At 54.4% G+C, this 57,281-nt stretch carries 57 protein-coding genes, 1 tRNA gene and 1 riboswitch (2 of these 59 running past the window's edge); of the genes, 23 read left to right on the plus strand and 35 right to left on the minus strand.

The genetic code is table 11. From position 1 onward, the window contains the following. Positions 1 to 72: the final stretch of a DUF481 domain-containing protein gene (locus tag WCK51_10845; protein ID MEI7577382.1), read on the plus strand. 699 nt of this gene lie to the left of the window's left edge; only the last 72 of its 771 coding nucleotides appear in the window; its start codon lies off the left edge, out of view; the stop codon is at positions 70 to 72. Further along, a complete protein-coding gene (locus WCK51_10850) occupies positions 72 to 551 on the plus strand; it encodes a GNAT family N-acetyltransferase (GenBank protein MEI7577383.1) in 480 nt (159 codons plus the stop codon). The genes WCK51_10845 and WCK51_10850 overlap by 1 nt, the downstream gene beginning before the upstream one ends. Here WCK51_10850 and WCK51_10855 read toward each other — a convergent pair. The 5 genes from WCK51_10855 to WCK51_10875 form a co-directional block, all read right to left on the minus strand. Beyond that, on the minus strand, positions 548 to 1,705 hold the full coding sequence (locus tag WCK51_10855; GenBank protein ID MEI7577384.1) for a HipA domain-containing protein: 1,158 nt from the start codon (positions 1,703 to 1,705) through the stop codon (positions 548 to 550). The two genes, WCK51_10850 and WCK51_10855, sit on opposite strands and share 4 nt — an antisense overlap. Further along, positions 1,702 to 1,956, minus strand: coding sequence for a helix-turn-helix domain-containing protein (locus WCK51_10860; protein ID MEI7577385.1), 255 nt, complete (start codon positions 1,954 to 1,956; stop codon positions 1,702 to 1,704). The genes WCK51_10855 and WCK51_10860 overlap by 4 nt, the downstream gene beginning before the upstream one ends. A gap of 105 nt (positions 1,957 to 2,061) precedes the next feature. Then, positions 2,062 to 3,714, minus strand: a complete 1,653-nt coding sequence (gene carB / locus WCK51_10865; GenBank protein MEI7577386.1) for a carbamoyl-phosphate synthase large subunit — start codon at positions 3,712 to 3,714, stop codon at positions 2,062 to 2,064. Between the two features lie 40 nt (positions 3,715 to 3,754). Further along, a complete protein-coding gene (locus WCK51_10870) occupies positions 3,755 to 4,234 on the minus strand; it encodes a hypothetical protein (protein MEI7577387.1) in 480 nt (159 codons plus the stop codon). Then, a complete protein-coding gene (locus WCK51_10875; protein MEI7577388.1) occupies positions 4,215 to 4,409 on the minus strand; it encodes a hypothetical protein in 195 nt (64 codons plus the stop codon). The genes WCK51_10870 and WCK51_10875 overlap by 20 nt, the downstream gene beginning before the upstream one ends. Positions 4,410 to 4,454: 45 nt before the next feature. Between WCK51_10875 and WCK51_10880 the strand changes: the two genes are divergently transcribed. Genes WCK51_10880 through WCK51_10890 form a run of 3 tightly spaced genes read left to right on the plus strand, consistent with a single transcriptional unit; the run spans position 4,455 to position 8,698 of the window. Next, positions 4,455 to 6,356, plus strand: a complete 1,902-nt coding sequence (locus WCK51_10880; GenBank protein ID MEI7577389.1) for an ABC-F family ATP-binding cassette domain-containing protein — start codon at positions 4,455 to 4,457, stop codon at positions 6,354 to 6,356. 7 nt (positions 6,357 to 6,363) lie between these two features. After that, a complete protein-coding gene (locus tag WCK51_10885; protein MEI7577390.1) occupies positions 6,364 to 7,092 on the plus strand; it encodes a Fic family protein in 729 nt (242 codons plus the stop codon). Further along, complete coding sequence (locus WCK51_10890; protein ID MEI7577391.1) at positions 7,082 to 8,698, plus strand: FAD-dependent oxidoreductase; 1,617 nt, start codon at positions 7,082 to 7,084, stop codon at positions 8,696 to 8,698. The genes WCK51_10885 and WCK51_10890 overlap by 11 nt, the downstream gene beginning before the upstream one ends. A 136-nt stretch (positions 8,699 to 8,834) precedes the next feature. Here the strand turns inward: WCK51_10890 and WCK51_10895 are convergent, their stop codons facing one another. The 7 genes from WCK51_10895 to WCK51_10925 form a co-directional block, all read right to left on the minus strand. Continuing rightward, a complete protein-coding gene (locus WCK51_10895; GenBank protein ID MEI7577392.1) occupies positions 8,835 to 9,071 on the minus strand; it encodes a hypothetical protein in 237 nt (78 codons plus the stop codon). After that, positions 9,071 to 10,081 (minus strand): prepilin-type N-terminal cleavage/methylation domain-containing protein, encoded by a 1,011-nt coding sequence (locus WCK51_10900; GenBank protein MEI7577393.1) that lies wholly within the window; start codon positions 10,079 to 10,081, stop codon positions 9,071 to 9,073. Before WCK51_10900 ends, WCK51_10895 begins: the two co-directional genes overlap by 1 nt. Positions 10,082 to 10,214: 133 nt before the next feature. Continuing rightward, positions 10,215 to 10,559, minus strand: coding sequence for a hypothetical protein (locus WCK51_10905; protein MEI7577394.1), 345 nt, complete (start codon positions 10,557 to 10,559; stop codon positions 10,215 to 10,217). Further along, complete coding sequence (gene carA / locus WCK51_10910) at positions 10,549 to 11,652, minus strand: glutamine-hydrolyzing carbamoyl-phosphate synthase small subunit (protein MEI7577395.1); 1,104 nt, start codon at positions 11,650 to 11,652, stop codon at positions 10,549 to 10,551. The genes WCK51_10905 and carA overlap by 11 nt, the downstream gene beginning before the upstream one ends. Positions 11,653 to 12,079: 427 nt before the next feature. Continuing rightward, a complete protein-coding gene (locus WCK51_10915) occupies positions 12,080 to 12,304 on the minus strand; it encodes a hypothetical protein (GenBank protein ID MEI7577396.1) in 225 nt (74 codons plus the stop codon). A gap of 31 nt (positions 12,305 to 12,335) precedes the next feature. Then, a complete protein-coding gene (locus tag WCK51_10920; protein MEI7577397.1) occupies positions 12,336 to 14,054 on the minus strand; it encodes a glycosyl hydrolase family 65 protein in 1,719 nt (572 codons plus the stop codon). Next, positions 14,051 to 16,681 carry a hypothetical protein gene (locus tag WCK51_10925; GenBank protein MEI7577398.1) on the minus strand — a complete coding sequence of 877 codons (2,631 nt, stop codon included), beginning with the start codon at positions 16,679 to 16,681 and terminating at the stop codon, positions 14,051 to 14,053. Before WCK51_10925 ends, WCK51_10920 begins: the two co-directional genes overlap by 4 nt. A 69-nt stretch (positions 16,682 to 16,750) precedes the next feature. Here WCK51_10925 and WCK51_10930 point away from each other — a divergent pair, with 69 nt between their 5' ends. After that, the gene (locus WCK51_10930; GenBank protein MEI7577399.1) at positions 16,751 to 17,884 is read left to right on the plus strand and encodes a hypothetical protein; all 1,134 of its coding nucleotides are present in this window, start codon (positions 16,751 to 16,753) and stop codon (positions 17,882 to 17,884) included. Here WCK51_10930 and trpS read toward each other — a convergent pair. From trpS to dusB, 5 genes are all read right to left on the minus strand, one after another. Then, on the minus strand, positions 17,870 to 18,871 hold the full coding sequence (gene trpS, locus WCK51_10935) for a tryptophan--tRNA ligase (protein ID MEI7577400.1): 1,002 nt from the start codon (positions 18,869 to 18,871) through the stop codon (positions 17,870 to 17,872). The genes WCK51_10930 and trpS overlap by 15 nt on opposite strands. Positions 18,872 to 18,893: 22 nt before the next feature. Beyond that, positions 18,894 to 19,799 (minus strand): hypothetical protein, encoded by a 906-nt coding sequence (locus tag WCK51_10940; protein ID MEI7577401.1) that lies wholly within the window; start codon positions 19,797 to 19,799, stop codon positions 18,894 to 18,896. 86 nt (positions 19,800 to 19,885) lie between these two features. Beyond that, positions 19,886 to 20,839 carry a proline dehydrogenase family protein gene (locus WCK51_10945; GenBank protein ID MEI7577402.1) on the minus strand — a complete coding sequence of 318 codons (954 nt, stop codon included), beginning with the start codon at positions 20,837 to 20,839 and terminating at the stop codon, positions 19,886 to 19,888. Between the two features lie 8 nt (positions 20,840 to 20,847). Further along, the gene (locus WCK51_10950; GenBank protein MEI7577403.1) at positions 20,848 to 21,801 is read right to left on the minus strand and encodes a glycosyltransferase; all 954 of its coding nucleotides are present in this window, start codon (positions 21,799 to 21,801) and stop codon (positions 20,848 to 20,850) included. 14 nt (positions 21,802 to 21,815) lie between these two features. Further along, entirely contained in the window at positions 21,816 to 22,880 is a 1,065-nt protein-coding gene (gene dusB, locus WCK51_10955) for a tRNA dihydrouridine synthase DusB (GenBank protein MEI7577404.1), read from the minus strand. 46 nt (positions 22,881 to 22,926) lie between these two features. On the opposite strand from dusB, the gene WCK51_10960 reads away from it, so the two are divergent. Then, positions 22,927 to 23,733: a trypsin-like serine protease gene (locus tag WCK51_10960; GenBank protein ID MEI7577405.1), complete on the plus strand. Its 807-nt coding sequence runs from the start codon at positions 22,927 to 22,929 to the stop codon at positions 23,731 to 23,733. Here WCK51_10960 and WCK51_10965 read toward each other — a convergent pair. From WCK51_10965 to WCK51_10975, 3 genes are read right to left on the minus strand one after another with little or no spacing between them, the layout of a single operon-like run. Beyond that, a complete protein-coding gene (locus tag WCK51_10965; protein MEI7577406.1) occupies positions 23,678 to 24,232 on the minus strand; it encodes a phosphatase PAP2 family protein in 555 nt (184 codons plus the stop codon). The genes WCK51_10960 and WCK51_10965 overlap by 56 nt on opposite strands. Further along, complete coding sequence (locus tag WCK51_10970; protein MEI7577407.1) at positions 24,233 to 25,012, minus strand: HAD family hydrolase; 780 nt, start codon at positions 25,010 to 25,012, stop codon at positions 24,233 to 24,235. It abuts the gene before it with no gap. Between the two features lie 36 nt (positions 25,013 to 25,048). Then, a complete protein-coding gene (locus tag WCK51_10975) occupies positions 25,049 to 25,750 on the minus strand; it encodes a hypothetical protein (GenBank protein ID MEI7577408.1) in 702 nt (233 codons plus the stop codon). A gap of 31 nt (positions 25,751 to 25,781) precedes the next feature. Between WCK51_10975 and WCK51_10980 the strand changes: the two genes are divergently transcribed. Then, positions 25,782 to 26,570 (plus strand): hypothetical protein, encoded by a 789-nt coding sequence (locus WCK51_10980; protein MEI7577409.1) that lies wholly within the window; start codon positions 25,782 to 25,784, stop codon positions 26,568 to 26,570. 208 nt (positions 26,571 to 26,778) lie between these two features. Continuing rightward, the gene (locus WCK51_10985; GenBank protein ID MEI7577410.1) at positions 26,779 to 27,168 is read left to right on the plus strand and encodes a hypothetical protein; all 390 of its coding nucleotides are present in this window, start codon (positions 26,779 to 26,781) and stop codon (positions 27,166 to 27,168) included. Between the two features lie 1,393 nt (positions 27,169 to 28,561). Here WCK51_10985 and WCK51_10990 read toward each other — a convergent pair. From WCK51_10990 to WCK51_11000, 3 genes are read right to left on the minus strand one after another with little or no spacing between them, the layout of a single operon-like run. Beyond that, a complete protein-coding gene (locus tag WCK51_10990) occupies positions 28,562 to 28,819 on the minus strand; it encodes a hypothetical protein (protein ID MEI7577411.1) in 258 nt (85 codons plus the stop codon). Then, positions 28,816 to 29,682: a protease HtpX gene (gene htpX / locus WCK51_10995; GenBank protein MEI7577412.1), complete on the minus strand. Its 867-nt coding sequence runs from the start codon at positions 29,680 to 29,682 to the stop codon at positions 28,816 to 28,818. The genes WCK51_10990 and htpX overlap by 4 nt, the downstream gene beginning before the upstream one ends. Positions 29,683 to 29,732: 50 nt before the next feature. Continuing rightward, positions 29,733 to 31,517, minus strand: coding sequence for an ABC transporter ATP-binding protein (locus tag WCK51_11000; protein ID MEI7577413.1), 1,785 nt, complete (start codon positions 31,515 to 31,517; stop codon positions 29,733 to 29,735). A 110-nt stretch (positions 31,518 to 31,627) separates the two neighbouring features. Continuing rightward, positions 31,628 to 31,692: riboswitch (S-adenosyl-L-homocysteine riboswitch) on the plus strand. 57 nt (positions 31,693 to 31,749) lie between these two features. On the opposite strand from WCK51_11000, the gene ahcY reads away from it, so the two are divergent. From ahcY to WCK51_11015, 3 genes are read left to right on the plus strand one after another with little or no spacing between them, the layout of a single operon-like run. Then, entirely contained in the window at positions 31,750 to 33,165 is a 1,416-nt protein-coding gene (gene ahcY, locus WCK51_11005; protein MEI7577414.1) for an adenosylhomocysteinase, read from the plus strand. Positions 33,166 to 33,183: 18 nt separating this feature from the next. Continuing rightward, positions 33,184 to 34,500: a diaminopimelate decarboxylase gene (gene lysA, locus WCK51_11010; protein MEI7577415.1), complete on the plus strand. Its 1,317-nt coding sequence runs from the start codon at positions 33,184 to 33,186 to the stop codon at positions 34,498 to 34,500. A gap of 3 nt (positions 34,501 to 34,503) precedes the next feature. Next, complete coding sequence (locus WCK51_11015) at positions 34,504 to 35,187, plus strand: site-2 protease family protein (protein ID MEI7577416.1); 684 nt, start codon at positions 34,504 to 34,506, stop codon at positions 35,185 to 35,187. Between the two features lie 5 nt (positions 35,188 to 35,192). Here WCK51_11015 and WCK51_11020 read toward each other — a convergent pair whose 3' ends face one another. Both WCK51_11020 and guaB read right to left on the minus strand, forming a co-directional pair. After that, on the minus strand, positions 35,193 to 35,825 hold the full coding sequence (locus tag WCK51_11020; protein ID MEI7577417.1) for a hypothetical protein: 633 nt from the start codon (positions 35,823 to 35,825) through the stop codon (positions 35,193 to 35,195). Between the two features lie 48 nt (positions 35,826 to 35,873). After that, positions 35,874 to 37,352, minus strand: coding sequence for an IMP dehydrogenase (gene guaB, locus WCK51_11025; protein ID MEI7577418.1), 1,479 nt, complete (start codon positions 37,350 to 37,352; stop codon positions 35,874 to 35,876). 132 nt (positions 37,353 to 37,484) lie between these two features. Here guaB and galE point away from each other — a divergent pair, with 132 nt between their 5' ends. The 3 genes from galE (at position 37,485) to WCK51_11040 (ending at position 41,922) form a co-directional block, all read left to right on the plus strand. Further along, on the plus strand, positions 37,485 to 38,474 hold the full coding sequence (gene galE, locus WCK51_11030; protein ID MEI7577419.1) for a UDP-glucose 4-epimerase GalE: 990 nt from the start codon (positions 37,485 to 37,487) through the stop codon (positions 38,472 to 38,474). Further along, a complete protein-coding gene (locus WCK51_11035) occupies positions 38,474 to 39,688 on the plus strand; it encodes a glycosyltransferase family 4 protein (protein MEI7577420.1) in 1,215 nt (404 codons plus the stop codon). Before galE ends, WCK51_11035 begins: the two co-directional genes overlap by 1 nt. A gap of 113 nt (positions 39,689 to 39,801) precedes the next feature. Further along, positions 39,802 to 41,922, plus strand: a complete 2,121-nt coding sequence (locus tag WCK51_11040) for a penicillin acylase family protein (GenBank protein MEI7577421.1) — start codon at positions 39,802 to 39,804, stop codon at positions 41,920 to 41,922. Here WCK51_11040 and WCK51_11045 read toward each other — a convergent pair whose 3' ends face one another. Continuing rightward, complete coding sequence (locus WCK51_11045; GenBank protein MEI7577422.1) at positions 41,923 to 42,312, minus strand: hypothetical protein; 390 nt, start codon at positions 42,310 to 42,312, stop codon at positions 41,923 to 41,925. It lies immediately after the preceding gene. A 92-nt stretch (positions 42,313 to 42,404) separates the two neighbouring features. On the opposite strand from WCK51_11045, the gene WCK51_11050 reads away from it, so the two are divergent. Then, positions 42,405 to 42,481: transfer RNA gene (locus WCK51_11050), tRNA-Glu, on the plus strand. A 308-nt stretch (positions 42,482 to 42,789) separates the two neighbouring features. Beyond that, positions 42,790 to 43,842 carry a serine hydrolase gene (locus tag WCK51_11055; protein MEI7577423.1) on the plus strand — a complete coding sequence of 351 codons (1,053 nt, stop codon included), beginning with the start codon at positions 42,790 to 42,792 and terminating at the stop codon, positions 43,840 to 43,842. A 215-nt stretch (positions 43,843 to 44,057) separates the two neighbouring features. Here WCK51_11055 and WCK51_11060 read toward each other — a convergent pair whose 3' ends face one another. The 6 genes from WCK51_11060 to WCK51_11085 form a co-directional block, all read right to left on the minus strand. Continuing rightward, positions 44,058 to 45,275, minus strand: coding sequence for a Xaa-Pro peptidase family protein (locus WCK51_11060; GenBank protein MEI7577424.1), 1,218 nt, complete (start codon positions 45,273 to 45,275; stop codon positions 44,058 to 44,060). Positions 45,276 to 45,581: 306 nt separating this feature from the next. Next, positions 45,582 to 46,196 carry a TetR/AcrR family transcriptional regulator gene (locus tag WCK51_11065; protein MEI7577425.1) on the minus strand — a complete coding sequence of 205 codons (615 nt, stop codon included), beginning with the start codon at positions 46,194 to 46,196 and terminating at the stop codon, positions 45,582 to 45,584. 65 nt (positions 46,197 to 46,261) lie between these two features. Continuing rightward, complete coding sequence (locus WCK51_11070; GenBank protein ID MEI7577426.1) at positions 46,262 to 46,957, minus strand: hypothetical protein; 696 nt, start codon at positions 46,955 to 46,957, stop codon at positions 46,262 to 46,264. A 36-nt stretch (positions 46,958 to 46,993) separates the two neighbouring features. Then, the gene (locus WCK51_11075; protein MEI7577427.1) at positions 46,994 to 47,446 is read right to left on the minus strand and encodes an isoprenylcysteine carboxylmethyltransferase family protein; all 453 of its coding nucleotides are present in this window, start codon (positions 47,444 to 47,446) and stop codon (positions 46,994 to 46,996) included. Further along, complete coding sequence (locus WCK51_11080; GenBank protein ID MEI7577428.1) at positions 47,443 to 48,528, minus strand: NmrA family NAD(P)-binding protein; 1,086 nt, start codon at positions 48,526 to 48,528, stop codon at positions 47,443 to 47,445. The genes WCK51_11075 and WCK51_11080 overlap by 4 nt, the downstream gene beginning before the upstream one ends. Positions 48,529 to 48,949: 421 nt before the next feature. After that, on the minus strand, positions 48,950 to 49,546 hold the full coding sequence (locus tag WCK51_11085; GenBank protein ID MEI7577429.1) for an ankyrin repeat domain-containing protein: 597 nt from the start codon (positions 49,544 to 49,546) through the stop codon (positions 48,950 to 48,952). 53 nt (positions 49,547 to 49,599) lie between these two features. Between WCK51_11085 and WCK51_11090 the strand changes: the two genes are divergently transcribed. Next, positions 49,600 to 50,019, plus strand: a complete 420-nt coding sequence (locus WCK51_11090) for a DUF1801 domain-containing protein (protein ID MEI7577430.1) — start codon at positions 49,600 to 49,602, stop codon at positions 50,017 to 50,019. Here WCK51_11090 and WCK51_11095 read toward each other — a convergent pair. Both WCK51_11095 and WCK51_11100 read right to left on the minus strand, forming a co-directional pair. Beyond that, entirely contained in the window at positions 50,016 to 51,461 is a 1,446-nt protein-coding gene (locus WCK51_11095) for an ankyrin repeat domain-containing protein (GenBank protein MEI7577431.1), read from the minus strand. The two genes, WCK51_11090 and WCK51_11095, sit on opposite strands and share 4 nt — an antisense overlap. Before the next feature lie 196 nt (positions 51,462 to 51,657). Further along, a complete protein-coding gene (locus WCK51_11100) occupies positions 51,658 to 52,224 on the minus strand; it encodes a DUF1080 domain-containing protein (protein MEI7577432.1) in 567 nt (188 codons plus the stop codon). A 90-nt stretch (positions 52,225 to 52,314) separates the two neighbouring features. Between WCK51_11100 and WCK51_11105 the strand changes: the two genes are divergently transcribed. Next, on the plus strand, positions 52,315 to 54,348 hold the full coding sequence (locus WCK51_11105) for a HEAT repeat domain-containing protein (protein ID MEI7577433.1): 2,034 nt from the start codon (positions 52,315 to 52,317) through the stop codon (positions 54,346 to 54,348). 44 nt (positions 54,349 to 54,392) lie between these two features. Here WCK51_11105 and WCK51_11110 read toward each other — a convergent pair whose 3' ends face one another. Continuing rightward, on the minus strand, positions 54,393 to 54,683 hold the full coding sequence (locus WCK51_11110) for a DUF1905 domain-containing protein (GenBank protein MEI7577434.1): 291 nt from the start codon (positions 54,681 to 54,683) through the stop codon (positions 54,393 to 54,395). Positions 54,684 to 54,733: 50 nt separating this feature from the next. On the opposite strand from WCK51_11110, the gene WCK51_11115 reads away from it, so the two are divergent. The 4 genes from WCK51_11115 to WCK51_11130 all read left to right on the plus strand — a co-directional run. Beyond that, on the plus strand, positions 54,734 to 55,000 hold the full coding sequence (locus tag WCK51_11115) for a hypothetical protein (protein MEI7577435.1): 267 nt from the start codon (positions 54,734 to 54,736) through the stop codon (positions 54,998 to 55,000). Positions 55,001 to 55,010: 10 nt separating this feature from the next. Next, a complete protein-coding gene (locus tag WCK51_11120) occupies positions 55,011 to 55,511 on the plus strand; it encodes a DinB family protein (protein ID MEI7577436.1) in 501 nt (166 codons plus the stop codon). A gap of 315 nt (positions 55,512 to 55,826) precedes the next feature. Beyond that, positions 55,827 to 56,837 (plus strand): DUF3500 domain-containing protein, encoded by a 1,011-nt coding sequence (locus tag WCK51_11125; GenBank protein MEI7577437.1) that lies wholly within the window; start codon positions 55,827 to 55,829, stop codon positions 56,835 to 56,837. Then, on the plus strand, positions 56,815 to 57,281 hold the 5' portion of the coding sequence (locus tag WCK51_11130) for a GNAT family N-acetyltransferase (protein MEI7577438.1). 211 nt of this gene lie beyond the right edge of the window; only the first 467 of its 678 coding nucleotides appear in the window; the start codon lies at positions 56,815 to 56,817; its stop codon lies beyond the right edge, outside the window. The genes WCK51_11125 and WCK51_11130 overlap by 23 nt, the downstream gene beginning before the upstream one ends.

The following is a 57,281-nucleotide window of genomic DNA, read 5'->3' on the forward strand; positions in this document are numbered from 1 at the left end:
GACTCCACCCCAGCTCCTGGGGCACGGAAAGATAACTCACGCTATGCGCTTACTTTGGGCTACCGATTCTGATGCAGGTCCTCGCGACCGATAGAATGCGGTTTCGAAAGCTTTCGGATGCGGACGCAATGACTCTCTACCAGATGGATTGTGATCCGCGAGTCACGGAGTTCCTCGGCCACGTCGAACCGTCACTGGATGCAACTCGAGAGTGGATCCGGAAACTGGCTGTTCAATACCCTGAAGGTAGCCGAAGGGGATTTTGGGCGGCGGATCTCGGCGATGAATTCATCGGATGGTTTCATCTTCGCCCTTCCCGGGACACCGGTGAGTGTGAACTTGGATACCGGCTCAAGACCGAGGCTTGGGGACAGGGTTTAGCAACCGAGGGATCAAAAATGCTGATTGACTTTGCCAATGAGCGAGTCATTGCAAGAACTCTCGCCGAAAACCACCGATCAAGGCGCGTTATGGAGAAAGTCGGCATGACCCTCGTGCGAGAGATCGATGTATTCTGGGTGGCTGACGGCGTGGAATATGCTACGACTTAAGACAGCCTCTGAATTCGCCGCTGGATTTCGTTGACAACCTTCTCGGCAGTTTTGGGGTCAAAGATCGTTTCGCAATGCTGAATTCGGCTTGAAACTCCTTCGCAAAGTTGATGCAGATTCTTAAGCAGAACTGTTTCCGGAATGTCGAATCTCCGTCCTAAGTCAACAAAGCTGGACGCGCGAAAGTTTGAATCCTTCCCAAGTACGGCCAGAGCCATGTTCTGGTCTAGACCAGGATATGCCAAGGTAGTCAACAAGTCATACGCGGGGGATACTTCGATCAAGCCTGATTTTGCATTCTCCAGAATGCTCACATTCTTCGCGTGCATATCGCCGTTCCCAATGATGTAGGAGAAGATGTACTGCCGAATTAGGTCTAACGCCGCAAGGCGCGGACTGGCGCAAACCTCTGTAAACTTCCGGATTAGATCGTGGAACGTCGGATGATACTTATCGCCAGGGTAGAGATCGAGAAGTTGGCATCCGTCTTCCTGAGCAAGTTTTCGATTGCCATGATCTGTGCGGTCGAATCGTTGCACCATCAGAGCTTTATCTCCGGCGGAATCCGAGATCACCTCCGCGTGGGCCACTTTGAGTCCGCACACTTTTGCGAGCCCTAAGAAGAACATTTCGTTTTCAACAATGTTTGGAAAGGCAACATTGTCAAACTTAACAAGGCATGGCGCACCCCGGGTGCGGACCGAAACCGCCGTCAGACGACCCGACATCTTCTCCTGCACTCCGGCGACGCTTTGCACCTCTCCCCGAAGGTCGGCCCAGCTTTCTTGTTTAAGCTCATGGAGAGCCAGTGAATACTCGATTCCTCGCTCGTTTGCGATTCCCACATCACCGATCAAATCTCCGCTGGTTGCGATGAGCAATGAGAAAAGATCGTCAACTGAGGTCTTGATGCTTCGGGCAACAGCATTGATACGGCTCCCTTCGGGCAGCAGATTCGCAAAGAATGCAGGAAGATTCACTCCTATTCGCTCGAAAGCCATACTCTGCTGATGCCGCATCGAGTGACAAACAGAGTAGTGCGGGGCTTCTTCGTAATCAAACCTCCAACCGTTCTCTATTCTTCGGAGGACACCAATCTCAACGTCTTTCCGAGTTACGATTAGAGTATCGATACGCCGTGGATCGGCAGTCACCGACGATTAACCTCTGCTAATTCTAGTTCCAGGCCGAGAACATTGAGGATCGCCAGGAGCTTATCTAACCTGACAGATTGCTTTCCATTTTCTAACTGAGAGACAAACAGGCGCCCGCAAAGAGCAAACTCGGCGAGTTCACTTTGCGAAAGCCCCAGTGCCTTTCGACGCTGAGCTACCTTTTCTCCAATATCTTCACCGTTTTGCATTCGATTGAATACATTATGGGCCGTTTTGATCGTTTTTGACACTCATTTCGCAGTTTTGTATTCGATCGAATGCAAAAACGATGAAATCAGAGATTTTTTGGGGCAGAATAGGACGGTTTGTATGTGATCGCATACAAACCGTCGGGATTAGGCTCGGCTCAGAGCGTCGTCTTCGACTTCAAATGTGCCGTAGTAGTACGGCGTATTCGATTCGAACTCGCCCGCGCAGGTATCAACCATCTTGAAGACGGGCTGCACTTTTTGCTTTTCAATTTCAGCCGCTGCCCGCTCAGCAAACTCGCCTGATCCTCCCAAAAGGGAGCGGATTGAGGGAGACGAAAAACCGATCAGGAAGGCTTCGGAGATGAGATTGGCCAAATCTTCACCCGACGATGAGGCGGTAACCAGCCGTTGCTCGACCTCCACCAACTTCTGCAACTTCCGCAAAAACCACTTGTCAACCTTACAGATCTTATTGACTCGATCCAGCGACCAACCGCGCCGAATCGCCTCGATGATCGCCCACATTCGGTCGTCGGTCGGTTGCTTCACACTGGCCTCAAGGGTCACGTCATCTTGAGCCTGATACTTCTCGTGCCGCAGGTCCTTCTGCTTCACTTCAAGCCCCCGAATCGCCTTCATCATTGCCGCCTCAAATGTGCGATCAATCGCCATGACCTCGCCGGTAGCCTTCATCTGAGTGAACAGAGTTCGATCGCCAGTGGCGAACTTGTCGAACGGGAATCGCGGCAGCTTCACGACGCAGTAGTCGAGAGCAGGTTCGAAAGCGGCTTTGGTCGTTCCCGTCACCTGGTTGTCGATCTCGTCTAGAGTCCGTCCAACCGCAATCTTTGCCGCAACCCGCGCAATCGGGTAACCGGTTGCCTTAGAAGCCAACGCGGAAGAGCGCGAAACTCGAGGGTTCACTTCGATGATGTAGTAGTCAAACGAGTGAGGATTCACAGCGAGCTGCACATTACACCCACCCTCGATTCCCAAAGCCGAGATAATCTTCAACGAGGCCGTTCGAAGCATGTGGTACTCGAGGTCACTCAGCGTCTGGGAAGGCGCAACTACGATGGAGTCACCCGTGTGAACTCCCATCGGGTCGAAGTTCTCCATGTTACAGACCGTGATGACGGTGCCGATCGAGTCTCGCATCACCTCATATTCGACCTCTTTCCAACCCAGCAGCGACCGCTCCACCATGATCTGGCTTCGCATAGAAAGCTTCAGGCCCTTGCGTCCCGTTTCCATTAGCTCTTCTCGATTGTTCGCGATTCCGCCTCCGGTTCCACCCAATGTATAGGCAGGTCGGATGATGCATGGATAAGGAACAACATCGAGAATAGCTTCAAGTTCTGCCTCAGTACCAACGATCCACGACTCGGGAACTGGCTCCTTAATCTCACGCATGAGCGTCCGGAAGGACTCACGGTCTTCGGCTTGCTTGATCGCGCTGAGCGGCGTTCCAAGCACCCGAACGTTGTACTTTTCGAGCACTCCAGCATCTTCAAGCTGAGTAGCCAGGTTAAGGCCAGTCTGTCCCCCGAGAGTCGGCAGCAGCGCATCCGGCCGCTCACGCTCGATGATTCTGGTGCAAAAATCGAGCGTCATCGGCTCGATGTAAAGGGCATCCGCAACGCCCGGATCGGTCATGATCGTGGCGGGATTGGAGTTGAGGAGAACGACCGAATGTCCCTCCTCGCGCAGGCTTTTGCAAGCCTGAGTGCCCGCATAATCAAACTCCGCTGCTTGACCGATGACGATGGGTCCGGAGCCGATCACAAGGACTTTCATTAAAGAAAGAGTTTACCGGGATTCCACGCCGTGGACAGATTCATTCCTCAAGCGTCGACAATGCTTCAAGCCGCTCAATGAGGCTGAGGTGAATTTTGTCTTTGCCCCGTCCGGTACCCAGCTTCATCGCTTTTAGCGCGGCCAATTTTGCGACTCGCACCGATGTAGTTTGTATGGTCAGAGTGACTGACTGGGCCTCCAATTCTGCAAATGATTCATAGCCTGATACACGATTCAAAATCTGAACAACACCGACCTCTGTGAAAAAGGTGTTGAACGCACCCCCAAAGGAAAACCGATCTAAACGGCTCAACTCACCGCTGCGAGTTCTGGCACCAACCTCATTCAGGGCGTTCGCAAGCGAATCTAAATTTTCTGAATCATAGGCAATGCACAAGTCGATATCGTATGTGGTCAGGTCTCCACCTTGCATCAGTAGTGCATAGCCACCCACCACAACATAACTAACGTTATGCTTTTTGAAGACGGCTGCGAGCGCCTTAAGGCTCGGAGAGCTCATCTGTCCTCCATCTCAGCGGAACAATGCCATTTTGCTCCCAAATTTCGAAGATCTCTCGCATGATGCCTTCGTGATACTCGACTCGCTCGGTCGGGGTCATTTTGTGGAGAATCTTAAGCATCGTATCATCCCGCTCTGTCGAGAAAGACTCCGCTCGGTCGGCATTTGACTCCATTTCCAAACTCATTATCCCACGGCTTCCCGAAGTAAACTGTTCGGAATGCTCCTCTCTGTCTCAAATGTCAAAAAAGCGTTTGGGCCGGACCAGATTCTTTTGGGTGTCACCTTCCGTTTGGACCCCAAGGAGCGGGTGGCAATGGTGGGTCGAAACGGAGCCGGAAAGTCGACTCTTCTAAAAATTCTGACCGAACGCGATACGCCAGATTCGGGTTCATTCAACATCAACCGTGGGGCCAAAATCGGGTACCTCCGCCAAGAGCAGCCGGTCACCTTTGGGCGATCCGTCATCGAAGAAGCCCAGGCCGGAGCAGCAGATCGCCTCGCAATCCAGGTTCGGCTGAGAGAACTCGAAGAGCTGATCGAGGCGGACAAAGCGACCGCCGAAAACCTTGACGAATACGCTCTCGTCCATGAGCACTTTCTTGACGCCGAGGGGTACTCGGCCGAGCGAGATGTGCGAACAGTTCTCATCAAAATGGGATTCGAGGAGGATGAGTTTGATAAGCCGACCGACGCCCTCAGCGGCGGAGAAAAAACTCGCCTCGCCATCGCAAGGATCCTGCTCGAAGAACCAGACCTCCTGATCCTCGACGAGCCAACCAACCACCTTGACCTTCAAGCCACCGAATGGCTAGAGAACTGGATCACGCAGTACCACGGCGCCGTTTTGCTGGTCAGCCACGACCGAACCTTCTTGGAAGCGACGGCTCAGCGAGTGCTGGAACTGCGGGATGGACAGGTTAAGGCTTATCCGGGACCGTTCGGTAAGTACCTAGAACTCAAACAAGCCGACGAAGAACGCCAAGCCGAAGTGGCGAAAAGGCAATCGATTGAGCTTGCCAAGATGGATGAATACGTCCGGCGCTTCATGAATAGCCAGCGCACTGCCCAGGCGCGTGGTCGGCTCAAGCAGATGGAAAAACTCGAAGCCGTTAGAGTTCATGCGCCAAAGAGCGATAAGCAGATGGCGGGCGGGTTTGGAAAAGCATCTCGCTCGGGAGAAATTGTTGTTGAGACAAAGAAACTCGCGGTCGGCTTTCCAGATTTGACTCTGATCAAAGAATTGAACTGGGTCGTTCGCATCGGCGAACGGTGGGGCATCATCGGCGAAAACGGGGCCGGGAAATCGACACTCATCAAGACCGTCATGGGTGCGCTTCCACCGCTTGGTGGAGTTGCCAAGATCGGCTCAAGTGTGGTTGCGGGCTACTTCACCCAGGATGCCAGCGATCTAGATCCTGAGATGTCGCCTTTGGACGTCCTCTGCTACGAAGACGGCCTCACTCCGCCAGAAGCGCGAACCCTGCTTGGGCGATTCTTGCTGACTGGGGACGACGTCTACCGCCCGGTCCGAACCCTCAGCGGTGGCGAGAAGAACAAACTTTCTTTGGCGCGCTTGACGAATCTGAATCCCAATCTGCTAGTGCTCGATGAGCCTACGAACCACCTCGATATGACTTCGCGCGAGGCTCTCGCGGATGTTCTCAAGGATTACGACGGAACGCTGATTCTCATTTCGCACGACCGCTGGTTGCTCAGCCAAGTGACCGACAACACCCTCGACGTTCGCCGGAACGAAGTGATCCAGTTCCCTGGTTCCTACACCGACTATCGAAACAGAAAAACAACTGGGCCCGCAGTCGTCTCGACTACTTCTTCGTCGGCAAAGCCCGACGAAAATGTCCCCAAGCTCTCTCCCAGGGAGCTCGGAAAGGCGATCGAAAAACTCAACAAAGAGATATCACAGATCGAGGACAAGATCACTAGCCAGGAAAACGAAATGGCGGTGCTAGAAATGAAACTCGCCGGAGTTCGCCCTGGAGACGATGTTCTAGCACTCTCAACTCAGCACGGAGAGTTGCAACAAACGATTGCCAGTACCATGAAGGAATGGGAGCGGCTGAACACCGAAGTTGCCGAGATGGAGGCACAGCGAGGGTGAGTATCTGATGTTCGACAGGATCGATGCCCTCAAGGCAAAACTTGACGCCATGCGTCCCTTGAAGCCGGAATTCCTTGCGGAATACCAAAAGCTGATCGACGTTCGAATGACTTACCACTCAAACGCAATTGAGGGAAATACACTCACACAAAGCGAGACAGAACTCGTCCTTGAAAAAGGCGTAACGATTGGAGGGAAATCTGTTGCCGAGCATCTGGAAGTGATCGGTCATCGGGAGGCCATTGGGTTCATTCAGGAACTTGCCACCACAAGTTCGCATCTCGGCGAGCATGAAATCAGACAGATCCACGCACTTGTAGTGAGGGGAAACATGCCCGAAGAACAAGGTAAATATCGAACTGTCAATGTCAAGGCCGCTGGTACTGAGCATCAGTATCCTGACCACATTCAGATTCCGAACCTCATGCAGCGGTTTGTTGCCGAACTTGCGACCGGTAACCTGCATCCTGTGGGGCGAGCAGTGAAGGCACACTATGACTTCGTCTCGATTCACCCGTTTCGCGATGGAAATGGAAGAACAGGGCGGTTGCTGATGAACCTTCTTCTGATTCAAAGTGGCTATGTGCCAGCTATCCTCCGAGTCGAACGACGAACCGACTATATCGATTCGCTCGTTCATGCCCAATCGAACGACGATGACCTTTCAAAACTGACCATGCTAGTGTGCAACGAACTCGAATCCGCCCTCGAAGAGGTGATCTCGCTTGCGAGCTGAAATTCTAATCGCCGGTGGCGGAACAGGCGGCGTTGCCGCTGCGATGATGGCATGTGAGCTTGGTCACAAGGTCATCATGACCGAGGAGACCGACTGGGTCGGTGGTCAATTAACCTCCCAAATTGTTCCTCCAGATGAGCATCCGTGGATCGAACAATTCGGCTGTACCCGCCGCTACCGAGATTTTCGAAACCGGGTTCGACAAGCGTACTACGCAAACCCGGGTCTCTCAGAGTCTGCCCGGCAGAACCCATTGCTCAATCCGGGAACTGGTTGGGTTAGCCGCCTATGCTTTGAGCCCGAAGTTGGGTGGAAAGTGATCCAAGATATGCTCGCACCCTATGTTGCCAAAGGGTTGCTGACGATTCTGCTGAAGCACAAGCCCCACTCAGCCATGGTTAATGATGACCAGGTCGAAGCCATTCGATTCTTGAACTTGGAGTCCGGAAAGCTTCTGACCATCGAAGCGGACGTCTTCCTGGATGCCACCGAACTCGGAGATTTGCTCCCGATGACCGGGACGGAATACGTCGTTGGGGCCGAGTCGAAGGCCGACACGAAAGAGCCAAACGCAGTTGAAGGACCTGCTGAATGGGATAACGTGCAGGGAATCACGTGGTGCTTTGCCCTCGCCAGCGATCCTAACGGCGAGCACCGGATCGAGAAACCAGCGCAGTACGAGAAGTGGAAGAACTGGAAGCCGAATTTTTGGCCCGGATCCATCCTAGGCTTTGAGGTGTTACATGCTCACACCGGTGAGACTCGCGAGTTGCCGTTGTACGGACGAAAGCCCGGCGATTGGTACGCACTGTTTCCCTACCGTCAGATCGTCAGTCCAAGCGTTTTTCCTGGTCAACATCCAGCGACTGTGGTGAATTGGCCCCAGAATGACTACTTCGAAGGGACGATTATGGATGTCGATCCACTCCCGAAAGGCGACGAAATCCCCGAGCACTTCGACGTCCCCGGGGCGATGGGGCCAGTTTCCGCAAGCCGACTTCATGACTCCAAACAGCTCAGCTTGAGCCTACTGTATTGGCTCCAGAACGATGCACCCCGTCACGACGACCAACCGGGGGCGTATCCAAACTTGTATATGAGCCCGGAGTTAGCGGGGACCGTCGACGGGTTTGCAAAGTACCCCTACATCCGCGAAGCTCGGCGAATTCAGGCCGAGTACGTGGTTAAAGAGCAAGATGTTGCAGCCTATACCAACGAAGGAGCCGATCGGGCACCCTCCTTTGAGGACTCAGTCGGGATTGGGGCCTATCGAATCGATCTTCACCCGAGCACGAACGGGGCGAATACAATCGACACCTCGACGCTGCCGTTTGAGATTCCCTTGAGGTCGCTTGTTCCGGTTCGGATGACAAACCTAATCCCGGCCTGCAAAAATCTTGGCGTAACCCATATCACGAACGGTTGCTATCGGCTGCATCCGGTGGAGTGGAATATTGGAGAGTCCGCCGCGGCCCTGGCCTCGTGCACGCTGCGGATGGGTTCAGCGCAAGCGGTGTCGGGGTCTACCGAAGAAGTTGCTGGATTACATGGCCTTCTTTCCAACCAGGGAGTCGAGCTCCGCTGGCCACAGCTCCGGGCCCTCTAAAAGAGATTCCGAACTCCACTTGCGGGCCGAAGATACATCAAATAACGCAGAAGAGGTGCCCAGTTAGGGGCACCTCTCCAACGATTGTCCTCTAGAATCTTCCAATTCCGGACGATCTCAATTGATCAACTTGTTGCTACTTTCCGCCTTCGTCGGGAGCCGTTGCCTGACTGGACCCAGCATTTGCCGCGTTTGGCGGCTTAGCACCACCAGCCGCGCCGCGATCCGGAGTCATGTTGAGAGCTTCCTCTCTGCTGAGAGACTTGCCCGCCTGTGCTCCGGCAGGATTCCCTTTCCCAGAGTCGTCAGACGAACATCCGGCAACGAAAACTCCACCCAAAACTGCCGCTACAGCAACATGAATCGTCCTCATTACGGGTTGCACTGTGCTCCACTACCGTTGTATCCAAACTGATATCCGCGCTGCTGGTCGGGTCGGAACATAGAGAGGTAATAGGGGGCAGTTGTTCCCGCTTGACAGCGCATCGGAAGATCAACGTTTCCTGCAGGATATCCACCTTGCGGTCCGTAATAAGTCCAAGCTGGCTCTAGGTATCGCCTGTTCCCGTTTGCAGTAGCCTGCGGGGCATCGCTACCCATTGCGATCCACTTAGCTGAAGAGTCCACGAATCCGAGGATATTCCCACGGCCAAAGACTCGAACAGTATCGTTTGCAGGCAAGAACGTCAGCTCATAGGTGTCTTGACGACCGGTTACCGCAGCTCCTGTTTGAGGATGTCCACCAGGATTGAAGCGGCAAGCTGGGGCTGGCGCAGCAGCGGTCCCCACGGTGTTGCAGCGCATATAAGGAGAGGTGTAGCCAAAGCCTCGATAAGCTTCTTTTCCGTTTCCGAACCAAACGAGCGGAGTACCGCTGACGTCTTGTACTGCGGTAGCGCTATACAGGGTAAGCAGGCCGTTCATGGTCATCATCGTTACCGGCAAGTTCGCCGGAGCAGTGGAGTAGTTGAAGCCAGTGGTGTAAACCGAGCCTCCACTTCCTTGGTAAAGGTCATTGTTCTTCGTGTAAGGGAAAATTGAGTTGTACCAAATCAACTGGTCCGCTCCTGCGAATGCTGCCCGACCACCCCAACCGGCTGGCACAGCGGCAAACCAGTAGGAGGAATATCCTGGCGGAACCCACGATGATCCCAAGACAGTGCCAGTTGCCGGATCTACGGCATGAGCACTTGGGAAGTTATCGTCATTATCGGTAGTGTAAATGTTGAAGGAAGTTCCAGTCTGCTTGGTGTCGCTTATGACTCGCGCTTTCTTGGCCGCTTCTTTCGCCTGCGCGAAGACGGGGAAGAGGATTGCTGCAAGGATCGCGATGATTGCGATGACCACGAGCAACTCGATGAGAGTAAATGCCTTTGTTTTCATGTTGGTTCCCATTTAAGGTCGGGCGACCAGATAATCGCTTGGTCCAGCAAACTGCCAGACTCCCATCCAATATACAAAACAATCTTTGCTAATTGTTAGCAGATCATTAAATTCTTCGAGAAAATGTTTAACGTTATCGAACGAAGTGGATTTCGACGATTCGACTGTTGTCCCACAGGAGCAACGAATCTAGAACTGGCTTACCCTTCGCGATTTCGCGGGCGTCCTCAAACGAGACCCTTTTGGTCTCGCCGCTGAGCATTCCAGGTTGAGCCATGTACCCAATCGCATCGTCGATCGAAGGAAAACAAGAGAGGCCGTTGACCACCATTCCGTCAGGGGTAGACGCATTATTGCAGGCATACTTCCCGTCACCCACCGAGATCAAATAGATCTCGTCCGGAAAGTTGCTAATGGACTCCCACATCCCTTCATCGAAGGAGGAAATCAGGGGATTTTCTAAAATCTCAATTGCCATTCTTGATCTTCTCTACAAACTGTGCGAAGTAGGGCCTGGAGTCCCAGGGTCCCGGAGCCGCCTCTGGGTGGTACTGGATACTCGAAGCATCCGCGTCCGGAACAGATATTCCTTCAACCGTTCCATCATTGACGTTGATCTGAGTCACTTTCGCTCGAGTTCCTTCGAGACTACCAGGGTCGACGGCGTAGCCGTGATTCTGGCTCGTTATAGTAACTTTCCCAGTTTCAAGATCTTTGACTGCGTGATTAGAGCCTCGATGGCCATATTTTAACTTAAAAGTCTGCCCGCCTACCGCATGACAAAGCATCTGATTCCCCAGACATATCCCAAACATTGGTCGTTTGCCAAGTAGTGATTTTACAGTACGTACAACTCCTTCGAGTCGCTGAGGATCCCCCGGACCTGGGCTCAGAAAGATGCCGTCCGGCTTCCAACTCATCACTTCGTCAGCCGTAGCCGTAGCCGGAAGAACAATTGGGCGGCACCCGGCTCGCCAAAACCTACGGAGGATGTTGTATTTGAGTCCGCAATCAAGCACCACTAATCGCGGACGTCCGGCTGGGTCCGGTTCCGACACGGCTTCCTTCCCTTCCGGTCCCCACTTGTAGGCACTCTTAGTGGTCACCGACATAACGTAGTCTTGCTCGTCGTAACCTGCCGCTTCGGCAAGTTTTGCCTTGCCTTCAAGCGGATCATCGCAGATGACTCCCATCGTGACGCCAGCACTGCGGATATGCTTGGTGATCATCCGCGTATCCAGTCCCTGGATTCCTGCAACACCGCGCTCCTTCAACAACGCGTTCACGGTTCGATTAGAGCGCCAGTTCGAAGGGTCCTCACAGGCTTCTCGAACAATCAGTCCGCTGGGCTGAATCCTATCAGATTCAAAATCGTCATCGTTGATCCCGTAGTTCCCGATCATCGGGTAGGTCAGCATCACCATCTGACCTGCGTAGCTTGGGTCGGTAAGGATTTCCTGGTAACCAGTCATCCCAGTATTGAAGACCACCTCTCCGACGCCAGAAACATCGGCACCAAGAGCTCGACCTTCGTATTGGGAACCATCGCTAAGGAGCAGGAAACGCTTCAACCTAGACGAGCAGGATACCCGTTAGAGACCCTGAAATGGGTTCACAATCTCAACTCCTTTGTACTTAAAACCGTGATGCATGTCTTCCGAGTACAAGACATCACAATCTGAGAGCACTGCCGCCTGTATAATTTGGGCGTCAAAGATAGAGACGGTATGGAGGGCGCTGATCATAGCGGAATCTCTGACGAAGCTGGGTTCAACTGAAAAACTGATCAATGTCTCCCAGTGCACCAAAGTTGGGATCAGACTAAAAATAGGCACCCCTGCTTTTCGGACCATAACCCGACAAAACTCCGTCAGCACTTGCGGAGAAATTCTCTTGAGGAAAGTGGGATCATTAAGAATCTCTCTTGCTCTAATGTGTTTCGACCCGGCTGAGACATCCGCCCAGTAGATCAGAACATTAGTGTCTAGAAAGGCACAGTCAATCTTCCTCATAGATTTCCTCTCGAGTGATCTTCTTTCCGTAAGACACTTTGAACTCCTGAATATGGACGTAGTGATTGTCCAGCCACTCTTGAGGAGACATTGTAAGCTTGGCCGCCAGGAGCACGTTTACATAACCGTTGACGGAGGTCTTCTTCTCGTGCGCGGCCGCCTTCACTCTCTCATACAAATCGTCAGGCAAACTCAATGTAATATTCTTCACACAAACATTGTGCCACAGATTCTGTGTAAACCTATACCGAAGGCTGGATATTCACCTTCTCCGGCGTGATTTCTACCGAAAACCTCTGACCGTCGATCACCATCGGACTAATCGTCAAGCTCTTCCACTTTGGTGGCAAGCAAGGCTTGCAGCTTAGCCACCAGCCCGATTTGAGCTGCTTCTTCCAAACCGCACCCTCCAAGGGCTTTTCGTCGAATCTGAACCCGGCGAATCCGTAGACAACGGTGTTAAGACAACCCGCCGCCCCGGTATAGAAGTAGGTTCGCTCAGAAGACCGCTTCTCGCTGAACATCATCTGCGGCCCCTTCACAAACGGCTCCCAGGAGCGCTTCCAGGCGTCGTAAGCTTTCTGCTTCTCTCCAAGGCGCGCCCAAATCGTGGCATGAATGGCATCGCTCATCGCCGGCCCGTTCTTGCTGACCTTGCCTTCAAACCGCTCCATCATGGTTCTAGCTTGCTTCTCCGCCTCGGGGTACTGGAGCGGGAAAATAGAGAGGACCGCGGCGGCCTGTTTATAGCTACGTAGCTTATCGTCGTCGTAGGTCAGGAAGGAAGTTTCGTCTTTCGGAAGCCTGAACTTAGCGGGCCCTTCCCACTTGCGCCCGTTCATTGCCCACTGGGCAAGTAAGTTGGTGTACAGATCGTTGTCACCAATGTGGTTCTCATCGGGCGACATCACATCCTTAATTTCTCGGCCATTCGGGCCGGTTACTGACCTTGCATCAAAGAATCGAGAGACACCACTGGCGACTTTTCCGACCTCACTGGAACTCGAAATCCCAGCCTTTTCGCTCAGATTCAGCCCCCACAGGACCGAGCCGGAAATGTGATGCTCCTTCACACTAGAAGCGCGAACCGTTTCCTTTCCACTGACCGACGACTCCCAGGGAAACATCATTCCGCTGTTTGATTTCTTGAAGAACTCCGCCGCATTCTTCTCCGCCTGCGCGGCTCGATCCAGCCGGTACTGGTTCATCTGGCGAACTGCATCGGGTTGCAAAAACAGCATCGAAGGCAACACCCAAACATCCATATCCCAGAATGTGTGCCCGAAGTAGAAGGAGTTGTTGAGTCCGAACGGTGCAAAGCCATGCTTTGCTACTGGCAGCACTTGTCGTACAGACTCACTAGTGATTCGGTTTACTATGGTTCGAATGAAGCGTTGGTCTTCCAGGGGGCCTTCGAGGTCGACGGCGATAACTGGCAATTCGCTCGATGGAGTCCGGAAGCTCACCGAGATGGTGTTCTCGGTAGTTTCAACTCTGACGGAATCTGCAGGATTCCTAGTCAGGCTCTCTCGATCAATTAGCGGCATTGCATCAGCTGATTGGTAGCTTGCACGAAACACGAAGTCAAGGTAACGGCCCTCCGGATCCTCAACCATCTCTTCCGAAATCTCAATCGTTGCATCCCCGGCTAAGTACTTAGGAAAATTGCTTGTGGGGTCGAGGATCTTCCATGTTGACATCGGAGGAAGTTTTGTCGGAACGTACACTCGCTGGCGGCGAAACTCCAGTTTCTCTTCACCACTAGATTGAAATGAACTCGGCAGCAAAACGGTGAAGCCCGATTCGTCGATCTCGGTCACTCGAAAAGTCCCCGTCGTCGCCAAGTACTCAGGAAGTGGCTTTGACTCAGCGGTGGAAGAACCGATCTTTGAACCGCAACCCACAAGCAACAAACTCAGGGTCCCTAACCCCCACCTCCAAACTCCCAACCCTCTGTTCACTGCCGCCCCAAGTCCACGCCTTTCGCCACCATCGAAACCAACGCGTTTTGGTCGTTGATCAGTTCCAGAACTCGCTGTCGGTAGCCCGTCGGAACTCGGCCGTTCAGCGTATGCAACGCTTTAATGCGAACAGCCGTCGAGTTGGAATTCAGCCCAGAGCCCGCCATTTGCAACGCCTCAGGCGTTCCAACCAAGCCCATCAACTCCACTCCCAGTAGCAATGACCTCTCGTCGGAACGCGACAACAGAGACTGGCCCAAAGCCATCCGCCTCGACGACTTCGATAAGAATCCCAGCGCTGCTCGACGAATCACCAAGTTCTGATTTGTGAGCAATGCCTCCATCGTCGGTGCCATGGAGTCATCGGCGAGTGCGGCCAGTGCGATCATCGCATCCTCCGCCGTGATCGCGTCGCCGCTGAGCACGATTCCCGAAATTTGATCGACCGCATCTTTAGCTCCCGCGACGGCTGCGTAACGAACCGCCGCTCGCCGCGTCACATCGTTCTTGAGACCGTCCGATACGGTGCCTTTGAGTTCAATCAGCTTTGCCAAAGTCGCAACTTGATAGAGGGATGCCCGCGCGAAGGGGCTCGCCTTTCCGAACTGCTCGACCAAGGTCGCCTTTGCGGCTGGCTCATTCAGAACCAATGCGGCGGCAACCTTAATCATGGGCGTTGGAGCGGTTCCTGCAAACTGGGTACAAAAACGATCCAGGGCAGGTGCGCCTATCTCCGCCAACTTGCGTGCCGAAGGCGCAGACCGCGCTCCGCCCGAGCGCACTTGTTCCCAAAGGGAGTCGATCTCCTCAGCTTTCGCCGAAAGAGAACCAGGTTTCACCGGCACTGGATCCTTGGTAGCTCCGTCCTCAGCCGCAAAGCTGATACCTTGAGAGCCAGACGAACTAGCGGTTCCTGGCAAGGGGCCATCGGCAAACGCGTCGTCCCCACCCAGGTTGACAAACAGGGCGATCCCTGGGCGTCCGTTAACCAACACCCCAATGCCAACTGGACCGGCGTAACGATCTGATCCTGCCTCATCAAGGAAAATCGCCACCGAGCCTTCTTGCGCCAATGCAGGGCGGCTATCCCGGGCGGCATAGAGATCGTCCCCTTCCCGGTCGATAAGGATTGCAACGGATCGGTCCGTAGCAAAGGAGTGGCAGGCACCTTTCCGAACCACGTAGGTATCGTCGCCTTCGAGGTCGAACTGTGCGGCGACCCCTTCGCCGGTTGCCGAAGCCTGCGATTGAGTTAGCGCAAGGTAGGTGTCATTTCCTGCGGCATCGTAAATGGAGCCGATCCCGAACGCACGAGCCGAACCTTGCGAGTCCGTTCCTGCTTCGTAAAGGTCGTCTCCACCGAGGTCGGTCAATAACCCAAGGCCTCCCGGCATTAACCCTGCGTAGCCCTGGGCGCGGCAGATGAACCCCCCTGGGTTGGTGCTGTCCGGCACCAGCCCGCCAGCCCGGTAGCGGTCATTGCCGCCGTGGTTGATAAGCCATCCGGTTCCGCCGAGCATTCCGGCACCCTGGCCCAAGTAGCCAAGCTTTAAAGTATCGGAGCCCTTTCCAAGCACCAAAGCTCCGAAGCCAGCGATCCCGAAACCCTGGCCCAACGAACGGCTCTCAATACGGCACTGTTGTTCGACAACCGCGATTCCAACTCCGCCAGCCGCGGCTCCGTAAGAAAGTGACTTTCCGTAGAGATCGGGGCGAACTCCAAGGAAATGAGCGATACCGATGCCGAGCACTCCCGCTCCGCCTGCGGCATCGACAAAATCAGCTTTTGTGTCGTTACCCAGGTCGATGAGGACCGATGCGTAGCCGATCCCCGCTCCGTAGCGGCCTTTGTAGCGATTGCGACCGCCGAGGTCGATGCAGAGACCGGAGGCCAGAGCACTGTGGTCGTCGTCGCCTGATCCGCAGATCTCGACCGGAATTCCGCTCACGGCAAACGTCACCGATCCCTTCCAACCCTCCTTTGCCGCTTGACGAAGGGTCGGAACGGCGGCTTCGGTTGCCGCTGAGAGTTCCTGAGCCGCCTCCCGAATTGTGCCTAGCTCTACTTTCGCGAGTGCGCTGTCGAGCGCCATCGAGGTCATTCGTGGCTTGGTGATGAACTCAAACTTGATATCGGTTCCTTGGGCCGCCCAGGTAGGAAGAGACTCAATCAGCCCTCGCTTCTCATCCGGAGTGAGCTTAGAAAGGGCTTGACGTATTTTGGCGTTCGCGCTGGCGATGGAACTGAGTAGATCGGCGACGGGCCCACGGAGTTTCTCCGGAAGTTCGACGGTCGGAGGAATCAAGACCTGTTCGGTAGCGACCAAAGTAGACGGTGGATCGCCATAAATCGCGGTGAAAGCTTGTTTCAAAAACAGTTTGAGGCTCGGATCAGTTTTCTCATGGAGGCCCAAAAGAGTCCCGATTGCCGCGACCGGGCGAGCGAGACACGTACCGACAATCGGAGGTGAAACCGGATACGGTCGGCTCTGGCGAGCAAAACTGAGATCGTCTTCAGAAAGCACGGCAATCTGGAGAGCTTGCCCAATCGCTGTCTTCTCTCCCGGAGTCATCTGCCCAAAAGCCGACCCGCTAAGCAACAATCCGAGAAGCCAAAAACGTTTCACTACCCAGCATTTTAGCGAGTAGCAAACGCGTGGTGACGTTTGGCGGCAAGGTTTCGTCAGAATCTTATGATGGAGGTTGCCGGCAAGTATCGGATGATAGCGTCGGTTTGCCTGCTCGTGGCGACCATCTCGGCGTTTGGGCGGTGGCGACTGTCGGTCGTTCCAATACAGCCAAGTTCAGCGAATCCAGAGAAGACTTCAGCCGGACCAACGCCGACTCTCACGCCGCCGAAGCTGGAGAGTCCGACTTTCTTGAAGTTCAAATCCATACGGGTCACCCCGACCGGCACGGTTGACCTTGCGGATGACGGATCAGTTTTGGAATCTGAACTCGACGAGAGTACAGGTGAAAGAACCTACAGCTACCTGAGTGCAAGCAAATCATTCAAAAAGCTCCCGTCCGATGATCCCGCAACTCGATTTGCCTTATCTCAACGGGGACGACTTTTCAAGTTTCGAGTGAATCCCTCCCGATTAGGGTTCGGAAGGCGGGTCAATGTTCGACTTACGCTGTCCGAACTCCTCGCGCCCAACTCAGGTCCTTATGGCACCTCGCGAAGGTTTCTTGAGGACGGAGCGATGGTGAGTTACGAGTACTCCGCGAAAACGAATTCTATCAATATTGTTCGCGAGGGCAAGCCGACGAAGACTGTGCTTCAGTCCCAAAATCAGCTCCTGTTGGGGCAGGTTGATGATCGAGACGAGCTTTGGACTTGGGAGGTGCGGAACTCAGCACGAAAGCCTGAATTCCACCTGTTTCGCGGTCAAAATGTCGAGGAGGTTGACATTGCGGCGGTTGGTAAGATCGGCGTCCCAAAGCTTGTCACGACCACAAACGGGGCCTCTGTCCTAACCGTTTGCACAAAATCATCTACAGCAGTCAATCGCGCGTTCCGGTCCGAAAAAGGCGCTTGGAAGGAAATTCTTCCTCCACCGGGATTCGATGGGGTCATGATCCAGAAGATTTCGGAAGACGGACTCATGTTTGGAGCGCTGCAGATTGGTAGTGTTGATCTGGTGCCAACGGTATGGAGGGACGGAATCCCTTACGATCTCCGTCGACACCCGCAATGGCCGTTAGGCGGCCATTTTTCGTTCGCCGAGTTGGTGAACCGTCGAGGCGACATCATTGCCACATCTCTGGTCACCGGAGATGACCGCGAACGAACTTCAACCCTTCTTACTCGGCTACCCGCCAAGTAGTCCCATCGCTGACCTGACATCTGCCATCGTTTGACCAGCGACTTCCCGAGCCTTCTTCGCGCCCTCTTTGAGGATGTCGTGGACGTCATCGTTGCTCAAGGCGTTTCTCCGCTCGCGAATTGGGCGGAAGTATTCATTGATGGCCTCGATGCAAGCCGTTTTGTTTTGCATACAGCCGCGCTCGCCTTTCCGATCTTCATCCCAAAGGGTTTCCCAATCGGGCGAGTAGATCTTGAGATACTGGCAGACGGCGCACCCTTCGGGAATGCCAGGATCCGTTTTCTTAATTTTGCTTGGCGTGGTGTACGCACTCTTTACCTTCACTGCGGTTTCGTCTTCAGACTCGCTGAGGAAGATGCAGTTGTCGTAACTCTTGCTCATTTTCCGCATGTCTAATCCGGGAAGCTTGGCTCTGGTCTCGTCTTCAGGGATGAGGTATTTGTAGGTCTGGAACACCTCTTGGTTGAAGAGGCGATTGAACCGGATTCCGATATCGTTCCCGATCTCAAGATGCGGAGCCTGGTCTCGACCAACGGGCACACCGTAGGGGCGGTAAAGCAGAATGTCGGCAGTCTGGAGAACCGGGTAGCCGAGGAGGCCGTAGGGCTCGCGCTCGACGCCTTCCAACTCGTCTTTTTTCTCCTTGTATGTCGGAGTTCTCTCTAACCAGCCAAGCGGGGTCACCATGCTGAACAGCACGTGGAGCTCGGCGTGCTCCTTGACGTGGCTCTGTACGAAGATCGCTGACTTCGAAGGATCGATGCCGGCGGCGACATAGTCCTTGGTGATCTCAATCGTGTTCTGGGCGAGGCTGTCAGTGTCGTCCAGAGTGGTGAGCGCATGCCAATCGGCGACCATGCAGAACATGTCGTACCCCTCATTCTGCAGGTTCACCCAGTTGCGAAGCGCGCCTTCATAGTTGCCCAAATGCCCGCCCTTCGGATTGGTGGGGCGCATTCCGCTGAGGATTCGCTTCGATGTACTCACCCGAAGGTTATACCTTTGCGCCTCAGCTCTGGGAGTAGGCGAGCCTGATCTGCTCGGCAGCTCCGTTGAGTTCATCAAAAGGGGTTCTGACTTCAAGTGACATTCGGCCTTGATAGTCCAACGCCTTGAGACGTCGGAAGAATCCTGCCATCATCGGGTCGTGAGCCGATGGCGCCGCCCGACCCTGTAAGTCGGCAAGATGAACGTGAACAGGAGCAAAAGGAAGTTGCGCCTCCCAGAATGCCTCGCTCGGGACGGCCAAACCACCCTCCCTTCCGTCGGCGTCCCATTCGTAGAGGATGTGATAGACATCGGCAGTGTAAGGGATGCCGTAATACGCCAGGGTCGTGGCAAACTTGCCGCAGTCGTTCCCTAGGTTTGTTTCCGATCGATTGAGTGCCTCGGGAGCAAGAAGGGGCGACATCCAGGAGCGGATTGCGTTGCGGAGTTGCTCGTGGAACTGTTCGCGAGTAGGTGGCGGCTCAGAGGCGGCTTCAACAAAGTCACCGAGAAATGCCTCGTGCTCTTCTTCATAGACTGCACTAATCGCCGAGTAAAGTAGCTTGCCAAACGCAGACTCCGGAGTCGAGCAAGGTGTGAACGGAATGGGCCGAGCGTCCCACATCTCCCGTGTGAATGGGTGATTCCGTTGCCCGCCACCGCCAATTACCGCGACTTCAACGCCAACCTCGTTGGCCCTCGGGAGGAACTTCCGCAACTGAGCCAAAACGACGGCCGGAGGCAGGGTCCAAACGGAAACGCCTCCAGGCAGGAACAGGTTAGTCGCCTGGACATTTAGCCCCGCGTAAACCGAAGAATCCCAAGGCTCCATCGCCGCCATGTCGGACGCGGAGACCTCGACGTAGTTGAAGCCTTTGGCTGCAGCAAGGCGAGCATTCTCCAGAGAGCAACAAACACCTATTTCCACAATGGGATTCTAGCAGGGAACCCCGGGTTACCGCTTGTGAAAAGCACGTCGTATCTAAAGCGGGAACAAGGTTCCGAAGTCCGAAACTATTTCCTAAACATCTGCTTCAAGATGAAGAAAGCATTCGCCGGACGCTCAGCGAGTCGCCTCGTGAAGTACGGATACCACTGGTCCCCGAAGGGGACGTAAACCCGGACGTTGTAGCCTTCTTTCACCAGTGAGTTCTGGAGGTCGCGGCGGATGCCGAGAAGCATCTGGAACTCGAAGGACTGCTTGTCGATCCCTTCCGCTTCAACATATCGCTTCAGTTCGGTGATAATCGCTTCATCCTGCGAAGCGATCGCCGGGTAGAAGCCCTTCTTGAGAAGCCGCTTAGCTTGCTCAACGTACTTCTCGTCCACCTTCGACTTCTCCGGATAAGCGACCGAGGCAGGTTCCAAATAAGCACCCTTTACGATACGAGTCCGAATCTGCTTCTCGATCATCAGATCCACATCATCGTCGTTGCGGTGCAGGTAGGACTGCAACACCGTTCCCGTGTTCTTGTACTCCTGGAACACCGAGGTCACAATATCAATCGTGCGCTGCGTGTACTCGCTGGCCTCCATGTCGATTCGCACGAAGTTATTCAGCTCAGCAGCACGAGCCACGACCTTTCGGTAGTTCTCGGTAGCAAACTCGGTTCCCTGGTCAAGGCCACATTGAGTGAGCTTGATCGAGATATTCAGCGGCTCGGTTCCTACCGGATTTGCCTTCCATTCTCCAACCTTCCCAACCGAGTCGATGCGGTTGAGCATCTTGTGGTAGGTATCGCAAGCGGCAAGCGCCTCAGCTTCGGAGTGGGTGTTCTCTCCTAAGTAGTCGAGAGAGATTCGTTGTCCGCCAGGGAAGATTCCCTCGGAAGCCTTCAACGCATCCTCAAGCGAATCGCCCGCAATGAACCGAGTCACCAGGGGCTTAAACAAAAACGATTTGCGAACAATGGACTCGACCGGCTTCAGCGCGGAGGTCTTGAGGATGAAGGAACGAGCGAGCGACATTGCTCCCCTTATTGTACTTCCCGCCAATCTTGGAGCTGATCCAGATACCGCTGGACCAGTGAATCGTAGTCAAAGTTCTCTTCCGCGTAACGCCTGATCTGTGCCGTCATTTCATCCCGCTGGGCAATGGCTTTCGTCACTGCGGGGATCAGTTGGTCGTCGCTCTCGACAAGATGAATAAACGGTTGACTGAGGTCAAGATTTCCGGTACAGGCGGAAGAGATGACAACCGGCAAGCCTGCGGCCAAAGCTTCAACGACCACAAGAGGTTGCCCCTCTGATGTCGAAAGTAGGATCAGGCAGGAGTATTCACAAAGACGTTGATGGATCATGTCACGATCCCAGGAACCGATCATCCGCTCTTTTAGCTCAGGGGAAGGTTCTATCTCGCCATAGTCGGGGCCGATGATGTCGCAGATGATCCCGCTCGGAGCAAGAATCCTCGCGACATCATCTTGTCGCTTCCGCGCTTGAATGCGACCAATGCAGACCGCTTTTCCGTTACCGACCAGATTGGTTTGGAATTCGTGGACCTCGACGCCGTTGGGCAAAACCGCACAGATCGCCGACGGATTTCGCTTCTTAATCAGATTCGCAATATCGGCCCTGAGAATCAGGTGATAAGGTGCGTGATTGCACCTGCGCAGTGCTTTCAGTTCGGACTTATCGAGGCTGTCTGAGTTCAACGGATGGTGGACAGTTGAGACAACGAGTGGTCTTCTCAGCACGGTCGCCAAAACCTGAATTGGCTTTTCGGAGTGGCAGTGAACGACATCAATCCGTTTCGTCAAGCAGTACCAAATCGTAGTGAAAATCGCTCCCCAACGCTTTTTGTTTACGAGGATGACCTCGTGTCCCAAAGCCCGGAGCCGGATTGTGTATTGCCAGATCACCTGCTCGACCGCGCCCCATCCATTCGGCGGAATCGGCTCGTTCCCATGAGCTACAAAGATGATCTTCATTAATCCTCGAAAGTTTAGCCGAGCACCGAGACGGGGTGTTCGGACTCATAGCTGTTATGGTTGATGGCTCTCAGTGCTCTTTCAACATCTTCAACGGTGTTCGCCTGATAAAGGTCGGCCCGAATCTGAGCGGCGCCAGGAATGCCCTTGATGTACATCGGCATCTGACCTCGCAGCGAGCGAATGGCCCAGCCTTCATTTTGCTTGTGCTCAGGATGCCCGAGAGCTTCTTGGTAAGAACTTAGTTCCAGTTGGTACGCGACTTGGAGACGAGCGTGCTGCAAGGCGGTTTCTATTCGCTCTTCAATAGTTGGCTCCTCCGGGAGCGGTTCGCCACGCAGAGCCGCGGCGATGCGAGCTAGACCCCAAGGATTCGAGATCGCCGCCCGACCAACCATGACTCCGTCGCAACCCGTTTCCGTCAGCATCTTGATGGCATCTTCCGGCGTCTTCACGTCGCCATTTCCGACCAGCGGCACCGTCACCGACTCTCGGAGCCGCTTGATCAAGTCCCAATCTGCCTCGCCTTCAAAGCCTTGCTTGGCAAACCGGGCATGAAGTGTCAGCATCTTTATTCCCGCATCCTGAAACCGGCTCGCTAGCTCGGGAGCGGCAAAAAGAGAATAATCCCAACCAGCCCGAACCTTGACCGTGACTGGAATCTTGACCGCTTTCACAACCGAAGAAACAATCTTTTCCGCAAGGAGCGGATCTTTCAGAAGGGCAGCACCGGATCCAGTTTTGCAAACCTTCGGGACCCAGCAACCCATGTTGATATCAACAATATCGGCTCCCATCTCTTCGCAAAGGCGAGCGGTCTCTGCCATCACATCCGGTTCTGAGCCAAAGATCTGGATCGCCAGCGGACGCTCCTCGGGATGAATCTGCATTTTCTTGAGCGTCTTCACTGCGCCGTGGTGAATCGCCATCGCCGAGACAAACTCGGTCACGACTAGCCCAGGGTTGGCGATGCGCTTACAGATAAGCCGCATGGGTAGTGAGGTCACGTCTTCCATCGGTGCTAGAACCAGCGGGGTCTCCACCTTTACATCCCCCACCCTGAACCCCGGAAACTGCATGAATCTAATAGTTTACTTTAGGTTCGGTTTGTGCTAAAACTTGGGTATGCGTTGCATTGCCGGGTTTGTCGCCCTTAGTTTTTCGGCTCTTTCATTCTCGGTTGCTCCCGGATTACCGACGGATGTAAATACTTCGGACTTTGATTTTGTGGGGCAAGTCAATGGTGCGTCTGGCGTTCTTGTTGGAGCGAATACCGTCTTGACCGCGCGCCATGTTGGCGCCGGAACATTTACCCTCCCCGGAATCGGCACCTTCAACGTTCTTGCCGGAAGCGTCAAGAACCATCCAACCGACGATCTCACACTCTTTCAAATCGATACCGGGTCAACGACTCTGACAAATTACGCTCAGATCAACGTCAACAGAGTAGCAGCGAACACCGCAATTACGATGGTCGGATTTGGGGCTTCTGGAGTTCTGAACGGATCAGGAACGGGTTACGATATCACAATCAGTGCGGGCACTCGGCGCAAGGCGACAGGAATCGTTGAAGGTACCCGAATGGTTGAGGAACCAGGCTTCCGCCTTGCGTCGATCTATTCACCGCTACGATCCAACGGACAAGGGGCCCTCGTCGGTGGCGACTCCGGAGGAGGTTGGTTCCTGCAAGATGGATCATCTCGCCCGCAGCTCGTCGGTATCAACTCATGGATCGACAACTTCGGAACCTTTTCGAGCTGGTTCCAGTTCAGCAATCATCCGACAAACTTCTTCGGTTCTGGAGCTGCCGACCTGAGCGAATACAACGGCTGGCTCGTGCAAAATGGCGCAAGCGTCGTGCCGGAACCCGGGACGATTACGGTTCTTGCAATTGGCTCGCTGCTTGCTCTTTGCCGCCGCCGAAAAGGCTGAAGACGAGTTCGACAATAGAGCTGACGAGAAACCCGAGGCAGGCTCCCGCAACAACATCGCTGGGCCAATGAACGCCGCGATACACCCGGCTCCAGCCGACCATTGCAGCCCAAGGAAATAGCACCGCGACGTACTTGTCCCCGCGCCGACGTGAAACCCAAAAAGCCGATGTCGCCGTGCAAAAGGCAAGCGTTGTGTGCCCACTGGGAAAACTCGATTGGCGATGCTCCTCCATCGGCTGCGCAAATCTCAGGTTGCTCGGTCTCGGGCGTGGCATAGCGTCCTTGATCGCGTGAACAATAATCAGACCCCCAAGGAGCGAGGATAGGAGAATCGGCGCGGTGTAAGCCTTCGTTTTAGGGTGCAGAAGCAGGAGCAGCGCGACCAAGGGCGGAAACCAGCCAAGAGCGGACCAACTGAAAACAAGCGAGATTGCATCGAGAAATGAGCTTTTTGCACCGAGGTGAATCGACCGAAAAAGCTCAATTTCCCTCTGCATTTACTTCTCCAAATAAGGCAAGAGCTCGGACAGATGGCTGACAATCAGATCCGGCAGAGGCCCTTCGGTCGGAATCGGCTCGGGCTTTCCAGTCTTTGAGCTCGGCGGAACATCAGACTCGCGATAGGTCCAAGCCGTCGCCCAGCCGAACTGAATCGCGGGAATGATGTCGTGATGCAACGAGTTGCCGACCATCAAAAGCTCGTCCGGAGTGCATCCCATTGCCGCGGCTGCTCGGTCAAAAACAATCTTCTCGGGCTTCCCGACCCGTTGCTCGCCCTCGATGAAGATCGCCTGCAGATACTTCCGGATGCCCGTCGTGTCGATCTCCTGATTCTGAATATCGGCAGGGCCGTTGGTCATCAGCCCGATCTTATATGATTTAGACAGCCGTTCTAGAACGTCAATGGCGTCAGGAAAGAGCTTCAGATTCGCATCGCGGCGCTCCATATAGGCTTGACTCAAACGGGCCGCAAGTTCGTCATCTTCGATATCAAGTGCAGCCAACGTCAGCTGCATCTGGTGAGTACGCGTTCGCTCACCAGATGTCAAATAAGCTTCGTACAGCTCGTCGATGCCCTTCAGTTGCCCGCTAAATGCCTGGAAAACTGCGCTCCAAGCATCGATCGCATGGTCGGTAGTCACGCCAGGAATCGGAACTTGGTCAAATGCCTCGCGAAGGCCGATTTTGCACGCGTCCCAGTAGCCGCAGAGGGTGTCGTCTAGGTCGAAGTAGATGGCTTTGACCTTGGACAGGCGTTCTTTTGCGGCGGCATTCACTCCCTTCATTATGGCGAGTCCGGTGATCGACCTCGTTTAGTCCGAGGTCCGATTTCGCTGGTATCCAGCTACAAGCCAGTAGCCGTCGGGATGCAGTGCCTGGTTAGTCTGCTCAAACCCCGCCCGCTGTAGCTCTTCCGTTGCGGATTTCTCGACAATCCAAGTTCGGTTGGTATGTCCTCGGGAGTGGATTCTCTGGAGGACTTCCTGCCCCGTATAGCAACCCTTGTTGTAGTTGATGTGCCGAGCGGCAAAATCCTCCCCTAGTTCCGGTGGGAGGGTCTTTTCGCGAACATCAAAAATCCAGTTCGGCTGATTGTTCTCCAGCCAGAAGAGTCGCCAAGCCATCAGATTCACAGGTTCGCCTGGGATGCCCGGGGTGATACCCATCGACGTCAAGGCGACCGGTAATTCGAGAAGCCTGGCTTCACAATCTTCCAGGATGACCGCACTCTCGACCCTTTGCAAGATCGCCGACACGGTAGCGCTCGGAACGGTGAGCCACCCCTTGCCGTCGCGTTCAAACAACTCACCGAAGCTGAGGATCTGACCGGTTGGCTTGGTCATGCAGAACCCAATCGAGTTGGTCGGCGTCAAGTGACGAGCATCTCCGGTGATCTGGCCCTGTAACCACTCTCGCCAATCCTCTCCAGATATCTCGATGATCGACCAATCTGGGAGGTCAAACGGCCCTTCGCCGGCAGAAAGCCGTTTATAATCGTCGAATGAGTCGCTCATCTGTCAATGATTCTACGCCAAGGCGGTTACGATGAATCCTTGGCTAATCGGCGGATTCTTCATCCTCACCGGAGCAACCCTCAAAGGCTTCGAGCGCGACGCAGCCCGAGAAATCGCGGCGAAACTGGAAGGTGACCAGAAACAAGTTTCCATCAACGTGACCTATCCCGGACTGCTCAGCCCCGCCATCGGAGAGATCGGCGTCGCAACAATATCCGCCTCCCACTTCCGAACCGAAGGACTCCCCTTCTTCACCGAACCCAAACGAAGCCAAAAGGGAACTGTGAAAGAATTAAGGCTCAAACTTACCGATTTCTATCTGAGAGACCTGCACTGCGACTCGTTCACCGCCAGCATCCCCAACTGCCGATTCGACTTCGCCCTCGCCCGATCCAAACGAAAAATCCGCCTCAGCCGCAGCGGAATCGGCCCCGGAGAAGTGCGGATTCTCATCAAAGACCTCGCGCCCTTCATCCTCAAAAAATATCCCGAAATCCAGGAGGTAACGGTTGAGCCCGAGGGCGATAAAGTCCGCGTGAAAGGTCGCGGCCAATTCCTGATCTTAAACGCCTCCTTCGACATTCTTGCCCGTGTCGGAACCGACGGCGGCACACTTCGGCTCGAAGACTGCCGGATCATGATGAACGGCGAAACCCCCGACAAAGCCAGCGAGCAAGCCCTCATCAACACCCTCAACCCCGTCATCGACTTCGCAAAAGACCTAGACCTCCTCGATGCCGTTCGGGCCGAAAAGGTGCAAGTGATCAACAATGCCGTCATCGTCAGTGGCCAGGTAAAGATCCCCGAGATGCCGAACTGAGCCATCGCTGAACCAATAGCTCCTAATGCTTACCCTGCCCACGCAAGTGGCTCACCCTCACATACAAAAAGCAATGGGATTGAGTTATGCTAGGACAACGAAGAAACCGTCTTATGAAAAGGCCGACCTCAAAATGGGATCATGTCCAGATAGTGTTTCTGGGAGATATTAGGGGGTCACAGTGATTACGTGTATTGCACTATGGTGTATGGCTGTGATGCAAGAGCGAACACCAAATATAAGAATTAGAAATTGCTTGAGAGGTGTTGAGGTTGAGAATCTCGAGAGCATTACCCTCTACGGTCCTGGACTTACTAGACGGAGTGAAGAGAGTGGTTTGTATACTAAGATAAAAATTACATCTCGTAAACCGATGCGGGATTGGCTTGAAGCTTTTAAGAAGTCTTCGCGTGATAAGAGTATTGGTGAAGAGCCGTCCTTAATTGATTTTTGGGATACTGTCGAATTCGCTCTACGCCCGAAGGAGAAGGGTGGAAAACGACGAAAGATTCTATTTCAAATAAACGTAGGAGAAGCAGATCGAGGTTGGGGTAAGGGTATTGCTAAGTTGATGCAAAAGGCCTCGCAAGTAGAGTGACGTAATTTGATGCCTCGGGATCCTTGATCCCGCAGGCTAAAACTTGAGCCATCCTCCATGACCACCAGACTCCGTCCTGTCCAAAGCTCCCGCCGAAAACCTAGAACCGAGAACTGCTCACCGCGCCAGAACCATGCCGCCAAAAGGAAGCCGGTTCGCCATTCGACGAGCCACTAGCGTGGGCGGGGTAAGCAGAAGTAGCTGGGGCGAGCCACTTGCGACGAGCCACTTGCGTGGGCGGGGTAAGCAGAACTAACCGGGGTGGCACTGGTAACCGCGCCCAGACCAGATTGACGCTCTCACCGAGCCAGGTTACCAGTGAACCAACTTGGAAATCCCTGAGAGTTCCTGTCCTCGCCTCAGAACCACGCAGCCAAAAGGAAGCCTGATTGCCATTCGGGTTATTGAGCTGCCGCCGTTGAGTTCGGGGCCTTACTCTGATATGATGAATCATAGATGATCTCGAGACAAGACGGTTCATTGAGGAGAAATGGGAAAGATCGAGGCAGATGGATGGTGAACGCTTGCTCCATACTCTGTCCACTGACAAGCTGGGTGTTCGATGTCTAGCGACGAGCCATTAGCGTGGGCAGAGTAAGCAGGAGTAGCTGGGGTGGCACTGTCAAGCGACCAAACGCCGAGAACGTCCAGCCACCTGAAAACGAGCTTGCCAGTGAATAGCCTTTCGATCCTGCCGATACTCCATCATATCAGAACATAGTCTCTTTCGCTCCGGTTCCGATCCCTCGTGTTCTGTGACCTCACAGGTTGGGACCACAACCATCATGGAAGGAGCCAGAGCACCTTTGGGAGTGCGCGATAGCAGCCTTCCCCCGCATACCTGTTTCCAACCATAACCTTCAAGAACCGAAAGGAAAAGCACGGGGTTCTAAAAAACAGGTTGACAAACCCAGCTTTACGTCGCCTATTAGGTGATGAACCAAATTATCGATACCGCGCGCAACATGTCCCGACGCACTCCGGACATCTCGCCTGCCCACGCCTAGGCTCGGGCAAAACGACGAATGAGGTTGGCCTAAAACTCCCCACTCGATGGGGAAGGGTCCGCTAGAAAGGTTGCCCCAAAGGCAGGCTTTGAGTGGAGGGTGAGCTCCGGCGAACCGGTGGGGCTGCTGTCATCTCTGACCGCTCCCTACTCCAAACCCCAACCTGCTAAGCTTGTCCCCACTTGTCCCCACCAAAAACGAAAATTGAGCACCCATTTGAACCTAATGTCCCCACCAAAACGCGTCGCAGTTCTCTCCCCGCTCAAGCCCCAAGACCCAAGACCTCCTACCCACCCCTACCCAGGTGAAATCGAAAAGCGAACAACATTTGAACCTGACTACCCCACCAAAACGCGTCGCAGTTCTCTCCTAAAACCGAGAACAGCTCATCGCTCGTCCGACTCCAGAATAACGGCGGTCTGCCCCGTAGCCTCGCACCATTTGCGATAAACATTCCGAACGTTCTCCCTAGCTCCGGTGACCGGTATCTTGAGGAAACCTTGTTTCTTGGCGGCCTCGAAGAGTGCCCGCTCGCGAACAGTGAGCCGATGACCGACTCCCCGGCTCCCCGCCCTGGACCGAGTGGCCTCACCCCGGCTCAGTCTTTCGACATCGTCCTTAGTGAGCCGAGGCAAGGGTTTCATCGGGATTGAAGGGCTGCGATTCGATCTTCGAGTGGCGGGTGAGACGACAAGAGCTTGAACAGTGCCGAACCGCCCGAAATCTTAGCCGTTTGCAATCCGTTTGGAGCGTCCAGAGGCTCATAGCGAACCTTCAAAGTGTTGAGAGCGGCAGCCATTGGTCGTGCACCAACGAGGTCAGCTGCTCCTGCGTCGGCCCGAAACTCACGTGCTCGCGAGAATGCCATGGTGATGAACGATCCCAGGAAAGTGAACAGGAACTGTAGAGCGATGTTAACAACGATGTAAACAATTCCCGAGAGCTTCGAATCAACCACGTTTGAAGCCGCCCAGGCGATAATCCTGGCGAGGAAGATTGCAAACGAGTTGATAACACCTTGGAGCAAGGTCATGGTGACCATGTCGCCATTCTTGATGTGCGCAATCTCGTGGGCCAACACTGCACGAACTTCTTCAGGAGGCATGTTGGCGAGGAGTCCGGTTGATACCGCCACAAGTGACCGCCGTTGAGTTGGGCCAGTGGCGAAAGCGTTAAGCTCTTCGCTCTCGTAAACTCCTACCTCAGGCATCGCCGGTAGCCCCGCCTTTTCTGCGAGCATTTGGACATCCCGGGCAACTTGACCGAAGGGCCCGTACTCCGACGGGGAGACCAGCTTGATCCCCATCATCCACTTTGCGATGACTCTTGAGAGGCCAAGCGATATGAAGGCTCCGGCAAATCCGTAGATGATCGAACTGACCATCAACATGCCGTAGTTGATGCCTCTGGAATCGGCCCAGCCGCGAAGACCCAGCGCGGAGGTGACCACAAACAACAGCACTCCGACTAACAGGTTGGTTCCGAGAAAGAGAAGAACGCGCTTCATCACTTAATTGTACGTACGAGTCTCGAAGAATGAATCAGATTGAGTCAGGATCATGACTGAACGAGGTTGGCTTCTCCAGTTTGGACTCGCCAGAGTGCAGCGTAAAGGCCGTTGTTCCGCAGAAGCTCCTCGTGACGTCCAGATTCGGTCACCTGCCCTGCCTCTAGCACCCAGATCTTATCTGCGTCGCGAACCGTGGAAAGCCGGTGTGCGATCACCAGCGAGGTGCGGCCCTTCGTGACATGAGCAAGTGAACGTTGGATCGCAGCTTCTGTTTCGTTATCGACTGCCGAAGTGGCTTCATCCAGCACAAGGATTGCGGGTGTACGTAGAATCGCGCGAGCCAGCGAGATTCGTTGCCGCTGGCCGCCGCTCAGCTTCTGGCCCCGTTCGCCGACGACAGTGTCGTAACCATTGGGCAGTTGCATAATGAATTCATGCGCCTCGGCTTGCTTCGCGGCTTCTTGGACTTCGGCTTCGGTTGCTTGTTCACGGCCGTACAGGATGTTCTCGCGGACGGTGCCATGGAACAGAAACACGTCTTGGGCAACATATCCACAGGCTCCGCGCAGACTGGCGTAGCTTAAGTCCTTGATGTCCATCCCGTCAATGGTGACGCGTCCCGAAACAGTGTCGTAAAACCTCAACAGAAGGCGAATCACTGTCGACTTACCCGCACCCGTTGCACCGATAATCGCATGAGTTTCGCCCGCAGGAACGTGCAAATTGATTCCCTTGAGAATTGGTAATTCTGGCGTGTAGCCAAACGTGACGTTCTCAAATCGAATCTCCCCCCGAACAGGCGATTCGAGCGTCGCAGAACCCTCAACCATTTTGGGTTGAGTGTTTAGTAGCGCAAAGATTCGATTCGTCGAGGCCATAGCTCGTTGGTACTGATCCAACGTGTCGCCCAAGCCGGTCATCGGCCATAGAAGACGCTGGGTCATGAAGACAAGCACCGAGTAGATGCCAACTTCCATGCCGCCATTCAGGACGAGCCAGCCTCCGAAAATGAGGGTGCATGTGAATCCGGTAAGGATTACCATGCGAATCAGCGGCACAAATCCGGCCGAGTACTTGATCGCCTCGCGGTTGGCTTCCCGATAGTTCGACGATGCCAACATGACCCGCTTTGATTCCATTGGCTCAGAGGTGAACGCCTTGATCGTGCTGATTCCGCCAAGGTTTGTTCCCAGCACCGAACCCATTTCGGAGACTGCCTCGCGCACCTTTGCATAGCGAGGCTTTAGACTGTTTTGATACTTGACTGATCCCAAGATGATGATGGGAATTGGCAAGAACGCGAGCAAAGTCAACAATGGCGAGCTAAGGAAAAAGACCGCTCCGACAAGGACGACATTCCAGAACACCGTGATGATTGATGCAGCTCCCCCGTCAAGAAATCGTTCCAATTGGTTGATGTCGTCATTCATCACGCTCATCAGGCCCCCACTTGTCGTGTCCTCGAACCACGCGAGTTCCAGTTTTTGAACGTGGTCATAGAGGCCGATCCGCATCTCGTGTTCGATCGTCTGGGATAGATTCCTCCACGTCACTGCACTGAGGTATCCGAACAAAGACTCAAAAATCCAGCAGAGAGCGTTTGCGATCGTGAGTATCACGAGCTGATACCACCGATCTTCGACCCCAAACTGGACGGCTAAAAAGGAACCCTTGCCGCGCACGATCACGTCGATAACGGCGCCGATAAGGACTTCGGGGACGACGTCCATGACCTTGCCCAGGGTGGTGTATGTTGAAGCAAGCCAAACCTGGGTCCGATGGGGTCCGGAGTATTGCCAAAGTCTTCGCAACCCAGATTGTGGTTTGGTCATGGCTCAGAGTTTATCTTTGGAATACCACGGGTATCCGTGCATGAGAGAGTTCCTTTCAAAATTGATTGAAATTTGGTAACTTTCGGGCTCTTCACGCCATAATAGTAAGTAGCCGAGGGGCGTTGCAGTCACTTTCGAGTGGCGAGGCTCGGCGAATAAACGGCGCTCATGATCGAAAGTTGGTCATGGGCTTTTTTGTTTCCAGACCGACTAACAAAGGAAAGGATAACAAATGAACACAGCCCCTGCTGACCTCAAAATTGACTTCCACGTTGCCGATCTGGGCCTTGCTGCGTTTGGCCGCAAGGAGATCGCGATTGCCGAGACCGAAATGCCTGGCCTGATGGAGATCCGAAAGGAGTACGCCGGATCGAAGCCGCTCAAGGGCGCAAAGATCGCCGGATCGCTTCACATGACCATTCAGACCGCGGTCCTCATCGAGACCCTGGTTGACCTCGGTGCTGAAGTGCGCTGGGCAAGCTGCAACATCTTCAGCACCCAAGACCATGCCGCCGCCGCCATCGCCGCCGCGAGCATCCCCGTTTTTGCCTACAAAGGCGAAACTCTTGAAGAGTACTGGCAGTACACCCACCGAATCATGGAGTGGGCTGACGGCTCGACTCCGAACATGATTCTGGACGATGGCGGCGACGCGACGATGCTCGTTCTCATTGGAGCAGAAGCCGAGAAGGACCTCTCTGTGCTTGACAACCCAGGCTCGGAAGAAGAAGTGATTTTCTACGCTTCGATTCGCGAGAAGCTCAAGACCGATCCAACCTTCTACTCCCGCATCAAAGCCGAAATCAAGGGCGTTAGCGAAGAGACGACGACAGGTGTAAAGCGGCTTTACAAGCTTCACGAAGAGGGCAAGTTGCCGTTCGCTTGCTTCAACGTCAACGACTCAGTCACCAAATCTAAGTTCGACAATCTTTACGGCTGCCGAGAGTCGCTGGTCGACGGAATCAAGCGCGCAACCGACGTGATGATCGCCGGAAAGGTTGCGGTCGTCTGTGGCTACGGCGACGTTGGCAAGGGTTCAGCCCAGGCTCTGCGAGCCCTGAGCGCCCAGGTCTGGGTGACCGAGTGCGATCCGATCTGCGCTCTTCAGGCAGCAATGGAAGGCTACCGAGTCGTGACCATGGAGTACGCCGCCGACAAGGCCGACATCTTTGTTTCCGCAACCGGAAACAAGGACATCATCCGCCACGAGCACATGATCAAGATGAAGGATCAGGCGATCGTTTGTAACATTGGCCACTTTGACAACGAGATCGATGTCGCGGGATTGAAGCAGTACACCTGGGAGAACATCAAGCCGCAGGTCGACCACATCATCTTCCCTGATGGCAAGCGGATCATCCTCTTGGCCGAAGGTCGGTTGATCAACCTCGGTTGCGGAACCGGACACCCGTCCTACGTCATGTCCTCGTCGTTCGCCAACCAGGTTCTGGCGCAAATCGAACTCTTCGTCGAGTTCGGAAAGTATAAGCCCGGCGTGTATGTGCTGCCGAAGCACCTCGACGAAAAGGTTGCTCGCTTGCAGCTCGCCAAGCTTGGAGCCCAGCTCACCGAGCTGACCCCGTCGCAGGCATCGTACATCGGCGTGACCCCAGAAGGTCCGTTCAAGTCAGACTCCTATCGGTATTGAGCTAGGTACCCTTTAGGGGTGCCAGACTCCCGATTTCGCCTCTCCGCTGATTCTGCAAATGACTTGGCGGAGAAATTCGGGACACCACTTTATGTTTTGGATGAAGCCGGGTTGCGCGAGCGGGTCGCCCGCTATCGGCATGCGCTTGCCGCTCTATATCCTCGCTTTGAAGTGAGTTTTGCCAGCAAAGCGAACTCAACTCTTTCGCTCTTAAAGATCGCACATGACGCTGGTGCGACCATTGACGTCGCCAGCCGAGGAGAGCTCGAAGCCGCGCTCCGAGCTGGAGTACCGGCAGGCCATTGTCACTTGCACGGGAACAACAAGAGCATTTCTGAGCTCACCTTTGCTCTTGAACAAGGCGTGAGCCACATCATGATCGATCATCTTGGCGAGATCGATATGCTTGCGTCACTCTCGAAAAGAGAGACGAAGTTCGTCCTTCGAGCTGCGCCGGGCGTTGATCCGAAGACGAACGCGAAGATCTCCACCGGCCAGGCCGATACCAAGTTCGGTTTCAATCTCGCCAACGGCTCCGCCGAGGAAGCTCTGCTGTACGCTCAGGCGAAAGGGATTGAGATCGTCGGAATTCACTGCCACGTTGGCTCCCAGCTTATGGACGGTGAAGCTCAGGAAAACGCGGGTGAGTTACTCGGCAACTGGCTTGTTCAAATGCGTAAGAAGCACGGGTTTGAGCTGGACTATCTCAACGTGGGTGGCGGTTTAGGAGTTAAGTATCTGGACTGCGACGAGCCGGAGACGATTGAACAATATGTCTCACGAGTCATGTCTCGGCTCCTCCCAATTCTTGAAGCAGCAGGCATCGAGCCTTTGATCGGCATGGAGCCGGGACGGAGCCTGATCGCCGAGTGTGGATTGACGCTTTACCGGGTAGGAGTTGTGAAGACGGTTGGTGAGAAAACCTATGTCGCTGTGGATGGCGGCCTGGCCGACAACCCGCGACCCGTCATGTACGGAGCGCGGTATCAAGTTGAACTTCTGCGAGACTCGAAATGGGAGTACCAGACCGACGGTCCGGGAGCAATGGCTTTCACGAGGGAAGTTGGTGAGGGAGCCGTCGTCACCATCTCTGGAAGGCATTGCGAGACGGACACACTGTTCCCAAATGTTGAACTAGCCCGAATGCCAAAGGAAGGCGACCTCATCCAAGTCCTTACAACCGGAGCGTACAACAGCAGCATGGCGAGCAATTACAACCGCTATCAACGCCCCGCAACGGTGTTAAAGAGAACCAACGGTGAATTTGCACTGATTCAGCGGCCTGAAACGTATGATGAAATGTTCGCCCGCGAGATCATTCCGGAGGGACTCTAAGTCATGCAGGATTTTGATTTCGTCGGAGCATTCCTCAGGTTGCTAGTCTTCATTCCCGCGGTCGGACTTCACGAGTACTGTCACGCAAAGTTTGCCGACATGGCGGGCGACATGACACCCCGCTCTCAGGGCCGCGTGACCCTTAACCCGCTGGCGCATCTTGATCCAATCGGCACGATTATGATGGTGCTGTCGTCGGCCTCCGGTGTCGGAATCGGCTGGGGGAAGCCGGTCATGGTCAACATCGGTCAGATGCGAAATCCTCGTTTTGACCACTTTGTGAGCGTCATTATGGGGCCGATTTCTAACCTAGGACAGGCGATCTTTTACGCCATCATTCTCCGGACCGGCCTCGTTGCTTTCAGCCTAAACAGCATCTACGAGCCGGTTGCATTCCTGCAAGGCGGCGGCTCGTTCCTCACCTTCTGGGTTAGTTCTTCGCTCATTTACAACCTCGGAATGTTCTTCTTCAACATGATCCCGCTTGGCCCACTGGACGGCCACTGGATCGTCGGAGCCATGATGCTTCCACCACAGCGTAACGCATGGTACAAGTTCTGCCATGGGCCAGGAATGTACATTTTCTTGGCTCTGGTTTTACTGCCTCGGGGAATCGGTTTCAACCCCATCGGCTGGTACATGCAGCACACCCTCTTCCCTACTCTGAAGTTTCTTTTGGGACTCTAGGGTTCTTACTCTGATGAAGTCTGCTTCGGGAAGCTGAGTCCATCTCGGTTCATTTGGACGACCCTCACGTGTCCGTCAACGAATAGCAGGTTGAACTTGAGTCCGTGTCCACTCTTGATAAGGAGGGTTCCCTCGTTTTCTTCGATGGCTCGGATCGGATCGCGAAGATAGGGGAGATTTGCGGGGTCCGGAATTGCGGTGAGCTTGAAAGAATCGACTTTTCGGACGAATCGGGCGTATTCGATCGGATGGACATAGCTCATCTTCCCTGAACCTTCGATCCCCATATAGACATTCCCTCTGAGTGACCGAGGCGTCTCGGGACAATGCCAAACGTTTTCAGATTTGATGTAAGGACTCACAGCATCAGCAAAAAACGTCTGGCCTTCGACGGCTAGGCTCGTGGTCAGATAGGGCGGTGCGGATTCGGAGTTGTCTGCTGCATACAATTGGACCGCATTACCGAACTGCTTGAGATTGGAGAGGCAGGCGGCTCGTTTGGCAATGTGCTTTGGCTGACCAGTAGGAAGCAGTACACCAGCCATGACAAGGAGAATGAACGCGAGTCCAAAGAGCGCACAGCCGTCCTTCCACGTGAGGGGCCTCCCATTGACTTCGGCTTTGAAGAAGTTCTTCATTTCGCAGCGGCGAACCCTGGGTGGAGTAGAAACCTACATCCGCCCCGATTAGTCTCCGTCGTTTCCGCCGAAGGGGCTGCTGTAGTTGGGCGGTTCCTTCGTGATCTGAACATCGTGAGGGTGGCTCTCGCGGAGGGCGGCGTTGGTGATTTTCTGGAACTCGGCGTTCTCTCTCAGTTGTAACAGATTCTCCGCTCCAACGTATCCCATTCCCGATCGAAGTCCGCCGATGAGCTGAGCCATTGTGTCTTTAAGCGGACCCTTGAACGGAACCCGACCTTCAACGCCTTCCGGTACGATGACGGCGCCAGAATCCTTGATCTGCATGTAACGATCGCTCGAACCCGACTTCATCGCGCCGACCGACCCCATGCCTCGATACACTTTGTACGCCCGGTTTCGGAAGATCTCAACCTCGCCCGGGCTCTCTTCACAACCGGCGAACATATTGCCCATCATCACGCAGCTTGCACCAGCCGCGAGACACTTGACGATGTCACCCGATGACCGAATTCCACCGTCAGCAATGGTCGGGACTCCCAGATTATTCGCCTCGTCGGCGCACTCAAGAACTGCTGTAAACTGAGGAACGCCGATTCCCGCGACGACACGTGTGGTACAGATAGAACCGGCCCCAATTCCCACCCGAAGCCCGTCTGCGCCAAGCTCAGCCAAAGCTTTGACCCCTTGCGGAGTCGCGACGCTTCCCGCGATCACTTTCAGATCTGGAAGCTTCTCCTTGAGCATTTTGAGGCAACTCATCACGCCTTTGCTGTGACCATGGGCAGCATCAATGACAACAAAATCGACCCCAGCATCGTGAAGCGCCTTTGCCCGCTCATAAGGCTCGCGCAGTGCGCCGATGGCGGCTCCAACGATCAATCGACCTTTGTCGTCTTTAGTCGACAGCGGGTGTTGCTGAACTTTGAGGATGTCCTTGATCGTGATGAGACCCTTGAGGATTCCTTCGGCGTCCACGATGGGGAGCTTTTCGATGCGGTGCTCGGCGAGAATCTTTTGGGCTTCGTCCAAGGAGGTGCCCACCGTTGTGGTGACCAAGTCTTTGCTTGTCATCCTTGAAGAAATCTTTTGGTTGTAGTCCGTCTCAAATCGGATGTCGCGGTTCGTCAAAATCCCAACCAAGTGTCCCTCGGCGTCCACGACCGGAACACCCGAGATGTGATACCGTTCCATCAGGTCGACGGCATCTTGAATTAGAGCGTCGGCGGTAAGTTTGAATGGCTTGGTGATGACTCCGCTCTCCGAGCGTTTCACTCGATCAACTGCCGCGCACTGGGCATCAATCGACATCGTCCGGTGAAGCACGCCAACTCCGCCCTGGCGAGCCATCGCGATCGCCATTCGCGCGTCGGTCACCGTATCCATTGGCGAAGAGACGATAGGAACACGCAAGCGAATTCCGGGCAGAAACTGGGTAGAGAGATCGACTTCGGATGGGAGAACTTCGGTGTGCTGGGGCACCAGCAGTACGTCGTCGAAGCTCAATCCTTCCTTAAATGAAGCCATATGAGATTATGACATCCATCACGGATGGACTGCGCGGTGCAAGCCGCGCTTTCGCTTCTAATCTGACAGGCCTACCGGGTTAAGGACTCAACTTCCAACCGATACTCTTCCTGGTAAGGTTTTCGTATTCTTATGTCTCATTCAGTTCTGGTCGTCGGAGGTGCGGGTTATATCGGGAGCCACACGTGTAAGGCTCTCAAACAAGCCGGCTTTTTGCCTGTCGTGGTCGATAATCTGAGCGAGGGACACGAATGGGCGGTCAAGTTCGGTCCGCTTGAGCGAGGCGATGCAGGCGACACAGACTTCATTACCGCCACGATTCGAAAACATCAACCCGTTGGGCTGATTCACTTCGCGGCGAACGCCTATGTCGGAGAGTCCGTCAGCAACCCTCGGAAGTACATCCAAAACAACGTCGTAGCAATGCACAACCTACTCTCGGTTTGCATCGACGAGAATGTTAACAATGTGATTTTTTCTTCATCCTGCGCGACCTACGGAGTTCCGACCCAGGTTCCGCTTGATGAGGAACACACCCAACTCCCGATCTCACCGTATGGAGATAGCAAGCTCATCGGAGAAAAGATGCTCCACTGGTACTCCAATGCGCATCCCCTGCGCTACGTGGCCCTTCGCTACTTTAACGCAAGCGGCGCGGATGCGGAAGGTGAAGTTGGCGAGGTTCACGATCCGGAAACTCACTTGATCCCGTTGGTGCTCCAGGCGGCGATGGGAATCCGCCCGGCGATCAATGTCTTTGGCACCGACTACCCGACTCCTGATGGCACTTGCCAGCGTGACTACATTCATGTCACCGACCTGGGAACCGCTCATGTGGCCGCCTTGAAATACTTAATCGGCGGCGGTGAAAGCACGAAGATTAATCTCGGAAGCGGAGTTCCATTCTCGGTGCGCCAAGTGATTGACACGGCGACCAAAGTGACCGGGCGAGAGGTTCCAACCGTGTTTGGCCCTCGGCGAGAAGGCGACCCTCCCGGATTGTATGCCAGTCCGGATAAGGCGAAGCGGGTCCTTGGATGGGAAGCCGAGCATAGCTCGCTGGAGAACATTCTGACTACAGCCTACAACTGGGAGCTGAAGCGCAAGGAATTAGGAATCTGATGAGGATCATCATTGTCAATGACAACGCCGTGATTTCGGGCGGAGCAACTAAGTGCGCGCTTTTGAGCGCGGAGCACCTTGCAAAGGCGGGGCACGAGGTTCACTACGTATCCGGACTCGAGGGTGTTGATCCTTACTTCGAAGGACTCGGGACAATCAAGTTTCACAGTCTTGGTCGCCCCGATACTCCAATGACAATGAGGAAGCTCGTCGAGCTTTCCTACTTGGATGACATGTACAAGTTGGTTCGGGATTTAATCGCTCAGGGCGATCCGAAGCAGACAATCGTCCACTCGCACCTCTGGAAAACTGGGGCGTCACCGAGCTTTGTTAACGCAGCAATAGACGGAGGGGCGCACCTGCTCTGCTCGTTCCACGACTATCACGTCGCTTGTCCGGCAGGGCAGTTTTTCAATAACCAGACGTACGAGATTTGCACTCTCGAACCCGGCTCCGCCAAGTGCGTGATGACGCATTGCACCCGAACCCGAACCATCCTGCCCAAGTGGGTGGAAGTTTACCGATGGAGCGTTCAGCGAGGACGAGCTGGCTTGCCAACCAAAGTAAAGCACTTCGGCGTTTTCAGTCAGAAGAGCGTGGATGCGTTTGGCAAGTACTTGCCAGCCAACGCCAAGTTGCACATGATGCATTATCCGATCCAGGCTGAAGAAGCACCTCGCGTGGACGTGACAAAGAACCGCCGGTTCGTGTTTTCGGGCCGGCTATCACAAGAAAAGGATCCCGCGATTCTGATTAAGGCGGCAGCAAAGATTGATGCCGAAGTTCGCTTTATCGGCGATGGGCCCCTCATGGACGATCTGAAGGCCCTCAGCTATCCCAAGGCTAGTTTCTCGGGCTGGATAAAGGGTGATGAGATCCTAAAGGAGATGGAGCTGGCGCGAGTGATGGCGATCACGTCGATCTGGTACGAGGTCAATCCGCTCGCCCCGCTAGAAGCCCTCGGCAAAGGAATCCCGGTCATCGCGAGCGATTGCACTTCGACGCTCTATGAGATCGAGGACGGGGTCACGGGTCTTGGTTTCAAGCATCAAAACGAGGCTGATCTTGCGGAAAAGATGGCGAGGATGCTCGACGATGAGACCGTTGACCGCATGAGCAAAGCCGCCTACGAGCGATTCTGGGCAAAGCCTCCAACGGCAGAAAACCACTGCAAAAGACTGCTGGAAATCTACGACGAGATACTGAAGGATTGACGGATGAATCAACATGATTCACCTGAGCACGATGTCCGGCTCCGCAACTCGCCGAGGCTTTTGCACGACAAAACGGGGTCCGCACCAAGGGCTCGGGCTAAAATGCAAGTACCATGCTCACCTCGCTGATCGCGCTCACATTGCAAACCGGATTGACCAGGGGCGACTACGGAGTCCCAATCATTCGAGCGACGAATACCGCCGAGGCGATGGAGTTGCAAGGATATGCCACCGCCCAGGATCGACTCTGGCAAATGGAAATGAGTCGGCGAGGGGCAAGGTCTCGCCTCGCCGAGGTTCTTGGGCCGGGATCGGTGAACGCCGACATCGAGCAAGCGAAGCAGTTCTACACGGAAGCGGAGATGCGGGCGCAGTTGGTCCGCTTGCCAGCTTCGATGCAGGGGTGGTTTAAGTCTTATGCCCGCGGAGTGAATCGGTTTATTAACGAAGGAAATCTGCCTGAGGAGTATGAGCGAAACGGATTCAAACCCGAGCCTTGGAGCGAGATCGATTCGGCGGCGATCACGATCAAGCTCCTCCAAACCTTCGGTCGCGGAGGAGCAGGTGAGCTACGAAATCTTGCCCTCTACAAATTCCTTGAAGCGCAGGCAAAAATCAAAGATCGTGCGACGGATGTGTTCGGAGATTTCGCCTGGCAAAATGATCCCAACTCGGTTCCCACTTGCCCTGCTGAAGACGACTTGGTGAAGACCAAGCCAAACTTCCCGGAGATCACTCCCGAGATCACCAAGACGCACCTGGCATCACTTCCCGCTTTGGGCGTTTTCGAGTTGCTTCCTGGAGTGCGTGTTGTCAGCTTGGATGAATCCAAACGTCGAGCCGAGGCGTTGAAAACTCCGTTCAAGAGCGGGTCGTACTGCGTCGTTGTCGGCAAAAAGAAATCGACCACTGGCGGTTCGCTTCTTCTCAGCGGACCCCAGATGGGATTCACCGTGCCCTCGATTGTCCACGAAGTTTCGCTTCACGCTCCGGAACTTGATGTCGCAGGAATGGCCGTTCCAGGCGTACCTGGCGTTATGGTAGGAGCGACGCCGAACGCAGCCTGGGGACTGACAACCGGGGTTGCAGATACCGAAGATATTTACCTTTTGAACCTGAAGGATAAAGACAATTGGTCGGACGGTGCGATCCGGAATGTTGCCTTCACGATTCCCGTCAAGGGAGCTGAGCCGAAACTGATTGAGCGGCGAGACACCGACTATGGGCAAATCGTGTTTGAAGTTGGAGCAAAGAAGGTCGGTTTTGCTCGCAAGCGCGCATATGAAGGCCGCGAGCTGCAGTCTTACGAAGCCGTCGTGGGGCTTTGGAAAGTGAAGGATCGCAAGGGATTTGATGCATCTACAGCGCGGGCAACGATGAACTTCAACTGCTTCGTTGCCCTCAAGAATGGCGACATCGGCTGGCGATACTTGGGTGACGTACCCAAGCGTACAAGCGGTTTTGATCCACGGTTTCCGCTGCCGCCGATTCGGCGAGCGGAGTGGGATGGGATGATTCCGTTTGATCAGATGCCGCACTCGTGGAACCCGAAGCGAGGCTACTTGGCGAATTGGAACAACAAGCCGGCGGCGTGGTGGCCCAATCTGGACACCCCTGCATGGGGCGAGGCGTTCCGAAATCGTCTGCTGCTCTCTCAGCTCGAAGCGAATAAGCTCTCGCCCGATTCATTGCAGAAGGCGGTTGCCGGAATGGCGACCTGCGCCGAAACGTTCCCCGCGTTTGCCTCAATGCTCAAGGGCACGATGCTTGACAAGTGGAACGGCTCTTACCGAGACGATCCGAAGATGGGGCTTGTGTACTCCAAGTTCATCTCAATGCTCCGTGAAGAACTCTTCCTTAACGTGACGGGAAATCTCGGCTCCGCCGAAAATTTTGCCCTGGTTGCTCAGCCGGATGTGATGCTGCGGGCGTTACGCGGTGAGACCAAGTTTGACTACTTGCAGGGCCGAACTGCTAGACAAGTCATTCAAAGCGCCCTCGAAAAGGCCGTGTCTGCGACTGGCGATAACATCTTCACGCCCGCCAACATCCCGGTTCCGCCCGAAACCAAGCCGATCCCTTGGCGCAATCGCGGAACGTATATCCAACTCGTCGAAGTCGGCAAATCTGGGATGAACGTCGTCACCCCGGGCGTCTCAACGACTGGAGCACATTCCGCAGATCAAGCAGATTTAGCCCGGAGGTTTGGTTTTAAGTCGATGATCCTAAAGTAGTTACTGGACGCGAACCGCCTCCCATCTGGACACGCCTCCATTGATGCCGTACATGATCCAGGTCTGGCCCGTGGATCGATCGATTCGAACTGCCATGGCATCTTTGTTGTTGCCTTCGATGACCTCAAATGGCCCGGAACCAGGCGCAAGACTCTTGTCCTCGGTCACCAAATCCCATTTGAACTTGACGGCATTGGTTGCGGAGCCGAATCCCAGTTGTTCGGTACGACCGGTCTTTGCGTCGTATCGAAAAACAGAGGTGTTGTTCTTGAACGTGTGCCAATCTCCTGCGATATTCCTCACACCTCCAGGAACCCGAATCTGGGCTTGGACCACGGTTCCGATGAGGACAGAAGACACGACGAGCAAAAGAGGCAGGGCTGCTTTCATGACCCCATCATATTCCCTTGAATCCGAAACCACAACCCCAACCGGCCTACTCCCAACCCAAAACAGTGCCGGGTATACTCTTTCCTTCCTGTGCTCCGGTCGTCTAGCGGTTCAGGACATCGCCCTCTCACGGCGAAGATCGCGGGTTCGAATCCCGTTCGGAGTACCACGCTTTTTAGGTTCAATTTCTGAGTCAGTTCGAACGGGATTAGCGATCTGGGCCAGCCAAGAGCTAGTCGGCGGCGACGAATTCACCCCGCCTTGCCTCATCGCATATCGGAGCTTCGTCGAACTGCTGCTTGTAGTCCTGGCTGAAGTGCAACTCGTCGTCGTGCCCTTCCCGGTTCCAGAGCTGTCCGCATCTATGCTCTGCGAGAGTGTGAGTTGGCCAGCCTCTTGCAATCGGCTCAGATTTTGGAATTGGAGGGGATTGTCGGAACCGGGCATACCGTCACCTCCGTATTCCAAAATGCGTCCATGTTCACTCTGTTAGCGTTTTCGACGATCGCAATTGGCATCCAAGTCAATGACAGCCTGAGTGAAGAATTTCTCAAGATTTGCAGCCGAGCGCCAGGAAAGCCAAGAGTTGCCTGTATGGTTGTGGGCAAACCCGATACGTTGGCTACATTCGAAGGGGAACGCCCGATGCCGATGGCCAGTACTTCAAAGGTCGGCATCTTGATTACTTATTTGCGAAAAGTGGAAGCTGGGAAGTTGAAACCCTCCAACCTGGTAGAACTTCATCCTTCCGATCTAAGGCCCGGAAGCGATCTCGCTCTCCTATTGGACCCTCCGGGTGTAAGCCTAGATTTGAGAAACCTGGCTCGTCTGATGATGACCATTAGCGACAACACAGCGACTGACCTCTTGTTGAGAGAGGTCGGCGGACCGAGAGAAGTTACGCAAACCATGCGCAGCCTGGGTTACTCAAGCTACCGCCTCGATCATTCCATGCTGCAAGGCCTCTTGGCGGCAGTTCGGAAATCAGGTGCTGTTCATGACTCAAGTTTCACGTTCGCTAAGTACAACGCTGCGATCCAAATCGATCAGAAGAGTGAAGCTAAGGCCTTAGTCCAGTTTATCGAGTCGCAAGAAGATTCGATAACACCCGTAGATATGGTTAGAATTCTTTGCGACCTGGAGGAAGCAAAGATAGTCAAGCCCGACTCTGCAGCGCTAGCGCTCGGGCTTATGAGACAGGCGCGCGGCTCGTCGAGAATCCGAGCAAAACTGGCTCAAACCACCAACCGTGCGGCAGTTAAGAGCGGCACCCTCATCTTCTCACAATCATGCGTGGTCAACGATGTGGGCATTATCGACTTGCCCAATGGTAAACGCCTAGCCATCGCCTGCTTTGTGCACAGCGTGCCTCCAGACTCATTGACTGCCGCCGAGCAGACTATCGCGGACTTGGCAAAGGCGGCATATGATTTCTTTGGCGTTAGAACGAGGAACGCCACCGGTTCGTTATCGTTTCATTCTTCACCTGACGCATTCCTTAGCCCAGGTGCGTCGAAGCGCAAAGTCTAGACGACTTGGGCCTCGACTCCGCTGCATGCGCTAAGTTCAGAAGGTCGCAATTTGTACGATTCGGTGTACCAAAAAAGTTGATCTACCGAGGGTAGGTCACTCTTTATTGGTATCAAGGAGCCATGAGAAGTTCACCTCGTCGAGTGGAGCGAAATCCCCGGCTAACATCGCCGGTTCAAATCCCGTTCGGAGTACCAAACACCCACTCGACCGCGCTAGCGAGACTCGTTTAGCGTAAGCACAGGGATCGATCGTTGAGGAGTGCTGAGCCACTCGATGCCGCTCTCACCGACTCGGACCATCTCTTCGAGCCCCAGGTAGCCGCGTCCCGGAACCGTCACGCCAAGTTCAAGCGTGTACACCTGTCCTTCCTCGATTGGCTCATCCGGTAACCGGCCGTAACGCTCCCATCGTGGGCCGAGGAGGCTTCCTCCATCGTGAGCAACTCTCCCCACTTGGTGCCCGAGTGCGTGCATGTACTCAGGGTAGCCCGTACTGATCAAAAAGGATCGGGCGGCAGCATCCACTTCGTAACCCTTCACCCCCGGCCTCAACCGGTTCGCACCCGCTTGGATCGCACCGGTTACCGCTGCGAGAGCTGCTTCAAGGTCGGCAGGAAGCGTGGACTCGCCCGGTTCGGCAACGTACCAGCAGCGCTGGATATCCGAAGAATAGCCATCCACGATAACTCCGAGGTCGATGTGTACCAGGTGGCCGGGTCGAAGGCGGACTTCGGCGGAAGGCACACCATGCCCAATCATCGAATCAGGACCAAAATTGACGATCGGATTGCCGGAGCGTGACCAGCCGTAGCCCCACCGATTCGCATCAATATCGGCTTGAATCATCCTATAGAGCGTGCGTTCGTCCAGGTCAAGATGTAGGCGTCCTGGCACAGTCGCGAAAATGCCGTCGGTGGCGGTAATTGCCTCGCGAAGACGGCGGATTTCTTCGCTCGTCTTAAGACCTCGCAAACGTGAAACGATCGGATGGGCTGATTCGAGCGACCCTGCGAATCGAGTTCCCTCGAGGTGAGAGGTCAAAAGGCGGAAGAGACCGTGCGTTAGACCATCGGCCTTGTCATCGTCCTCACTGAAGTTGACGGCAATGCGAGGTTGCTCGCCTTTAGGAATCCACGACTCCAATGTCTCAAGCAGAGGCGCACGAATTCCTTGCACATATGGAATCACTTCATCCCAATCTCCAGAGTGCTTGAGGGGATCTGCATCGTAGTTGCCGACCACTGCGACCTTCCGTCCGTCACGACCTACGAGCAATGCCGAAATCCAGACCAGTCCGGTTTCGCAGATGAAGGGTAGCGCCGGATCCGACCCTTCGCCCGTCTCCCGCACAAAGGTTAACCAGACATGCGCGCCTGATTCTCGGACCAAAGTGGCCGCTTGCGCAAGTTTCTCTCGCGTAAGCGCGCTCAACGGATGGCTCCTTGGCGCGGGCTGCGAATTGGTCTGGATTGAGAACTGGACATAGGTGCCCCGATTATACATGCGGTTTTCGGGGAGCCACCGTGAGTGAGGGAAGATGTAAGCGCGCAAGTATCGGCGTACCACGACTTTTCAACCTCGAGATTCCGTCCTACCGGAAAGGATCCGAACTAGTCGCGAGCCCGCGGCAAATCTCCTATCCCCAGATGCGGAAGGTATGTACTTGAGCAGGGTCGCGAGCACTGTTTTGCGCAGGTATTCATAGATCTGCCATGCGACCTAAATCCCGTCACCCCTTCAGACCTTTAGTCCAACAACTGTTGCCTTAACCGACTCTCGAAAAAGGATCTCAATTTGATCCTGGGGAATCCAGAAGAACTGTCGGGCGATGGCGATTGAAGCCATCCCATGAACCTGAGCCCAGATGGCGTATGCCAGGATGGGCTCTGGCAGGGCGCAATTGAGAGTTCCCTGCCTTTGACCAGCCTGAACTGCCTCAACCAAAGACAAAAAGCAGTCTGGCGGTGCGTCAGCGATGGCCCTCATGTGCTCCTGGTCCTCTGGGGAACGTGCCAAGAACATGACTTCATACAGACGTGGGTTGTCTACCGCAAACTGAATATAGTTCAGACCCTTTTGGATCAAGCCTTCCAGCGAACCTGGATCCATAACGTTTCGAAGACGAATCGCGAGCTCGTCGAAGCCCTCCTCAATCAGGGCCTGCAGGATCGCGTCTTTATCCTTGAAGTGGAGGTACAGAGCCCCTGGCGAATACTCGATCATGTCGGCAATCGTTCGAAGTGAGATCGCTTCATAACCATCCGTGACCAAGATTTCACGGGCGGCACTCAAAATCGTCTTTCGCAACTTTTCTTTTTCGCGTTCTCGCCGAGCCACGGATTTGGAGATCACTTGCTTATTATTACTCATTTTATGAACACAGTTCACTTCTTGTGTCAGCTTCAGAATCATGTCGTTCATTGCTTTTGGATCTCCTTTACAGAAAGTGCCTTAAGCGACAAAACGTGGAGGACTATCGCTAGAGGCGCCAATAGCCCGGGTACGAAGCTGAATGGAAAGATTCCGATTGCAGTATTCGGCACATCTCCGCCGGGTACACCGTGCGTCCGTCCTAAGAAACTGAGGACGCCGATCATGATCGCATTGATCACCGAGAGCAGTCCAATGATGTTCCAGCCTCGATAGAGCGGTTTGAGATTGGGCTTCTTCCAGGCGACGAGTGCGACCACCGGAGCGGAAACTCCAATTAGGATGTCAAAGTTGAGACCTCTAAAGGTCATGAGCTGAGGAACCATCTTTCTATTCGCGAGTTCATGAAAACCAAGTTCTACGAAAACGCGATACGCCTGAAAACCTGTCAGAACTGGAAGCGCAACTCTGGCGGCAAAGGCGGCGCTGTTGGGGTTTCGGACAATCCCAAAGAAGACGATCAAGAGAGCCGGAACTCCGACGAACACCGGTCCCGGAGGGGTCTTACAGGCCAGAATCCCCGTATAGCCCAGCATTCCCGCAAAGAAAACCCAACCCATGAAGGCCGTGACAGCAACACCTTTGCTCCGGCCCTCAACATTTCTGTAGAGAATCCATCCTGAGATTCCCGCGACAGTTAGGCTCAGAATTAGATATCCAATGGCAAGTGGGTCATTCGACATGAGACACCCCAGCAGCTAATTGAGACCAAGAATGAGTTACCATCGACGCACCGTTTGTTTGTACTCTTTGTAAGCGGCTCCAAATCGTCGTTCCATGGCTCGCTCTTCGGGTCCGATCTGGAACTTGTTAATGTACAGGAAGAAAGCGAGCGGGCCGACGAATGCCAACGGATTTCTTAATGCTATTGCCAAGCCAACAAGCATCACGGCGAAACCTAAATACATTGGGTTGCGGGTTCGACGAAAGACTCCGCTGGTCACAAGTACCACGGCGCTATCAACCATGACGGGATTGATGGTTGTCTTCGACTTGCGAAACTCCCTTACTCCGAGTCCCGCGAGTGAGAAGCCAGCAAAGATTATTGCTGACCCAATCCCAATTTGCGCCGGATGAGGAGTGTTCTGTGCAAAGAATGAGGTTGAGACCATCGCCGCCCCTATGATTGACATCACGATTGGTGGGGGAATCTTGTTCTCAAGAACTTTCATGCGATGCCCCCTGTCCCTTGGATATTGAGGTGCGACATGCGCCAGGTTTCCGACTCGAGCGTGAACTCAGAATGACTCTGTCGAGGAAATCCTTGCGATGTTGCAATGCGATCAAAATCATATCCGGGCACGAATGGCACGAGGTTGAATTGGACAAAGACTCTCCACCAGTTGGCGGCGTTCCGCTGATTACGGGGATTTGCCGAGTATCGTTCCACAGTCTTGCTGAAAGGCTCGGCAGGCTTCCCAGTAAGGTCTTCGAGCACCGAATTCACGCCTTCGACTTCAAATGCGCCCTGTAGATGGTCTTGCACATAAAAGCGGAATCCGTCGAGTTCAAACGGATTGACTTTCTGAATTTTCGCCGCCCGGAGCATCATCCACATTGGCATCGGAACCGATGCGACCCGCTTGCCAAGAACCGACGCCAATGTTCTGGCAATTTCCGCTCCATTGACCAACTCAGGTCCAGTCGGTCGATAACTTTTCCCGGCGTATGCATCGGGATCTTTCAATAGAGCCACCGCCGCCCGAGCGATGTCTTCGTTCGAGATTGGAGCGCTCAAGCTTTCGGCAGTAAGGTTCGGATAGATTCCAAGAACTGTGGCGAAGTCCATCAACCGCAGAATGTTGTCAGCGAAGTAGCCGGGATTGAGGATCGTGTGGGCAACACCTGGGATCGCGCTGAAAAGCTGCTCAGTCTGCCAAAGCTGGCGGGTGTGAAGCGAGGGATGTCGAGGACTCGCGATCCACTGGCTCAGTTGAACGATCGCTTCAAGCCTCGCCTCTCGAGCCGCAACAGAAAAGGCCGTAGCACTTTGAATCATGAAGGGGTCGAAAAACGGCACGAAGTAAGCCCTTTTCACACCCCTCATGGCTGAGACCCAGCTGTGGGTATCGAAAACGTTGACGAGGACTGTTTCTGCACCTTTAGATCGAAGTTGTTCACTCCTCATATCCTCTCTCCGAATAACGGCTCGAACGGGATATCCTTCGCGCAGAAGGGCCGAAGTGACGCTGCCTCCGGTTTTGCCGGTGGCGCCAGTGACGAGAATCGTTGGTAGAGATTGATTTGATCTCATATATTGACTATACGCCATTTTCTGAACATTGTTCAGTTTTGGATCAATATTGTTTATTTTTCATCTGGGATTTTGATCCCAAACTTGAACTTGACTGACCGTTGCGCCCTCTCCTCACCTCAATCATGGCGAATGTATACAGTGCTTTCCTCGCTACCCTCATTCCGCAAATGCTCCTCTGGTGGCAACCGCCAACCAGGTTCGGAACCGCCTACCACGGCTTTTTAGGCAGGGTGCTCACTCTCATTGCAGGTGGAGTTTTTAAGAACGGAGTGAGAGATTTGGTCGCGAGTTTGGGCGTGCACGAGTGAACGGTTTTGGACCCATCGAACATCTCGGCTTCAATTCCCATTCGGCGCACCCGAACGGGAGGGGCTGATCCCTCACTCCGCCGTCATTTCGCTAACCATCGGCTAGAGATCTAGCCGCCACCCTTCACAAACGGATTGGGCTTCATCTCGAGCTTCTTGATCGACTGCAAGTATGAGAGCATTGTGTCTGCCTCCTTTCCGGCGAGTTGGGCATGGAAATGGAGCGTAAATCCGTGCGGGCCGCGCGAATCAATGAGCTTTGGCTGCAGTGTCAAAAAGGCCTTGACAGCATCCAACTGCCCCATCATGGTCGCGCAAAAGATGTCAATGCGGGCACCGCGTTCTAGTAGAAGGCTCACAATGTCGTGTCGTCCCATGTGGGATGCACCTCCAAGTGCCGATTCCCAGTCGCCTGCACCCCAGTCCATGAATCCATTGATCAGCATGGGCTCACGGTCCAGCAGCTTCTTCGTCATCTCAATGTCTGAGTGAGCGTAAATCACAAAGTCTTCGAGCATCGTTCGGTTCAGCTGGGGCTTCTTCCAACCGGGCCGAAACCCAGGTGCTGGATAGTCCCGCGTAAAGGGCACTTCCGTTGGTCCCTGACTTTTAGTTTCGTCCCGCCCAAGCCCTAAACCAGCGAAGGCGGAGACAGCAGTTCCGCTGACCAAACGAGCGAATGTACGACGCGAATAGGTGTTATCCATACCCGGAGTATGACGCGCTCGGTCAAGAAACGCCGCCATAATCTGGAACTAGGATGGGTGTTGAAGAGCAGATTCGGGAGCTTTTTGCGAGCCAAAGTCAGGGGAAGCGGCGGGACATGGAAGCTCTGCATCGGTTGATCCTTGAAGAGTTCCCTTCGTGTCAGCTTCGGTACCTCGACGGTCGAGACGACTCTGGCAAAACGGTTACGAACCCGAATATCGGCTACGGATCGTGCCAAATCAACTACAAAGACGGTTCCTCGCGGGAGTTCTACCGGGTCGGAATGAGCGCGAACACGAGCGGGATTTCGGTTTACATCATGGGTCTCGAAGACAAGGCTTATCTTGCCAGAACCTACTCTGAAACGATTGGAAAAGCGAAGGTCACTGGCTATTGCATCAAGTTCAAAAGCCTTAAGGACATCGAACTGGATGTCCTCAAGGCTCTGATTCAGGACACTTTGAGTACCTAAAGATACTGCTTGAGAACCGCGATGACGTCGGTGCGCTTCCCTGCCTGTTCAATCATCGAAGTTCCGCCGGAATTTGCCGTCGACGATGAATCTGCACCGGCCCCGATAAGTTCCCTCACGACAGCGACGTAATCTCCTTTGGGATTACGGCACCACTGGGCGCCGTGACAGGCCCAGCCGAGCGGGGGGCTTCCGTGGTGGGCATCTCGAAGATCGAGCGGGACTTTGTCGACTAGCATTCTCACGACTTCAACGTAGCCGAACCAGCACGCCACATGAAGCGCCGAGCCCGAGTCCATACCGGGGGTGGTTGGGTCGAAGCCCGCCCTTAGCAAGAGCCGCACCGTCTCTGCCTTTCCGGCTTGCGGAGCTTCCGTGATCATCCGAGCAGAAGCTCCGATTTCGATGGCAGGTTCTTCCGCCAAGATTTTCTCGACCAATGATTCGTCCTCTGCCCAGGCCGCCGCGATCAGCCGGTCAACGGCACGCGCTCCGCGTTGCAGTTCCGCCGCGACCGCTTGGCTTCCGCGCTCGATGGCGACTTGGAGGGGGGTCTTTGTAGGACCGAGTTGGTAGGCGTAGATGTGGCCGCCGTTTGATTTTGTAGTCACAAACGGAGCTTCACCCACGTGGACCGAAGCTGATTTCGGGTCCGTTTCCAAAATAGAACGCATGAGTTCGACATCGTCGAGCACTACCGCCGTAAAGACATCTGGCGTTGCTCCGTGTCGCAGCAGCTCACGCACTACAGGCAGGTTGTTGATATGATACTGGATCGGCGTGCTCTCGTGGTCGGTATCCCGAATCTCCAGATCAGCGCCTCGCTTGATCAGTAATGCTGCGATTTCGGCGTTCGCCGCAACGTGCAGCGGCCGCTGGCCGTCGCCGCCTGGGGCGTTGACGCTCGCAGGATCGGCGTCTAGCAATTCGCGAAGAACATCGAGCCGACCCTGAACCGAGGCTGACCAAACATCGAACCGGGCGCCCACGCCCAGCAAGACATCGACTGTAGAACCGCGAGCGAAATCCAAAGCACTAAAACCGCCCGCCCACCACATGGTTCTCGCGTTCGGGTCAGCACCGTGGCGCACTAGGATCGGCAAGAGCCGAGCCGCTTCACGGTGCCGCACGGCCTGGATGATCGGCTGAGCGTCGAATGCAAACATGGGGTCGTTGACCCTCTTTCTCAGTGCGGGCTTGTTGGCAAGCAATCGCTCCAAACCGGCAGCATCGCCTTCATCAATCGCTCGGCGAAACTGGTCAAGCAGGACTGGAGTTTCGACTTCGGCAATAAGCTTCGGCCAACTGTCAAAGCCGTATTGACGAGCGATACTGAGCTGGGCGTCCGCCAGCTTGGAGCCAGCAGGAAGGGTGCGGAGGAGTTCTTTCGCACGGGTGCGAAGTTGCCGAACATCGGCATTTTCAGGGAGTTTTTCTGACATCGATAACCTGTGTTGTGTGGCTTGTGGTCCGCGAACAAGCAACAACATAGGTCGGCGTAACAATCGACGAACTACTTCAGATGGACTCAGTCCTTCCCGCGGACCCGGAGGCGCTCCTTGCGCCTCTTGAATTCTATCACAACTAGTTGCTCGCTAGTTTCGTGCACGGCCCATAGAGCAGCTCAAAGGTGTAGAGTCATCGATGTTCCAGCCAAACATCTCTAAACTCGACTTTCATATCCATTCCACCGTGTAGTTGCAACGCGACTCGACCTTCGAGGCGACCTTTGGGGTCTTCGATGTCGGTGATAATTTTGCCGTTGAGCTTCACGGTGTAGTGGGTGCCGATTGCGCTAACGTCCAGCTTTGACCATTCGCCTGGCTTAAACTTAGCCGTCGCATGCAACGCGGCATCTGGCTTGAACACCCAGCCTCGGCCAGCGGTCTCCCAGATTCCGGCGACATCCTCGATGGCGTCGATCTCGGCTTGCATTCCTTTCACGAGCGGTTGCTCGTTGATGCGCTCGGCTCGAAAGTAGAAGCCGCTGTTTCCGCCCGAGATCCGGAACTGGAGGCGGGCGGTGAAGTCCTTCACTGGCTTTTCGTAGAGCAAGATTCCCTGGTCATCCGATTTGGTGCATTCGCCCTTCAGCACTCCTCTCTCGACTGTCCAAGTTCCGCCACCGACGACCTCCCAACCCTTGAGAGATTTGCCGTCGAAGATCTTGGTCGAGCCTAGGAGAACAAGAGTTGCTGTGATCATAGGCTCAGTTTGGCTTACAATCGGCTCGACAAGAACCTCCGGGCATGAAAAACACTTTCCAAAAAAGCAGTTCGTGTTACTATGGAATCAATGGATCTTCGATTCAGCGCAGCCCTCATTGCAATCGCAGTTGCCGCCACTGCAGTGGCAGCAAACGATGTAAGCACACTCCTGAAATCCAAATCTTGGGAGGCTTCGCTCAAGAAGTCAGTTAAGTCGTATCGGGCCATGACGCCTGAATTCATCCGTGCCCTCAACGATAAGAACCCTCAAACCAGGGCTCTGGTTGCCCGCGCGATCAGAATCCTTGATACCGAAGGATGTGAGATTCGAGACAATCCCAAAGATGGTATCCCGACCTTTCGAGCAGCGGCCCTCGCCGCGCTAGCGAAAAGCGCACGAGACTCAAATCCAACAGTGAGCGAAGAATCAATCTGGACCATGACGTATCTCGTCAGGAACCGAGAATTTGGCCAACATGGCGAAGCTTGGTCAGATCCCGCCGAAGTCCAACCTGTCATCAATCTTGGTCAGATCGCCATTGGTCCTCTCGTCAAACTTCTCAGGTTCGATGAGAAGAAGGATAAGCTTGCCTACGCCGCAAAAATAGCCGCCGTACGCGTGCTCTCGAAGTCGAAAGATCCGGCCGCAATGGAGGGCCTGGTAGAGCTGATTAAAACCTCCAGCCACTTTCTTGTTTCCGAAGCCATGTATGCACTCGTTAAGTTCGACGACCCACGCGTAGTCGGAATTCTGATCAATCGAATGGATGAAGGCATCAACAGCTATTCAGGCACGCCCGGCCTCTGGGCACTCCGAAAAATGAAGGCCCGTGCCATCCCCGAACTTCTGATCGCTGCAGAAAAACACCCCAAGCCGAGAGTTCGCGCGAACGCCATTCACTTCTTCTGCCAAACACCAGACCCGAGGTGCATCCCGGTCATTCAGAGGGCCACCAACGATCCGGACGCAAACATCCGAGTTGCTGCTGCTGAGGCAATGGCATCAAACCACGATCCTGGCAACATCATCTTGCTTAGAAGGATGATCATGGATACCCATCTTTTAGCACGAGGGGCAGCCGTAAAGAGCATCGGTTACGTAGGTGGCTCAGCAGATTTCGATCTAGTAGAGCCATTGGCTCGAGAAAATTCTCGCTTCATTGGGAACCAAGCGATGTTCGTCCTTACAAAGTTGGACCCCGAACGTGCGGCCAGACAGTTGACTTTGCTTCTGGACGTTCCTAAAGTGCAGCGTTGGGCAATCGAGTATCTGGATCCAAGCCGCGCCGCTCCCGCTGAGCAAAAGCTAATCAGAATTGCCGAGACAGGTGACGAAGATTCGAAGGTGGCTGCAATAGAGCTTCTCGGAAAATTACGGTCGGCCGCCGCAATTCCAATCCTCCTCCGGGCTGTCAAAGAACCGGAGCTTTACGCAAGTGCTTTCGAAGCACTTGGGCGAATTGGTCCGCCCTCTGTCCCAAGTCTGATCGCGCTGGCCGCAAACAGCCAGGGAAGTGAGGCGTGGCATCTGGCTTTGGCACTTGGAAAGACTCGCGACCCACGAGCCTTTGAAACGATTCTTAGCTTTCTGAAGTATCCAATGGTTAGGCTGTCTGCGATCTCAGCCCTTGGGGCCTCCGGCGACCCTCGAGCCGAGCCCATCATTCTGAGCTATCTCAATAATTCTGCATCCGACGTCCTTTGGTACGCCGCTGAAGCCGCGGGTGAGCTAAAGCTGCGAGCAGCCGTGCCGCGACTGGTGCAACTGTTATCGCATAAAGGTGACTATGTAGCCTCATCTGCCGCAGAATCTCTAGGCAAAATCGGTGATAAGCATGCCCTCGCCGCTTTGATCGAAGTCGCCAGCCGCCCTCCCTTTGAAGGCAGGCTTTTCTCCATACAAGCTCTCGGCAAGATCGGGGATCGCTGCGCCGTTCCGCTCTTGATTCAACTTCTCGACGCCAAATGGCCCGATAACTCGGAAGCGATCGAAGCTCTGGGGAACATTGGAGATCCGGCCGCGCTCTCGGCGCTTCAAAAACTACTTCTTTCCGATGATGATCAGCTTGTGAAAGAAGCCACATCCGCCATCGAAGCAATCAAGAGGCGAAACAATCTCTAACTAACCTGAGTTACTCACAGGGGTATGCCGCGTAGAATGCTGCCTTAACGAAACTCGATCTGCACCCTAGCTCGCACCCTATCGCCAACCGCAATCGACTCAGCTTTCTGAACAGCAGCCTTCACCGGAACCAAGAACCGGCCATCCTTCGGCATGATCGAAGTCGTGAACTCCGTCTCCCCGATCCGGGCCAAAACTGGGATGCAACCCCACCCGTACGACGCCCGCTTTGCTAGAGCCTTGATCGCTTTCGATTCCTCCTCCGGAATCGGTGCAAAGACAAACGGAGCCGGGCCACGCCACTCGATTAGAACGGATTCAAATTCGAACTCCATCTCGTTTACTGCCCCGTAGTTTATCGCTTTCCATTACAATGCAACTGACAATGAAGCACCTTGGAGACATCAAATCGGCCCGGATGATCCACGTCAAAGGCTGGTTGTTCCTGCTCTTAGCCGCAATCGCGGTGGCCGGATTGCTCGTGCCAGAGTTCAGATGGCAAAACCTGGCTCTCATCTGCATCGCCATCTGGGCTGCCTGCCGGTGGTACTACTATTTGTTCTATGTCATCGAACACTACGTCGACAGCACTTTTCGCTTTGCCAGTGTAAGCGATGCGTTGCGCTACCTATTGCGTCGTTCGAAGAAGTAGAATCGGCGCAATGATCGCCCAAATGCTCCTCGACTCCTGGGATCGACAGTGCTCGATTTTGGATTCGGTCGCCTCGCTGGTGAACGAAGAAAACCGCTACTTCAAGCCATCCGAAGACGGCTGGTCAATCGATCGGCACTTAGCCCATTGTCATAACACGCGCACATTCTTCGTTTCGCAAGTCGCACCTGACCTGCCGGAGTCCGAACGATTCGGGGTCGATGACGCGGGCGAGATAACGGCGACTCTTGAAACAGTTCGGTCTGCCCTGAGCCAAAGTTCCCGTGTTATCCGTGATGTTGTTGAGAAGGGCCTAGCGACCGGCGAGCCTCTGGCAGGCGAGAATGTCACCTACGACAATGCGATCTTGCTAATGCAACATATGGTCTGGCATGAGGGTTGGCACGTAGGACTCATCTTCTTAGCCCTACGACTCCATGGACAGGAGCCACCAGAAGAGTGGGAAGAGCCTAACGTTTGGGGTCGGTGGAGAACGGAAAGCTGGGAATGATCTGGCTATCCAATTATCTTTCTTTTCGCAACGGAAAACTCTTCGTCAGTCAGTTGGCCATCTTGGTGGAGCTGAGCCAATCGCTGTAGCTCAGACACGCCTTCAGACTTCGTTTTTTGATGTACCAGTCCAAGACCCCAACCTATCATTCCAATAATCCACCCGATCCAACCAGTCTGAGCGGATACCGCGTTGATCCAACTGCCAAACACAAGGGCAGTTCCAACGATATAGAAAAGCCAACTTACTTTCCCCAATATCAACATCTAATCCAAGTATAAATCTATTAGACAACTGATAGGTCTAAACTGAGCTATGAAGCGATTCAATTTGGTGGTTCTCTCCTTGGGGATGGCGGCTATGGCCGTGCGCCCTGAAGCGCCAGCGGTGGCTGCCGCCAAAACCTTTCTTGGAACATTGACCGATGTGCAACGGCAGGCGGTTCTGGTTCCCTTTTCCTCTGAGCAAAGGTTTCAATGGGCATATGTTCCGTTGACTCGAAAAGGAATCTCTTGGGCAGAAATGAGTCCTGAGCAGCGGAAGGCAGCCGAACGCCTTCTGGCATCCGCACTGAGTAACGAAGGAATTGTCAAAGTTGATGGGATTAGGCAGTTAGAATTGGTTCTCAGGCAGATCGAAAACAACAATATGAACCGCGATCCGGAGAAGTATTGGTTTGCGATCTATGGAGAACCTTCCTCCTCGGAGAAGTGGGGATGGCGCTACGAGGGGCATCACACTTCGTTGACTTTTGCGTTCGATAGGGGGATTACGGTTTCCAGCACGCCTCAGTTTCTAGGTTCAAATCCTGGCGAAGTACGCAACGGCGCCAAAGCTGGAACAAAGATTCTGCACAAAGAGCAGGATCTTGGCTACGCGCTCCTTAACTCACTCTCTCCTCAACAGCGAAGTCAGGCGATCATTTCCGCGGAGGCGCCCGCAGACATCTTAACGATGAACTCGATTCGAGCAAGGATTGACCATAAAGGCGGAACCGCTGCAAGCGAATTCACAAAAGAGCAGCACAAGCTAATCAGGTCGCTTTTGCTTGCTCACTCCGAGATCCAAGTTCCGAAGGAGCGAGATCGCAGGGTGAACAAGGCATTGAAGGACAAAGGACTTCGATTTGTCTGGATGGGTTCAACAAAGCCAGGGGAGAAGCACTATTACCGAGTTCAGGGCGATGGCTTCGTGGTCGAGTACGACAACACTCAGAACGATGCAAATCATATCCATGCGGTTTGGCGAGACTTCAAAGAGGACTTCGGAGGTGATTCGTTAACCGAACATCTTGAACATTCGCATGGGCACACACATTCTCGATAATCCGATGTACAATGCGCTCCTCACGGGGCACGCCTCAGTCGCGGCTGGAAAAAGGCTTGCCCGGCGATTCCCTTCTCAAGTTGCACCTTTCGGTGGCCTCGCCCCAGGTGGAGAGGCTGACCTGTTGCCGTTGTTTGAACCTGGTGAGCAGGCCGTTCTTGTAGGAGAATCGCCAGTTGATCAAGGTGGTTGGAGGGTCATCAAGACGTTCGATGTCATCCAGATGACAATGGGAGCAACTCAATCGGTTTCCGAATCACCTTCGATTCAATTACTGACCACATCTGACGTTCCTGCAATGCTAAAGCTGACATCACTTGTGTATCCGAGCTACTTCCGTGCGGAGACAGCACGGCTCGGCGAGTACTGCGGAATCTTCGAAGGGGAAGACCTGATTGCCATGGCGGGAATCCGAATGAAGCTTCCTGGGTACGAAGAAGTGAG

This window comes from Armatimonadota bacterium, assembly GCA_037138755.1.
Classification (GTDB): domain Bacteria; phylum Armatimonadota; class Fimbriimonadia; order Fimbriimonadales; family Fimbriimonadaceae; genus Fimbriimonas.

Coding starts and splice junctions, on each gene's coding strand:
- dusB (MEI7577404.1), bottom strand. CDS start 22,880: ATGCAGTTTCCGGGGTTCAGGGTGGGGGATGTAAAGGTGGAGACCCCG.
- WCK51_10950 (MEI7577403.1), bottom strand. CDS start 21,801: ATGAAGATCATCTTTGTAGCTCATGGGAACGAGCCGATTCCGCCGAAT.
- guaB (MEI7577418.1), bottom strand. CDS start 37,352: ATGGCTTCATTTAAGGAAGGATTGAGCTTCGACGACGTACTGCTGGTG.
- WCK51_11040 (MEI7577421.1), top strand. CDS start 39,802: ATGCTCACCTCGCTGATCGCGCTCACATTGCAAACCGGATTGACCAGG.
- WCK51_11125 (MEI7577437.1), top strand. CDS start 55,827: ATGAAGCGATTCAATTTGGTGGTTCTCTCCTTGGGGATGGCGGCTATG.
- carB (MEI7577386.1), bottom strand. CDS start 3,714: ATGAAAGTCCTTGTGATCGGCTCCGGACCCATCGTCATCGGTCAAGCA.
- WCK51_11080 (MEI7577428.1), bottom strand. CDS start 48,528: ATGAGATCAAATCAATCTCTACCAACGATTCTCGTCACTGGCGCCACC.
- WCK51_11045 (MEI7577422.1), bottom strand. CDS start 42,312: ATGAAAGCAGCCCTGCCTCTTTTGCTCGTCGTGTCTTCTGTCCTCATC.
- WCK51_10875 (MEI7577388.1), bottom strand. CDS start 4,409: ATGGAGTCAAATGCCGACCGAGCGGAGTCTTTCTCGACAGAGCGGGAT.
- WCK51_11110 (MEI7577434.1), bottom strand. CDS start 54,683: ATGGAGTTCGAATTTGAATCCGTTCTAATCGAGTGGCGTGGCCCGGCT.
- WCK51_11000 (MEI7577413.1), bottom strand. CDS start 31,517: ATGACCAAACCACAATCTGGGTTGCGAAGACTTTGGCAATACTCCGGA.
- WCK51_10895 (MEI7577392.1), bottom strand. CDS start 9,071: ATGAGGACGATTCATGTTGCTGTAGCGGCAGTTTTGGGTGGAGTTTTC.
- WCK51_11115 (MEI7577435.1), top strand. CDS start 54,734: ATGAAGCACCTTGGAGACATCAAATCGGCCCGGATGATCCACGTCAAA.
- WCK51_10850 (MEI7577383.1), top strand. CDS start 72: ATGCAGGTCCTCGCGACCGATAGAATGCGGTTTCGAAAGCTTTCGGAT.
- WCK51_11100 (MEI7577432.1), bottom strand. CDS start 52,224: ATGATCACAGCAACTCTTGTTCTCCTAGGCTCGACCAAGATCTTCGAC.
- WCK51_10990 (MEI7577411.1), bottom strand. CDS start 28,819: ATGAAACCCTTGCCTCGGCTCACTAAGGACGATGTCGAAAGACTGAGC.
- WCK51_11070 (MEI7577426.1), bottom strand. CDS start 46,957: ATGTCGAATGACCCACTTGCCATTGGATATCTAATTCTGAGCCTAACT.
- WCK51_11015 (MEI7577416.1), top strand. CDS start 34,504: ATGCAGGATTTTGATTTCGTCGGAGCATTCCTCAGGTTGCTAGTCTTC.
- WCK51_10930 (MEI7577399.1), top strand. CDS start 16,751: ATGGAGGTTGCCGGCAAGTATCGGATGATAGCGTCGGTTTGCCTGCTC.
- WCK51_11055 (MEI7577423.1), top strand. CDS start 42,790: ATGTTCACTCTGTTAGCGTTTTCGACGATCGCAATTGGCATCCAAGTC.
- WCK51_11090 (MEI7577430.1), top strand. CDS start 49,600: ATGGGTGTTGAAGAGCAGATTCGGGAGCTTTTTGCGAGCCAAAGTCAG.
- WCK51_10980 (MEI7577409.1), top strand. CDS start 25,782: ATGAATCCTTGGCTAATCGGCGGATTCTTCATCCTCACCGGAGCAACC.
- WCK51_10880 (MEI7577389.1), top strand. CDS start 4,455: ATGCTCCTCTCTGTCTCAAATGTCAAAAAAGCGTTTGGGCCGGACCAG.
- WCK51_11105 (MEI7577433.1), top strand. CDS start 52,315: ATGGATCTTCGATTCAGCGCAGCCCTCATTGCAATCGCAGTTGCCGCC.
- WCK51_11020 (MEI7577417.1), bottom strand. CDS start 35,825: ATGAAGAACTTCTTCAAAGCCGAAGTCAATGGGAGGCCCCTCACGTGG.
- ahcY (MEI7577414.1), top strand. CDS start 31,750: ATGAACACAGCCCCTGCTGACCTCAAAATTGACTTCCACGTTGCCGAT.
- WCK51_10885 (MEI7577390.1), top strand. CDS start 6,364: ATGTTCGACAGGATCGATGCCCTCAAGGCAAAACTTGACGCCATGCGT.
- WCK51_10945 (MEI7577402.1), bottom strand. CDS start 20,839: ATGTCGCTCGCTCGTTCCTTCATCCTCAAGACCTCCGCGCTGAAGCCG.
- WCK51_11035 (MEI7577420.1), top strand. CDS start 38,474: ATGAGGATCATCATTGTCAATGACAACGCCGTGATTTCGGGCGGAGCA.
- WCK51_11085 (MEI7577429.1), bottom strand. CDS start 49,546: ATGGATAACACCTATTCGCGTCGTACATTCGCTCGTTTGGTCAGCGGA.
- WCK51_11120 (MEI7577436.1), top strand. CDS start 55,011: ATGATCGCCCAAATGCTCCTCGACTCCTGGGATCGACAGTGCTCGATT.
- WCK51_10975 (MEI7577408.1), bottom strand. CDS start 25,750: ATGAGCGACTCATTCGACGATTATAAACGGCTTTCTGCCGGCGAAGGG.
- WCK51_10965 (MEI7577406.1), bottom strand. CDS start 24,232: ATGCAGAGGGAAATTGAGCTTTTTCGGTCGATTCACCTCGGTGCAAAA.
- WCK51_10900 (MEI7577393.1), bottom strand. CDS start 10,081: ATGAAAACAAAGGCATTTACTCTCATCGAGTTGCTCGTGGTCATCGCA.
- galE (MEI7577419.1), top strand. CDS start 37,485: ATGTCTCATTCAGTTCTGGTCGTCGGAGGTGCGGGTTATATCGGGAGC.
- WCK51_10985 (MEI7577410.1), top strand. CDS start 26,779: ATGGCTGTGATGCAAGAGCGAACACCAAATATAAGAATTAGAAATTGC.
- WCK51_10960 (MEI7577405.1), top strand. CDS start 22,927: ATGCGTTGCATTGCCGGGTTTGTCGCCCTTAGTTTTTCGGCTCTTTCA.
- WCK51_10870 (MEI7577387.1), bottom strand. CDS start 4,234: ATGAGCTCTCCGAGCCTTAAGGCGCTCGCAGCCGTCTTCAAAAAGCAT.
- WCK51_10905 (MEI7577394.1), bottom strand. CDS start 10,559: ATGGCAATTGAGATTTTAGAAAATCCCCTGATTTCCTCCTTCGATGAA.
- WCK51_11075 (MEI7577427.1), bottom strand. CDS start 47,446: ATGAAAGTTCTTGAGAACAAGATTCCCCCACCAATCGTGATGTCAATC.
- htpX (MEI7577412.1), bottom strand. CDS start 29,682: ATGAAGCGCGTTCTTCTCTTTCTCGGAACCAACCTGTTAGTCGGAGTG.
- WCK51_11095 (MEI7577431.1), bottom strand. CDS start 51,461: ATGTCAGAAAAACTCCCTGAAAATGCCGATGTTCGGCAACTTCGCACC.